Annotated in this window: 26 protein-coding genes (1 of these 26 running past the window's edge); 15 read left to right on the forward strand and 11 right to left on the reverse strand. The window is 53.0% G+C overall.

What is annotated here, in order from left to right:
• Both A6X21_RS25905 and A6X21_RS14990 read right to left on the reverse strand, forming a co-directional pair.
• Positions 1–2145: RHS repeat domain-containing protein (locus tag A6X21_RS25905; RefSeq protein ID WP_131818356.1), on the reverse strand; the 2145-nt coding region annotated here is incomplete at its 3' end.
• 72 nt (positions 2146–2217) lie between these two features.
• Positions 2218–4131 (reverse strand): glycosyltransferase, encoded by a 1914-nt coding sequence (locus A6X21_RS14990; RefSeq protein ID WP_083233636.1) that lies wholly within the window; start codon positions 4129–4131, stop codon positions 2218–2220.
• A 245-nt stretch (positions 4132–4376) separates the two neighbouring features.
• Here A6X21_RS14990 and A6X21_RS24750 point away from each other — a divergent pair, with 245 nt between their 5' ends.
• Positions 4377–4895 carry a hypothetical protein gene (locus A6X21_RS24750; protein ID WP_013109324.1) on the forward strand — a complete coding sequence of 173 codons (519 nt, stop codon included), beginning with the start codon at positions 4377–4379 and terminating at the stop codon, positions 4893–4895.
• An 818-nt stretch (positions 4896–5713) separates the two neighbouring features.
• Here A6X21_RS24750 and A6X21_RS15000 read toward each other — a convergent pair.
• The 4 genes from A6X21_RS15000 to A6X21_RS15015 all read right to left on the reverse strand — a co-directional run bounded on the left by A6X21_RS15000 (position 5714) and on the right by A6X21_RS15015 (position 13902).
• On the reverse strand, positions 5714–9202 hold the full coding sequence (locus A6X21_RS15000) for a glycosyltransferase (RefSeq protein ID WP_068849257.1): 3489 nt from the start codon (positions 9200–9202) through the stop codon (positions 5714–5716).
• Positions 9199–10851 carry a glycosyltransferase gene (locus A6X21_RS15005; protein ID WP_068849259.1) on the reverse strand — a complete coding sequence of 551 codons (1653 nt, stop codon included), beginning with the start codon at positions 10849–10851 and terminating at the stop codon, positions 9199–9201. Before A6X21_RS15005 ends, A6X21_RS15000 begins: the two co-directional genes overlap by 4 nt.
• On the reverse strand, positions 10848–11777 hold the full coding sequence (locus tag A6X21_RS15010) for a hypothetical protein (protein WP_068849261.1): 930 nt from the start codon (positions 11775–11777) through the stop codon (positions 10848–10850). The genes A6X21_RS15005 and A6X21_RS15010 overlap by 4 nt, the downstream gene beginning before the upstream one ends.
• A 229-nt stretch (positions 11778–12006) precedes the next feature.
• Entirely contained in the window at positions 12007–13902 is a 1896-nt protein-coding gene (locus A6X21_RS15015) for an AAA family ATPase (RefSeq protein ID WP_068849263.1), read from the reverse strand.
• Positions 13903–16641: 2739 nt separating this feature from the next.
• Between A6X21_RS15015 and A6X21_RS15020 the strand changes: the two genes are divergently transcribed.
• Together A6X21_RS15020 and A6X21_RS15025 are read left to right on the forward strand one after the other, a co-directional pair.
• On the forward strand, positions 16642–19011 hold the full coding sequence (locus A6X21_RS15020) for a DUF927 domain-containing protein (protein WP_068849265.1): 2370 nt from the start codon (positions 16642–16644) through the stop codon (positions 19009–19011).
• A 767-nt stretch (positions 19012–19778) separates the two neighbouring features.
• Positions 19779–20633 carry a DNA adenine methylase gene (locus A6X21_RS15025; protein WP_068849267.1) on the forward strand — a complete coding sequence of 285 codons (855 nt, stop codon included), beginning with the start codon at positions 19779–19781 and terminating at the stop codon, positions 20631–20633.
• 23 nt (positions 20634–20656) lie between these two features.
• Here the strand turns inward: A6X21_RS15025 and A6X21_RS24050 are convergent, their stop codons facing one another.
• Positions 20657–21043, reverse strand: a complete 387-nt coding sequence (locus A6X21_RS24050; protein WP_068849269.1) for an IS5 family transposase — start codon at positions 21041–21043, stop codon at positions 20657–20659.
• A complete protein-coding gene (locus A6X21_RS25240) occupies positions 21040–21432 on the reverse strand; it encodes an IS5 family transposase (protein ID WP_068849270.1) in 393 nt (130 codons plus the stop codon). Before A6X21_RS25240 ends, A6X21_RS24050 begins: the two co-directional genes overlap by 4 nt.
• 492 nt (positions 21433–21924) lie before the next feature.
• Between A6X21_RS25240 and A6X21_RS15040 the strand changes: the two genes are divergently transcribed.
• From A6X21_RS15040 to A6X21_RS15080, 9 genes are all read left to right on the forward strand, one after another.
• The gene (locus tag A6X21_RS15040) at positions 21925–27462 is read left to right on the forward strand and encodes a DEAD/DEAH box helicase (RefSeq protein ID WP_068849271.1); all 5538 of its coding nucleotides are present in this window, start codon (positions 21925–21927) and stop codon (positions 27460–27462) included.
• A 5-nt stretch (positions 27463–27467) separates the two neighbouring features.
• Positions 27468–29543 (forward strand): 3'-5' exonuclease, encoded by a 2076-nt coding sequence (locus tag A6X21_RS15045; RefSeq protein WP_165603817.1) that lies wholly within the window; start codon positions 27468–27470, stop codon positions 29541–29543.
• Positions 29544–29545: 2 nt separating this feature from the next.
• Positions 29546–32395 carry a DUF8741 domain-containing protein gene (locus A6X21_RS15050; RefSeq protein ID WP_068849272.1) on the forward strand — a complete coding sequence of 950 codons (2850 nt, stop codon included), beginning with the start codon at positions 29546–29548 and terminating at the stop codon, positions 32393–32395.
• Positions 32396–32484: 89 nt separating this feature from the next.
• On the forward strand, positions 32485–37146 hold the full coding sequence (locus tag A6X21_RS25785; RefSeq protein WP_068849274.1) for an Eco57I restriction-modification methylase domain-containing protein: 4662 nt from the start codon (positions 32485–32487) through the stop codon (positions 37144–37146).
• Positions 37118–39094: a hypothetical protein gene (locus A6X21_RS15060; RefSeq protein WP_131818357.1), complete on the forward strand. Its 1977-nt coding sequence runs from the start codon at positions 37118–37120 to the stop codon at positions 39092–39094. Before A6X21_RS25785 ends, A6X21_RS15060 begins: the two co-directional genes overlap by 29 nt.
• 69 nt (positions 39095–39163) lie before the next feature.
• On the forward strand, positions 39164–40711 hold the full coding sequence (locus A6X21_RS15065; protein WP_068849276.1) for an RNA-directed DNA polymerase: 1548 nt from the start codon (positions 39164–39166) through the stop codon (positions 40709–40711).
• A 52-nt stretch (positions 40712–40763) separates the two neighbouring features.
• A complete protein-coding gene (locus A6X21_RS15070; protein ID WP_068849277.1) occupies positions 40764–41633 on the forward strand; it encodes an IS5 family transposase in 870 nt (289 codons plus the stop codon).
• A 143-nt stretch (positions 41634–41776) separates the two neighbouring features.
• Positions 41777–43267 (forward strand): hypothetical protein, encoded by a 1491-nt coding sequence (locus A6X21_RS15075; protein WP_131818358.1) that lies wholly within the window; start codon positions 41777–41779, stop codon positions 43265–43267.
• An 85-nt stretch (positions 43268–43352) separates the two neighbouring features.
• Positions 43353–46247, forward strand: coding sequence for a DEAD/DEAH box helicase (locus A6X21_RS15080; RefSeq protein ID WP_068849280.1), 2895 nt, complete (start codon positions 43353–43355; stop codon positions 46245–46247).
• Positions 46248–46566: 319 nt separating this feature from the next.
• On the opposite strand, the gene A6X21_RS15085 is transcribed toward A6X21_RS15080, so the two are convergent.
• On the reverse strand, positions 46567–49974 hold the full coding sequence (locus A6X21_RS15085) for an AAA domain-containing protein (RefSeq protein WP_068849282.1): 3408 nt from the start codon (positions 49972–49974) through the stop codon (positions 46567–46569).
• 258 nt (positions 49975–50232) lie between these two features.
• Entirely contained in the window at positions 50233–50511 is a 279-nt protein-coding gene (locus A6X21_RS24385; protein ID WP_131818359.1) for a hypothetical protein, read from the reverse strand.
• A gap of 944 nt (positions 50512–51455) precedes the next feature.
• On the opposite strand from A6X21_RS24385, the gene A6X21_RS15100 reads away from it, so the two are divergent.
• The 3 genes from A6X21_RS15100 (at position 51456) to A6X21_RS15115 (ending at position 56419) form a co-directional block, all read left to right on the forward strand.
• A complete protein-coding gene (locus A6X21_RS15100; protein WP_068849288.1) occupies positions 51456–52820 on the forward strand; it encodes a hypothetical protein in 1365 nt (454 codons plus the stop codon).
• Positions 52821–52994: 174 nt separating this feature from the next.
• The gene (locus A6X21_RS15105; RefSeq protein ID WP_131818360.1) at positions 52995–54002 is read left to right on the forward strand and encodes a DUF2167 domain-containing protein; all 1008 of its coding nucleotides are present in this window, start codon (positions 52995–52997) and stop codon (positions 54000–54002) included.
• A 1310-nt stretch (positions 54003–55312) separates the two neighbouring features.
• Complete coding sequence (locus tag A6X21_RS15115) at positions 55313–56419, forward strand: J domain-containing protein (protein WP_068849294.1); 1107 nt, start codon at positions 55313–55315, stop codon at positions 56417–56419.
• Between the two features lie 908 nt (positions 56420–57327).
• Here the strand turns inward: A6X21_RS15115 and A6X21_RS15125 are convergent.
• On the reverse strand, positions 57328–57671 hold the 3' end of the coding sequence (locus A6X21_RS15125) for a beta clamp domain-containing protein (protein WP_068849299.1). The gene runs 973 nt beyond the window's last position; 344 of the gene's 1317 nt are visible here — the last part of the coding sequence; its start codon lies off the right edge, out of view; its stop codon occupies positions 57328–57330.

Raw genomic sequence — 57671 nt, forward strand, 5'->3', positions numbered from 1 at the left:
CGTCTGGCTGGCCGGGTCGTAGAGTGTGGTGGTCCGCTCGGATTGAGGGTTGATTGTGGAGATCTGACGTCCCAGGGCGTCATAAATCGTGGATGAGCGGCGACCGAGTGGATCAATGGTGGCAATCACTCGATCATTGGCATCAAAAATCGATGTTGTACGTTCATTGAGCGGGTTGATCGTAGCGTAAGGACGTCTGACGATATCGTACAAAGTGGTCGTCGCATCACCTAAGGGATTGGTTGTGCGAACCACATTGCCGTCGGCGTTGTAAGCCATCGACGTCCGCTGTCCCATGGGATTGATTGTGGCAATCCGGCGGGAATTCTGGTCATAAACCATGCTGGTCCGTCGGCCCAGCGGATCGATTGTGGCAGACACCAGCCCCTGTAAGTCATAGAGAGTCGTAGTTCGCTGGCCCAGAGGGTTAATGATGACTGATCGATTGAGTTCAGGATCGGAGATCGAGGTGGTACGATGATTCAGGGGGTCGATGGTGACAACATCGGATCCATCGGCACTATAGAGATAGGTGGTGATGCCACCGGTAGGTTCAGTGCTGCGAACAATTCGACCAAGAACATCTCGCACAAGTGTGGTTCGAGCTCCTAGCGGCTGAATTGTCACGATGGGATTCAGAGCAGAGTCATAAAGATAAGTTGTTCGTGCTCCAACTGAGTTGATTTCTGCTGTAAGGGCCCCACTATCGGCATAAATTTGTGTCGTACGACGTCCGAGCGGATCAATGACCCCGATGAGTTGTCCCTGCAGATCATAGATTGAGGTTGTTCGACCACCCAACGCATCAACGACCGCAGAAATCTGATTGTTGGAATTCCAAACTGCGAGGGATGCATCACCGCCAGGAACCGCGCCAGAGATCAATTGTCCTGCTGAATTATATGTAAATTGGCTTTCGGTATCATCAGGCCAATGGATGTTCTCCAATACAGACACGCCAGTTGAAGTCAATCCGTAACTAAACGTTGTCACAGCTCCGGCAGGGCTGACAAGTCTTTGAAGTTGCCCCTGGGTATTCCAAGAATATGTGGTAACCTGTAACAAAGGGGCTTTGATGCTCGATACATAAAGCCACGAATTGTACGAGATCGTGGTAATGCCTCCGGAAGGATCAACAACTTTTGTACGAGGGTTTCCGAAGGTGTATGTATAAATTCCACCTCCCGGAAGTGTCATTTGTCTGACACGGGAAACATTATCGTACGCGTAAGTGACTCGGCGACCTGAAGTGTCGATATGTGTCGTCATTTGATGAGCCGAATCATAGACCATCGTTATGACTTTTGCATCGGGTCGAATGATCTGTGTCAGATTCCCAGAACTGTCAATTGTAAAAGTAGTTCGGCGGCCTGATGGGTCTACAATCGTGCGTACGTTTCCTGAGGAATCGTAAGAGAACGTGGTAGCCTTGTTTCCAGGTGATGTAACTTTCGTGACTTGACCTGTCGAATTGCGAAGAAAAGTCCATCCAAGAGTACCATTACTGTTAATTGACGTGAGTAAGCCATCAGAGGAGTATCTTCTTGATAGACCATCTCCAAAATTTTCAACAAACTCTCCAGAAGAGATTTGCTGCAGGCTTGTAGTTAGTGATCCTGGACTCTTGAAAAAGCCTGTTGATGAACTTTTGTCTGTATAACGCGCAGTCTCACCGCTACCTCCAATCGTAATCGCCGTTGAAGAGTCAATCATGCTGACAACGGGATTAAAGACGTTAGCCCAGCCATAGCCATAGCCACTGTTTGTCATTGCGGCACGTGCGGCATAAGTCAGGTTTGGTAACGCAGCGGCTCCACCAACTTCGGGCGGTTCAAATTGGTAGGATAGATTCCCAGTGGAAATGTTGATCTCTGCAGGAGAGCTTGTCGCGCCGGGTAGTACTGGGAGAGTCTGGCTCTGAGCTTCCTCCACAAATCCAACTGATTCGGCAAGTGCGTCCAAAGATGCTTGTTGCGTCTGCGGACGTACCCCGAGATTCGTTTCACACGAATTGCGGGGTGAACATTTGCTGTTGCGCAGCGATTTGTAATTCGGAGCATCCTTCTTTGGCTTATATCGTGCAGGTATGGAGATACCGATTGGAGATTTTGCAGCACCACATGTTGTTGACGATCCGCAGCCCATGAAGTTCTCCAGTCGAGTGTAGTCTGTTATGAATACTTGAAAAAAAGGAAGGCTGTTCTAACAGTGTTTATGTTAGCGTTGAACAGGAGAAACACAGAATTCGTTATGTATTTCACGCATTCGTGCCGGTGTGAGATAGTGGCCTGTGATTAAGTTGTTAGAATGACTGGGCCATGGTCCACGCTGATCACCTTCAAATTGTTTCGAGTCTAAAAGAAGTATGCCAGCATTTTTCAGGAGCTCAGCCACTCCAACATCTTCTGGTACACCCACGTCGAGATCTGGAGCGTCAGCAATAACCAAGGCTGACTTCCGAGAGAGAAGATATCCAGCTCCTCCGCTCGCAAATCCTCCGTAGTTTCTCCCCACGTAATCAGCTTGAAGGGTTCTTACGAATTCCTTGAGTCTTGGAATTGAGACATACGTGTCGTCATCGCATTTGAAGAGCCATTTAAAGGAACGGAAGCGAGTTGCCCAGCGGCAGAAATGCTGAACTTTGTGGATGAGTGTGTCGTAGGTGTCTTTGCAGGGCACCCGAAGTGTTCCCGTGTTTGAGAGCGACATGATATTTGCGTCGCCTTGAATGAAGACACTTTCAACGTCATCTCCGATTGGGGCCCATGTGTCGCGAATAGCATCTCTTTTGTCCCGGTGATGGGTTGCAGATAAGACTCCAATGATCAGTTCGACTTCATTCTGGCGTCTATCGACTGGTGATTGATGGCTCTTTGTAATTAATTTGGACCTGGAGGAAGCATCTGGTAGATCATCAATACGTTGCTCACAATTCAGACAATTGATGAGATCTTTTCGTCTCTTGCCCAGAGTGACCAAGCCATGTTTTCGACAATCAAATGTTGTAACCAATTGAGATTGCATCGACGGGCAGCCGATATTGCAGAGGACAGCTCCGCTTTTTCGTCCGCGAAGAGTGCAGGGAAGCGCCTCCAGGAGTTCCTCTTCACCCGGTTGAAGTTCTGTAAGCAATACGTTTACTGTTGCCTTCTTTTGAGTGGGAGTTCGACTTTCGAGTGACGATGGAAGTTGACCTCGAAGACGTGGAACGACACCGAGTTCCTTCATTAGATCGTCAAACTCAACCTCGGTAAGTCGTCCTGGTTTGGTATACGCTGAGCGAATACCTGATAAATCTGGATAACCTAATTCTCGGTATCCAAGAAGGTAATTTTTTGCTCGTTGTCGCCAGTCAAGTCCGGTGTATGGCACGCCGTCGACATATCCAAATCGATGCACCCAGCGGAGCCAAGGAAGGCACCAGGTTTGCCGACCGGCTTGACGATACTTTTCTTGGACGTAACCTTCTTCTCCCCCAAAACCTCGAATTTCGGGATGGAATCCCAGCCAAGAAGTTCTCTTGGCGCTGAAGAGTCCCATCCCATTCATGACAATACGGAAAGGTGGAAACTCTGGATCTTTTGCTGGCTCGAATACCCCCCATCGTCCAAACATTCCATCATCTCCCCATCTCTCTGAAAAATGGGTTCCAACAATTCTTGAGCGGCCATGAGAGTCTTGCATGCTGTAATGAAGACAGGGGCCTTGAAACAAGTCATCTGATGTTTCGGACTCCCAAAAATTTACGAGCCTGGCAAGAACACCTGGCATGAGCATGACATGGCTGTCAAGACATACAACGGCATAGCCAGTGGCCTGTCGGAAAACTTCTTGCTTAGCTGGGGCGGTTCCCTGTTTGTCAGTAAAGGGAACGTATCGTGCGTTAGGTATTTGTGACACAAGATCACGATTGGGCTTTCCGTGCTTTCCTTCTGGCGCATTGTCTATAACGATGATCTCAATACGGGAGGAAAGATCGTCAGCAAGTTGTGTTTTATGGAGATCAATGAGTGTTGGCCAAAGGCCATTAAAATCGTGGCAGGTTGGTATCCCCACGGTGAGTACGGGAGTCAAATCTATCTCCTTAGTTGCTTCACTTTTTTGTTGCTCATGAGGCGGTAATGAAGCCAAAAAGTCTGTCTTGCGTGATATTGATTAATGGTCCTGTTGCATACGATTACCTTCAGGGTTGATCAGGCCCCTCTGTGGTCGTTGGGCCTGCTGTGGTCGTTGAACTTGAATGTGAACTGCTGGAAGAAAATGATGAACTGCTAGAGCTTGATGATGATGAACATGGGGTTGCTTGGCACTGCACATAGACACCTTCCCCTGGGAGTTCTCCTGGTCCTGAAGGCGGGCAAGCATAACAACCTTGGGTGCAATCACTATTCTCAAGTTCCCACGCTGAGCCATCCCAGATAAAAAAGGCAAAGCCCTCACATGCAGGTAATGTTGTATTAGAGGGGGATGAACTGCTCGGGCTCGATGAACTGCTTGGACTTGATGAACTGCTTGGACTTGATGAACTGCTTGGACTTGATGAACTGCTTGGACTTGATGAACTGCTTGGACTTGATGAACTGCTTGGACTTGATGAACTGCTTGGACTTGATGAACTGCTTGGACTTGATGAACTGCTTGGGCTCGATGAACTGCTTGGGCTCGATGAACTGCTTGGGCTCGATGAACTGCTTGGGCTCGATGAACTGCTTGGGCTCGATGAACTGCTCGGGCTCGATGAACTACTCGGGCTCGATGAACTACTCGGGCTTGATGAACTACTCGGGCTTGATGAACTACTACATGCTGTCGATTGGCAAAATACTGTTACTGTTTCTCCGATCTCGCTTCCATCAAAATCTGGCGGACAAGGCCAGCAACCTGAACTGCAATAATTGTCGACCAGAGCCCAATTGGTACCGGTCCATTCATAAAGACCTTCTCCCTCACAGGCAGTGGGAGTTGTTGTTGAATGTGACGAAGAAGATGATTGCGAAGAAGACGGTGATGAAGAAGAGGAACTACTTGAGCTTGATGAAGTGCAAGGAACAGTGTTAGGGGTGCAGGGGACTACAACCTCCTCTTGAAATTCGCCTTGCCAGGCCGGAGGACACGGGCGACAGTCGCCTTCAGGGTCGCAGTCACTCTCCAGTAGGGTCCATTCGCAGTTCTCAACGTCTCCACTACAGATAAACCGACCTGTTCCAAGACAGGGGTAAGATGTTGTTGTACTCGTGCTGGTTTCTGGGGGGAATGAAATTGGCCCAAAAATCCCACCTCCGCCATCCGGGCAACAGAAGCATCGGTCAAGGTCACTTGATAGACATGTGATCTCCGCCTTGAATGGAGCTCCAGGCTGACAATTTGCTGTGATTTCGCACGTGAATGGTTGATCCTCACATGGCATGTAACATTCAGCATAAAGGGAGTACTGATCACTGCAATACACATAAATATCATATGTGTCGCTGCAGTTCATTTGGCCCTGTCCACGCCAAACCCTCTCGCCCGGGACGGAAGAAGGCTGTCTACTCATGCCAATTATAGTGTTGATTCGTGGATGGCAGGAACCGATGCCATATGCATTAAACTCCCAATAGTCTGGGATAAGATCACAGCAGTAGGCACATGGATTTGGGTTCGATGCTGTCATTCAGAAAATACCTGAAATATAAGTATTGGAATAACTTGTAATGAAGAATGAGCAGGTGATTCAACAGTTCACGTTGAGAATATTCATAACTTCGGATATCCCGCTTTGGGCAGGCAAATAATCTGGGTGTTGTGACAAAATCTGATTCCAGGCTTTGAGTGCCTTCTCTGGGTGATTGCTATCCATGTAGACTATAGCGAGGTTGTGGAGAGCCTTATATCCTGACAAATCTGCATCAACACTTGAAAAAGCGATATCTCGTTTAGTGTTTAACACCTTCAGATAATGAGATTCTGCTTCAGCGAACTCTCCACGAATGTGGGCAAGCATGGCTGAGCGAAACAGCAATTCCTTGTCATTAGGAAACAATTGCAATGCTTTTTGAGAGATTATGTTCCCTTCGTGATGCAGAGAGAGTGCATACAAGCTCGAAAGCAATATTGCATAAGCTTTGCGGACATGAGATTCCGACGGAGTTGACACCGCAAGGCAGCGATTCAGATAGTCCACTGCCTCTCGGTGGCGACCACAGTCCGCACAGGTCATCCCTAAGTTGAACAATACAAACGGATGGTCCGGTCGTTCCTTGAGATCGAGTTCCAGCAACCGGAAATCCCTTACCAGTTTTCGAGCCTTGCCCTCTGCGGAATGGTCGCTGCCGGAATGAATGACATGGATGTCCGTGAAGGCCACGTCTCCCCCCGCGCGGCGGATCGCCGGAAGAATCTGCTCGTGAATACGATGTTCAAACCTTAGATCGGGTCTGTTGCGGAAGACTTTGACATGGTCGACGACCGTGACATTTCGGCCACCTTCCTGAGTCGGACCGGGGCAATGGACCTGCATCACATAGCCCAATAGATGGGGTGGAGCAGTCTGGCGAACGAGGGCCTGCAACTGACGTCCGCACTCTTCGGAGATGGTGTCGTCCGAATCCATCCAGAAGATCCATTCTCCCGTGGCATAGCGCAGGGATTCGTTGCGGGCGGCAGAGAAGTCATCCCTCCAGGCCCAGTGATGCACTGTCGCTCCCATTGATTCGCAGATCACTGGTGTGGCGTCGGTCGAACCGGTGTCGATGACGATCATCTCATCGACCCAGGGTCGAATACTTTCGAGGCAGGGGCCGATTGTCGTCTCGTTGTCTCGCACGATCATGCAGAGCGAGAGTTTTGGCTGGGTTAGTTGAAGTAAAAGCCCACCATCAGGCACTTGTGTCGCATGAAATGGTGATGCGGGGGGCTTAAGGCGAGAAGCCCACTTTTCCTCAAATTTCACGCGGTTTTCTTCCAGCAGGGCTCCGAAATCCAGATCGCTTGCCAGAAAGCTGCGGTGACCGAAGTGATGAACGAAACTATCGACAGCAACAATAACTTTGTATCCGGCGGTTCGGGCCCGCACACAGTAGTCGTCATCTTCGAAGTTACCTATGCCGAATCGCTCATCGAGACCACCCAGTGCCTCGTAGGTCTCGCGGCGAATCAACAGGCAAAATCCGACCAGTCGCTCCAGTGAATATCGCTCCTGATGATGCTGCTTGCTCCAGTTCCAGGCAAACCCATCAATGGCACTTAAATCGTCATAAGAAACAGGGACTTGCTGGGGGCCACTCACACAATTTGAGACCGGTCCTACCAGCCCGACCTGGGGATCGGTATTCAAAACCTCCAGCATTCGCGTTAACCAGCCAGTCGTGACAATCGTGTCGTTGTTGAGCAGCAGGAGTTGCTGGCCGCGAGCGATTGCCATTCCCTGATTCACTGCCGCTGGAAACCCTCGATTTTCTGTATTTTCGATTAAGCGGATTTCGGGTTGTGAGCGCAGGTATTCAAGAGTCCCATCTGTCGAGGCGTTATCGACGACAATGATTTCAATTGGTTCAAAAGTGCGTAAACGCAGACTGTCGAGACAGAGACGTGTATAGGCCAGTTGATTCCAGGTGACGAGAATGACTGATGTCAATGAAGGATTATGTTGGCGCCGTTGTGCCCTAAAGAGAAACTGATAGGTGAAAAAATCAGCCGCCCGCTCGCGGGTTAACCCGGAGATTCTCAGACCTCCCACCTGCACCTCTCCCTTCGAGCCTTGCTTTTCCCACTCGGCCCATCCTGGTCCAGGAACCGCTTGAGTTGTTTCAACATCAAAGCCAGCACGAAGCAGGAGTTTTTCGATTTCATTCCGGGTAAAGAATCGAACATGATCCTCATCGAGGAGACCTGCCGATTCATAGGTGAAATGGCCATCAAGCAAGTTGCGAATGACAACATGGTTCTGAAGATTGGGGAGTGAGAGAATGAGGTGTCCTCCCGGTCGAAGTGCACCTGTCAACTTTCGCAATAAACGTTCTGGATCGCGGAGATGCTCCAGAACATCCGCAGCGACGATGACATCGAAAAATTGTGTGGGAAGCTCAAATTGCGAATGTTCCAGGTCGACATTCAGCAGATGATCCAGACGCTGGCGTGCTAAAGAGGCTGCCTGTGGATCCCGTTCCAGGCCCCAGACGGCGCAGATCTGTCGTTGTTTCAGTGATTCTCCTAAACGTCCACTTCCACAACCCACATCCAGAATGGTGTTGGCATCCAGGGGGATCAGAGCCAGAACTTCAGGCCTGGCATGCTCGAAATACTCCGTCCCTTTGGAAAAAGATGTTTCCTGGCCAGGAGGTGTCGGTGAGATTGTCTCTGGCTGCGGGACGACTGAGCGAGACATCATTTTCTCCAGACTTTGCAGGAGGACTTTGGCACGATGGACATAAGTGTGTTCGGCCAGCACAAGTGCCCGTCCAGCGCGAGCCATCTGAAGACGCTGGTCTTCATGTTTCAGGTAGTACGTCACCTGATCGATCATTTCGTCAGCGGACTCATAGGTGATGAGGTGTTGTCCGGTAACAAAAAGTTCTTCCTGACCATTCGCTTTGAGGTCGTTCGTCACTAGAAGAGGGCCACATGCGAGCGATTCAAAGACCCGCATATTGATGTCGTTTTTGAGACTGCAGTTAAAGGCGATGCGGCAGCGACTATAGATACTGGCCATCTCCTGGAAGTAAGCTCGCCCGGCAAATCCCTGGGGAAAACGCTGGATCAGGCATTCCAGTAATTGAGTCCTCGGCCCGGGAAAGAGATTGCCGACAAATCCCCAGTCCCATTCCCAAGCCTCTCCTGTGGCCACATGAATCTCAGGATCACATGCCAGGGGCAACCACCGGGCCTCAGCCAGTCCCTGCTGACGCAGGTGTTCGGCTCCATCTTTTTGTGCTGCGAAGACAGTATCTGCGGACTGGGAGTGCTGCCAGGCCCGTGGGAAATCAAGATGGGTATCAATCGCCCACCAGGCGACAGGTCCCACTCCTTGAGGCCAGGTCCAGGACAGACCATCATCGACCCAGACGTAGCCATCAAAACTTTTTGGGGAAAGTGTCGAAAGCTGATCGGGAAGGAGGTGCACCGTCTGTGGCAGGAGTGATTGAATCGCCCGCAGGAGGTACGTTCCCGTCGTCTCTGGACGGGGACGATTATCGAAGACGACAGCCACACGCTGAAGGTTCATACACCCTCCGATGAGACAAGGCCCTGGGCTCGATTCTGAAATTCCCTGCGAGTACTTTCGAATAATGGGCGGTAATGCCGATCGATTACCGAATTCCACGTGAATTCTTTTTCAAATCGTTCGCGACCGCGGATTCCCAGGCTTCTTCGAAGCGAGGAATCATCCAAAAGCCGTTCAATTTGTCTCGACAGGGCAGGGCTATCTCCCGGCGGAAATAAGAGTCCCGTCGCCTCATCCAGAACGGTAAAAGGCAACCCGCCAATAGCACTGGCGATGACAGGACGACCTGCCGCCATCCCTTCTACGGCTGTTCGACCAAGTGCTTCTTCCGCAATGGTGGGGCAGATCACGATATCACACGATTGCATGACCTGTGGCAGATGAACCTGAGATTGCCATCCCACAAAATTCACAAAAGGATCAGCGAGATCCAGAGGCTCATCGGTGACGACCAATTGGAAGTCCTGTCGATGCTGCCAGAGCTGACGAGCCGCCTCCAGGAGCACATGAAACCCTTTCATGGGTTCCTCAACGAGCCCTGCAAAGAGCAGTCGCACGACATGTTCGGGGTGGCGAGGCTGAGTCTGTGCGATCGGAAAACGGGCCGGATCAAAACCGCTGGGAATCACATGCACGGCTTGAGCGAACGGCTTACAGGCTTCAGCAATCAGTGGATTCACTGTCAGAATTCCAGTTGCCTCGGCAAAAACCCGGCGCAGCCGGTGGCTGTACTCAGGGGTCCCAAAACCAGCCAGCGCACGTTCCCGGCGATGCAGTCCTCCCGAGAAACGCTCATTCTCAGCGACGCACTGGATGCAGTTCTCGGGTGTCGCCAGTTGCTGCCTGGGACAGGAACGGGGGACAGGTGCAATCTGAAGTAGCCGAACATTGTTGAGCGGGCACAGGCACTCCTGAGCGGCAAGGCGTAGAAAAGTGGGATATCCCTCACACGCTTCTGCCAGAATGGGTTTCATGGACCAGCTATCAGTCACAATCACAGCATCTGGAGAAAACTGGCGAAGCACCTGCTGCAATCGGTGCTGAATCTGGAGAGCGTTCCAATCCAAATCCTGCATCACCAATTCTTCGAGAGGCCAATCCACGGGTTCCTGGACCTGACCCAATTGCCAGGCATCGTAACGGAAAGAAAAGTGCCGAACGGGATAACCTGCACGATGGAGGAATCGAGCCAGTTCCGCAGTATGCACGGTCCCACCACCGGTGGAGGGCCAGTTAAAGAGCAGACTGATGATGGCGATGCGGGGCAATGATTGCTTTTGCTCTGTAGTCCCGGTGTCAGGGCAACTTGTCTCTTTTGCGCTCGACCGTTCGGTGCCTGACGCCAACCATCGGTCTCGATTGACAATCGGTATCTTCCAGGAAGGATCACAGCGGAGGGCCTGTTCAAAACCATCAATCGCTGTTGCATGATCCGACTGCAGGGCAGCAATCACACCCAGTCCATTCCAGATTCGTGCCTGAGATCTTGAGTCCAGAAGATCTTTCTGGAGCTGTCGAAACAGCGACTGGCCTTTTGCCATCTCTCCGTTGGCAATGCAGGCTTCGGCCTCAATTAACTGATCTTCAGTGAGGCTCTCTGGGAGGGAAGAAAACTCCCCGGAAGACTTTGGAAAAGACCGATTATTCATAGAAAGTCCCTCTGCAGAGGGACAGACAAGAGTTTATGGAACAGCCAGGCCCAGCGAATGGCAATCCGCCGCAGGCTCAAGACTTCTCGAAGTGCTGCTCCGAACTGAAGGCATTCTTGCCGGTATTCTGGTGAGAACCAGCTGTTGTCTTTGGGGCTGACTGCTCGAAATCCCAATTGCTGGAGGATCTGTGCCGGGTTACTTTCGGGTTCCAGTGCGATCGGTATCCCTGACGCCAGGTAGTCACAAGCTTTCGTGGCAGGCTTGTGCCGTGCACGAAAATCATCTCCCTTAATGTCAATCGCAGCAGAGCAACGATCGAGCCAAAGGAGGTGGTTTTCCGGAGTCCACGGATGGACTTCGACTGGCTGGAGAGCACGAATCTGCTGATGGATCCTGTTCCGACCTGCCGGGTCAGACTCATCAGTTAAAATCACCAGCTCACGGGGAAGTTTGTGACTCTTGAGCCAAGTGACCAGCGGTTCGAGATTTGCCTGGACACCGACCCATAAAATGGGTCCCTGATCAGAGCGTTGGGGATTGAGATCTGTCACATACTTAACGTGATGCGGAATATCAAAAGTGGGGGCAAATGGGCGGAAATAAGCCTGGAGTGTCGGGGCGTGAGTGACTATGGCGTGACACTGCTTGAGCCGCTGGGCATCCTGCTGAATCTCGATGTCACTGAAGTAGATATCCACTGGGCAGAAAACAATCCGAGACGATCGTCTGAGTTCCTGCAAAGTTTCCAGTGAGGGGAGAAACTTGATAATCACCACGATATCAGCCGCGGGGATCTCTGTTGAGAACGAACAGGTTTCAAATTCGTGAGAAAGTCCTCGTTGCAGATCTGCTCCCAGCCACTGCCACGACCCAAAATGGGGCAATTCCGGGCCGAAAGCGAGAGTTGGTCGCATCAAGGACATGGAGTCTCCACTCAGTTCAGATCGAATTGATCCAAATGACTCTGGGGAGAAATCTCGTCCACCAAACACTAAGGAGAGTTTGTTCACCAGTTGAGTGGCAGAAGTCTGCCATGCTGATGAGCAAAAAGCTAGACCTTGTTAGTGAAATATCTGTCAACAAGTTTCTAGCGTGATAACTGAAGTGTTCTGGGTAAGATCTGCTGGAGATGATGAGCGGATGGGCCTCCACTTATTCGTGAGAAAACTGAATTAAGGCCTTCAATGATTCCACTGACTCTGGCTTTTCGTCGGGCCAATCTTTCCAAGATACTTGAAACGAGTGGATTCCCTGCCACTGTGATTTTCGGCTCAGGAGCTGTGTTTCAAGGGCGTCCAGCAAGACTTGATTGACCAGTTTTTGCACGAGACGCCCTCCTTCTTGATGGTGGCTGGCAGTTGACTTTTCAAAAGCCCAGACTCCCAATTTGTGGGGGATTTGTGGTGAAAGAGTTAGCCTGATTTCCAGCTTCCGTGCCCAAGATTCCTGGAGCCGCTGGCAGGCGGCTTCCGCGATGCCAATAAAGGCTTCTTCACTGAGAGGGCGGAAGACCACAATTCGCTGGATTCTGGCCAGAAACTGCGGTGGGAAAATTGGCTGAGTTGAGCGTTCGTGCCTTACTTTTCCCAAGGCTTGTCGGACCGCTTCGGCAATCGTGTCTTCTGGTGTCGAATTGGCTGTGAGCTGAGTGATCTGCCGATCTCCCGCATTACTCGTCAGTATGAAGATCGCACGATCTGCGTACGCCTTGACACCACGTTGATCGACGATCCAGCCTTCATCAAACAAATTGAGAAAGGGCTTCCAGACATTTGGATGGCACTTCTCTGCTTCGTCAAGCAGGAAGACAGAGTAGGGATCCGAATTGAGTTCATTAATCAGACGTCCGCCTTGCTCATGACCGACGTATCCAGGGGGAACACCGATAATGCCCGAAATGCTGTGGGGTTCGGTGAAGTTTCCCATGGAGTAGATCTGTGGACGGCGACTGCTCGAATAAATCTCAGCAATTCTTTTGGCGAGTTCTGTCTTTCCGACCCCTGTTAACCCCGCAAACAACAAAACTGAGGCGGGCTTGTTGGGTGAAGTCAGTCCTGCCTTGATGAGCCGCAGTTCAGCCGCGACCTGCCGAATTGCAGTCTCCTGGCCAGTCACCACAGCCGATAGTGTTTCTTCAAAATCTCCATGAGTACGTGTCCCTGCTAACGTTTCCGCAGGAATGCCAGTCTTGTCGGCTAATACTGTAATCAGATCTTCGAGTTCGACTGTCTGTTGGGCGGCTTGTCGCTCATTTCGACGATAAGCGACGAGTTCAAAGGCTTCTGTCAACAGTCGGATGGACTTTGCTGGCTCAAACTCGCTGAGAAGATAGATCGATGAGAGGTGATGGCAGCGATCAATCAGCTCAGGGCCAAGATCGAGCTCGAATTTTTTGCAAAGCTGGTGAGCATGCAATCTCAAGATTTCTTGAAGCACACTGTCGTGTGGCTCGGGAAACTCAACCCGGCTGAAAAGTGATGTCATGGCGGCATCTGACGAGATCGTGTCGGCGTATTCCCAGGGTGACATCATCGCGATCACCGAAACGTTTCGTCGACCAAGGAGAGCTCGAAACAGTGGAGCATTCGTGGCTCCCTGCAATCTCTTCATTAGTGGAGAGAGGCCTTCAACAAAAAGCAGGCAAGGTGTGTTGGCCGGAATTGAAGAGATCGTCATTTCCAGCACGGCCCGAGTATCTTCAGGGCCAATATTTCGAGCATCAAGTTCCAGGCAGACATGATCTTTGAGGAAAGCCCACTCCTGAGATTGCAGGAGTGAAGAAAATGCTCGCAGGGCAGATGTTTTGCCAACTCCCGGCATTCCTGTGACCGCGATATGGCGACGTGCGGAGCGAAACAAAATCGTGGCGAGATTCTCAAAGAATTCAGGCCGGTAGTTGAGCCAAGGGACACGGTCTGGCGACTTATGGGAATCATCCTTCGAAGCTGTCGTCTCCAATTGATGGAGTGGCAATGGGGACGATCGCTCCGAAACTTGGGTCGAAGCTGGGAGAATTGTCGGTATTGATGCCTGAGTACCGGATTGCATAACGATTTCCATGGAGACTGATCGTCGGAGTCTAGCTGTCGGTGAAGAAAACTTAGGCGATGAGCCTACCCCACAAAATTGATGTCGTGCCAGATCATAGGGCCAAGATCAGCACGGATGGAAGCGAACAATGTCTCCGTTTGGCTTGATCAGGGAAGGCAAAGTGAGAATTCCCATTCAGATCTATTGATAATGGACGTAGGATTTCAGTTCAATCCATCGCGAGTACAACAACGGGACAACTATTCAACCTGTGAAATGGCTGCTGGTGTATTAGAGTGACAAGAGGTGAAAACTTCGCTCGCAATCAGATTGCAATTCCTGGGGAGGGCGATCAGATCTAAGATTTTGACAATTTCGAAATAGATTACCTCGAAAATCACTCTTTCGAATGTTAATCCTGGTTGGTACGGATTCATTCAAAACTAGCTGGTTTCCTTTAATGTTAAAGGAATCGAATTGTCCTGGAGAATCATGGCCACCTTTTAGGTTTCACTGTTCGGCACTAATGAAGTCCGCAGCTTGATTATCAATATCCGGGTCATTATCAAAGCTTTCTTGGCTGACAGTAGGAGTTCTCTCAGTTTTTCAAAGTGCCTGGCGAGAGAAATAATCTCGATCAGTTGTGGAGGCTTTTTGCTTTCTGACTCGGCGGCTTCTAGCTAACGCGAGACAATCGCTGCGAGATTCCTGTGCAGGTGTCGTGAATCAGGAGTTTGAAGAACTCCATGCCATTATCAATCCGAAAGAAGGTCTTCTGACAGATTTCTCAGTCCAGATAAGCAAAATGATCTTGAAATAAAATCACAGCGAACTGGGATATCGGCTGACAATTCGGCACTATCTCAATCCCTATCTGTTTTCAGGTCTGATCTAGAATACTCTCGGTCATGCTCCCTGAGTTCACCATGATATGAGAAGATGAGAAAGCGAAAAGATGACCGAGGGCAATTCTGATAGGGATCTCTATTCACGCGATGAAATGCGGCAATATCCGGTACAAGTCGGTGGGAATACAGGTTTCAGCGAAATTTGAGGAATTGGCTCACATTACGTGCCAGAGTTCTTTCTGTTAATCAGTCCCAATTGCGGAGAAAAAATTTCCTGAAGGAAATTGAACTGACGTTTCGCAGGATAAAACAGAAGATAACGACGCTCGCCCATCCATTTGTCGTTTGATTTGTCTGCGACTCCGTTGAATCAAATAACTACTCATGAACTGCGCAAACTCAGGATGCTTAGACGACCGAAGATTCAAAGCCAGTCTTCGCAGCATTTTTCGAGGGACATTGACCTTCAAGGCTTGCATCTCCTCTGCAAAAGAGACCTTCTTGAGGACCCAGGTTTTTCTGGCATCATGCCTTTGCGATAAGTGTTTGCCTCATGATGGTTCATCAGATGGTCATTCGAGTGCTTTGGGCGGCATGATTAAGTGTGAACGCTAGCCTGGTTAGTGGTCCGTATGATTCTGTGCTGCTCCTTTTCCAAGGATACACTCGTCACAGTTACAGTGTCTGAATCCTGAATTGTCAGACAATCATGCGACCACCAATGTCGTGCCAAGTTTCGGCGAGAAATTCATTGGGTCAAAAACCTGGATTCATTTGGACTCGGTCTTTTCATTGCGCGAATCATGAGGACTGAAATGTCAAGTGATCCGTTGGGAAATTTAGGGCTGAGGGTCGTTTGACTGAGTGATGATCAATCGGTGATCTGGATTATGATTTGGTGCACATGTTGGAATAAGGTTTTGAGTCTCCGTATAATGCTGAAAACTATCGAGAGATGAGAGACTTGGTCACTGGCCACAGAATTGACCAAGAAATTGTGATGCCAAACAGATCAAAAGATTCTTACATATTGAGAAGTTAGAGTGGATTTAGCCGAAAGGTAAAAATCTGTCATTCGGTGGTTCGGAGTTCTGGTATCTCTCACATTTTTGCCCGGCTTGTTTTCTTGTAATCAGGAGCCTGACAACAGTTTGCGACACATGTTCGAGACTCTCGACGAAAAAAGATGGGATTTGTCACGAACATTCATCGTCCGTCCAAGGTTCTTTGTTTTGGCGACAAATCGAACTGGTGTGTTTCTGATAGGGTGTGACTGGATTCACGGCAATATGCGCTCTGCCGTGGGTTTCCAAAATGCTCGCACATTATGGCTTAATGAGCCCCGGGCAACACGCTGGTGAGTTCAAGAGATCCGCAAAATCGTCACTCGATCTCTGCTCGGTGGCCGACGATTAGAAAGGAATTGATCAAGTATAACATTTTGAATTCAACTGAAAGTTTATGAATTATTAATGATGTGTGGGGAGCCCGAAAGTGCGACTCCCGGGACGAATTTTTATGAGTGGCAGACACCACCGAGTTGATGCATTGAGCGACGTATTCGAAATTTCTGTCGAATAACAATTTACTCTGCATGCGTGTGGTTACATCGTTGTCATCCTTGCGCGATGGCTCTCGATGAATTTTTTGCCAATTTTTTTTGACGCGAGCGATTGAATCGACCGAGCCACAGAAGTTCCGTTGGCAGGGAAAATCTCGCGATTGACCTGGTTAGTAGCCAGAGTAATTGGTAGGCGCCCTTAAACAGTTAAGGACGACTTTCTGGTCGACTTATTGACCAAGTACCTATTTTTGGCGTTCAGACACGCAGCCCGATTGGTGATCAGGAAAGCTGAGCCCGAGCTACGTCCACAAATCAGTCTTCCATTTTGTTTCAGGAAAACTCCATATGACAGAAAACCGCAATCGCAAGAGTTCTAATCGATCGAAAGTTCCGATTTCACAACCCCCAGAAACTCCCTGCGTTTCCATTCGTTGTGAGGGGGAATCAGTGAAGTTTGGAATTGCTGAACTTACAGACCAAAACTTTTTGGGGCACTTTATCGGCCGCTGTACACCAGACAAGAAGCCCATCGTCAATCTTCGAAATCTGAAGTTCTTCGAAGAGTCAGAGCTTGCTCGGTTAGTACCGTGCCTGATGAGATACTCTCCACTCCTCAGGTGGAGTACTGGCTCAGAACAGGATGATCCCCAGTTTTTGAGTGCACTCTCAAGACTGCTTCCTCGGAAGCTTTCAAAACGTTCGCGAACTCGACTGCTGTATGCGGCAAATCTTGCTCTGGCAATATCATCAGAGACTTGTGGCATTGATAAATCGCTCAAGCTTCTAGCAAAGTATCAGAAGCGGCTCAAGTTGAAAGATCTTCGCTTAACCGATCAAATTTTAGATGAGTGGGAGAGATTACGGAAAGAAGCTTCCCATCGCACCTCCGCAAACGACCAACAGAATTCGCAACTAGATGCGAGTAGTTCAGAGTTTCAGAAGATTTTTCATGACTATCCTTTGCGGGTTTCGCCGCTAATTCCTGGCGACTATCGAGTGACACGCGATGGAGTTCGTAAGGGCGAACTCTTAGTAACGACAACACCCATCGTGGTGCTAGCTGAAGTTCAGCCATTGAATGAGAATTCTTCAAGGAAACTGCGGCTTCTGTTTATGACTCGGGATGGCGGTAAACATCTTGATATGGATTATTGCGACTCAGTCTGTGATAGGAAAGTTGGGAGTTTACTCAATCAAGGCGTCAGCGTGTTTCCCAAAGCTGCTCCTAAATTGGCAGAATACTTTTCTCGCACGGTTTCCAAATTTGAAAATGCGTTGCCAAAAATCTGGCAGTCAAACCATGTGGGCTATGTCGACCGCCACAGGGCATTCAACGGAGAAACGCAACCTTTAGGCTTCTTGTATGGCCCGGAGTTTATTCCTAGCGAAGAAACAACGGAATCTTCTCAAAAGGATACAGCGGAGTTATTACCGAGTGATTTTGATCGGATCGATCTTCAGAAGACATTTTGTACCAAGGGGACACTGGAGGGTTGGTTGAATTTGGTTCGCGTGATTGCAGGTGATCCCGTCGCTCGTTTTATGACAGTGACCACTTTCGTGGCCCCTCTTCTGAGGATTCTTGATCAACATTCTTATACCTTTAGCTTGGCTTGTGAATCAGGAACCGGGAAGACGGCGGCTTTGCAAATAGCTGCTTCCGCCTGGGGAAACCCATCGAATGAAGGAAGTCTTATTCGGAGTTTTCAGGCCACGGAAAATGCGCTGTTCAATCGGGCGGAAGCGCAGCGAGACCTCCCGATGTTTATTGATGAGACGACGCTTGTGAGCAAGTCAGACCAAAGTTTGTTGGAACGGTTGATTTACACGGTCGGAAATGGAGTCGGACGCGACCGATTGAAGAATGGACAATCACAATCCACAGGAAAGATTCGCACTGTGGTTCTCGTGACGGGTGAATCATCATTGATGAGTCAGCTTCAGAATCAGGGAGCACTGCGAAGGGTTTTGGAATGTACGCGGCAACCCTTTGGAGATCGATCTTCCGCCACAGGAAGTCGAGTCTCTCGGCTCCAAAGAGCGGCAAACTCGAACTATGGACATGGCGGGCGAGAGTTCGTTCGCTTTCTTTTGAAGCACAAACAGTCCTGGTCTCGTTGGAGATCGCTCTGGGATGAAATGTATGAAATGGAGCGGACTCATCTTCCAGGAAAACACCATTTGGAGGATCTCGTCGCGAGGAATTTGGCCACAGTCCGGGTGGCAAATCGATTGTTACGAAGCTGTTTTCCAGAGTTACGTTCTGCCTTAAAGGGCGTCGTTCGCTCCATGCGACCGGAAATCTACAATTCTCTAAAGCGAGCTGACACGTTTCACGAGGTGCTTGATACACTGACAAGAATTGCGACTCGCCTGGCGAATCGGGCAACTGATGAAGACAAAGACGCCAAATGGGTTTATGACCGGTCCAAAAAACTTCTTTGGATCAATTCGGTAACATTTCGTAGGTTTGTTGGAAATCAGTTTGATCTTGATGCCAAGACTGTACTTAAAGCGTTTAAGCAGCGGGGAGTTTTGCATCAAGAGCCGAGAGAGGCGGGTAGGCCCGGTGGTCGGTATGCCTATCGAAAGCGATTCGGCGAATCGCATAAACAGTGGTATGTATTTCGCATCTCCGTGGAAAAGAAGAGGTCCACCATTAAAAAGTTGCAGCATTCGTCAGCCAGCCCGGGGCAGCTTGTTTCTGTGGAATAAGCGTTGAGGAAGTGATTGACGATGGCGGGTGATTCTCGCCATTTCTCGGCATGGCTTATCGTCTATTATTCACTGGTGACCCCCTGCTTGATTGTGGCATGCCTTAATCAAGCAGGGGTTCTTTAGAAGACTCTTAGCTTCGTCGCAGGATAGGTCGGAGAAGTGGCCAAACTCTTAAGCGTGAGAGTTAGCAGAAAGAACTCTCTGCAAGAGGTGCCAATAGGACAGCCAATCATGAGCGTTGTGAGTAAGAATCCATGTCGGAGTGGCTGATTGATCGAAGAACATCATCAGCCTGTACATTACGCTAATGCTGGTTTCAGATATCTTGCTGATCCGAATGGTGCAGAAGTTTACTTCCATAATCCTGTGGTCTCGGTTGTGATTTATCAAAGTCAGTTTCAGGTTGACGGCAAAGCATTTGTGAGTTGAATGCGCGGATCTCGCCCTGTTCTGGTTCCGATAGAATCTGAAATTCTGTCACTTTGATTCACCGATTGGCATATCCGGCAAGATTATACATCCGTTAGTAATTCAAGTTGCTTCAGAATCCCTGCTTCAGCTGTAATGATTCGGAACGCAGCCAATTGGAGAAACTTTGATGACTTGCATCACGACTCATTCATCAAGAACCCAAAAAGTAACCGTGAGGATGAAAGAAATATGTGTTGATTGACGCTGAAATTTCAAAATGTAGACGATCCATCAATCAAGATCGAAATGGTTGAGTGGAAAGTTTGGCGAGCACCTAACGCGGAGAAGGCGGGATGACGGGCACGAAACTGACTCAGCCACTCAAGTGGTACGGTGGTAAACACTATTTGGCAGACAAAATCGTCGATCTGATGCCAAAACATCTGCACTACGTTGAGCCATTTGGTGGAGGGCTATCAGTACTACTCAACAAAGATCCTCTCGATCCTCGGCATCAGTGGGGAAAAATGTCTCACGAGCAGGGGATCTCAGAAGTCGTCAACGATGTTTACAGCTCACTTCAGAACTTCTGGAATGTATTAAAGGATGAAAGGACTTTTTCGAGATTTAGTCAAATCGCTAGTGTGACCCCATTTTCAGAATACGAGTTCGATTCGGCAATTCACCGACTTGTTCCGCGTCACGAAGTCGATGTGGAGGCGGCAGTCGCTTTTTTCGTCCGTTGTCGACAGAGTCGTGCTGGCTCAATGAAGAATTTTGCGACGCTCAGTCGTAATCGAACACGCAAACAGATGAATGAACAAGCATCAGCCTGGCTGAGCGCTGTTGATGGGCTGAAAGCAGTCCATAATCGACTCCAACGAGTCGTTATTCTTTGTCGTGATGCTGTCGAACTGATCCAACAGCAAGATGGTAAAAAGACGCTCTTCTACCTCGATCCCCCTTATCTGTCGTCAACTCGCGTGAGTCGTAGCGACTATAAACACGAAATGACAAATGAGGAACATATTCGCCTTGTGGAGGCCATTCGATTTTGCAAGGGCAAAGTTATGTTGTCAGGCTATCCGAATGCGCTTTACGACGACGTTCTTTCTGGTTGGCAACGCCATGACTTCAACATTGACAACAAGGTGTCCGGACGAAAGCAGAAGAAAACGATGACCGAATCGGTCTGGTGCAACTTTTGAAAGGCCTAAGGGCCTTTAGAGATTCAGAAATGCTTTGTGAATAGGGAGGCGAACCAGAGGAAGCCCGCGAAGTTCGCGGATTTCTTTTCATATCGGGTGGCGATGCGGCGAAAGCGTTTCAAGGCTCCGAAGAACCTCTCGATCACGTTCCGGTGCCGGTAGCGCTCCTTAACACAACGTTTTTTCACCTTCCGGTTCCCCTTCGGTTTGATACACGCCTGCGCCCACATCCGCTTTACACGCAGCCGGATCGCGTCGCTGTCGTAGGCTGCGTCCGCCAAGACATGATTCGCACAAAGACCTTCCAGCAGCTTTTCTCCCACCGGGGCGTCGCCGCTCTGTCCTCGTGTGAGGATCAACTTGAGCAACCGTCCGCGACCATCCACAGCGGCGTGAACTTTCGTCGTCAATCCACCGCGACTGCGTCCCAGACAGCGGCGCTCACCGGCCGCGTCTTTTTTTCCCCGGCCTGACGGCGCCCCGTCGCAGCAACGGGATGAGCTTTTACCGTGGTTGAGTCGATTTGGACTTCCTCCAGTTCCGGATCTTGCAGAGCCTGGGCAATTTTTTGCCAAGTCCCTCTCTCGCACCAGCGGTCGTACCGCCTCCAAACCGAGTTGTGCAAACCAAATCGCTCGGGGAGATCTGCCCAGGAAATTCCGGTTTTGAGTACGAAAATCACCCCCTCGACAAAGAGCCGATTGTCGGCCGCCGTACGACCGGGATCGCCAGCTTTGCCGGGGCAAAGTGGTTCGATGCGCTTCCAAAGCTCATCAGAAAGTGCATGTCGCTTGAGCATAATCCCTCTTCCTTGAGTCGAGTTATCCTCACATAATCAGCTCATCACCTGCAAGATCGAATGTCCATACGCCCTTGTCCGTCGTAATTGGTTTAATCGACACGATCAGAATCAGGTTCACATCCATCAACGCAAGCAGTCAGACTCTTATTGCTTTTCGTATAGTGAACCAGTTACGTTCCAGTGGAATTTGGCCAGAGAATTGCTAGTTTCTTTGGGTCTCTATGAGTATCTCTTAAGGGTGACTTCTTGAATTTGATGGAAGAATTACGATTGCTTCCTACCAATTACTTATGTCACCAAATCTCGAATCTTATATTGCTGAATATGAACTCACTGTACTTGCAACTTTCTTCGCCGCAGAATTCTTGATACAAAATTCTGCATCTCGAGGAGGTCTAAACATTTGAACATCTGCTGGGGTAGGGTCAGGATCAACGGAATAATGGTACGAGGAGGTTGTGTCTTCAGGATACGGAGCTTAAGAGTAGAATGGACGTTTTCAAGCTGCGAGACGATGTGATTCACGACTACGCCGAATACGTGCGTAGTTTTGTTCGCATTCGTGAGCCACGCCTTCGTCGCTTTGTTGACGATAGCCTGACGGATCAAGCACTTTGGCCGCAGCCGCTGATCCAGATGAATCCCAGCTTTGAATCAGGCGGGTGGATCGACGAGCTGGTCGATGCGGGTGTTCTGCACCAGATGTCCAAAGATGTCTTTCGAGTTAAGTCGCAATCTGACCCGCGTGGGATACCAATGCGACTCCACCGACACCAGGTGGATGCCATCCGAGAGGCGCAGGCACGCCGCAATTACGTTCTGACCACTGGGACCGGCTCTGGTAAGAGCCTCGCCTATATTATTCCCATCGTCGATTACGTTCTCCGAAATGGTCGCGGCAAGGGTATCCAGGCCATTGTTGTGTATCCGATGAACGCTTTGTGTAACAGCCAGTATGGGGAACTTGAAAAATTTCTGCGGCTGGGATTCGGAGCGGGGTCTGAACCCGTCCGCTTCGAGCGCTACACAGGCCAGGAAACACGCGAGAAGCGAGAGGAGATCACTAGAAACCCTCCGGACATCCTGTTGACCAACTATGTCATGTTGGAATTGCTGCTAACTCGCCCATTCGAACAGGCGCTCGTCAGTTCCGCCCACAATCTCAGTTTTCTTGTCCTGGATGAACTGCATACCTATCGGGGTCGACAGGGCGCGGATGTCGCATTGCTTGTCCGTCGCGTTCGTGAAGCCTGCCACGCAACATCACTTCTCTGTGTTGGCACTTCGGCCACGATGGCAAGCGGCGGGACAATCAACGAGCAGCGTCTTGAAATCGCCTCGGTCGCTTCTCGATTGTTCGGAACAGAGGTACTACCCAGCTCGATCATCGGCGAGACCCTTACCCGTGAGACCGTCGAGGTGGATTTCAGCGATCCGCGGGTCGTCACTCGCCTGCGGCTTGATGTTACCGAAACAGACGGCTTCCCAACGAACTACGATGAGTTCATACGGAAACCGATCGCAAGCTGGCTGGAAGACTGCCTTGGCCTGACTCGCGAGAACGGTACGAATCGACTCGTTCGTGCCCGTCCGCGACCGATTCAAGGGCCGAGTGGTGCCGCGAAACAGCTATCCGATTTGGTGGGAATGACAGTCAAGGAATGCGAAGACGCCATCGAACGCTGGCTGCTGGCGGGGTGCAATTGTCATCCCCACCCCGAGACCAAGCGGCAGCCTTTTGCATTTCGGCTCCATCAGTTCATCAGTCGCGGCGATGCTGTGTTTGCATCGTTGGAGGAGAATGACCATCGGTACTTATCGCTCAGCGGACAACAATTCGTACCGAACAGTGATCGAAAAAAGATCCTTCTTCCATTGGCTTTCTGCCGAGAGTGTGGCGCGGAATACTATTCCGTCTGGAAATCAACTGATGTAGGTACTGGCCGGGTTCATTTCCGGCCCCGTGACCTGAATGACCGGGTCGAAGATCCCGCCGAAGGCGAGGCGGGCTTTCTCTATCGTGATCCAGAGAAGCCTTGGCCAGACGATCCAGATGAGATTGTCCAGCAGCTCCCGGATGATTGGCTGGAGGAGCATCGCGGTCGGCAACGCGTTCGAAGCAACCTCCGCGATGACGTTCCGAAACCCATCGTGATTGGCCCTGATGGAACCGTCGACGCACAGGGATTAATCTACTCTTATACGAGCACGCCGTTTCGTTTTTGTCAGAATTGTGGTGTTTCTTACCGCGTTCGAACTGGAGCATCTGATTACGGACAACTGGCCACGCTCGCGAGCGGGGGACGTAGCACGGCCACGACCATCCTTAGCTTGTCGAGTGTCCGCCTGCTGCGGAACGAGCCAACGCTTCAGGATTTCGCACGAAAGCTCCTGAGCTTCACAGACAATCGGCAGGACGCATCGCTTCAGGCTGGTCACTTCAACGATTTCGTGGAAGTCAGCCTGCTGCGGTCGGCGCTCTACAAGGCCGTTGCGGCGGCGGGCGACGCTGGGATTCCGCACGATGAACTGACTCAACGCGTCTTCAAGGCACTGAACCTGCCGTTCGAACTCTTTGCCCGCGAGCCAGGCGTCCAGTTTGCCCAGCGAGCCGATACGGAACGAGCCTTCCGAAATGTTCTTGGGTACCGCCTCTACCGAGACCAGAAACGCGGATGGCGAGTGACGTCTCCGAATCTCGAACAGTGCGGGTTGCTGCGAATCGAGTATCCGTCGTTGATGGATCTTTGCAGGGCAGAAGAGTTCTGGAGTGGAACTCACGCGGCCCTGACAACTGCTACTCCGCACACCCGTGAGCGTATCGCGAAAGCCCTACTCGACTACCTTCGTCGCGAGCTGGCTATTGATGTCGACTATCTGACCACGGAGTTCTTTGAACGGTTGCAGCAGCAAAGTTCGCAGCGACTCCGGGAACCGTGGGCCATCGACGAGCAGGAGCGGCCAGAAGTGGCTGCGGCTGTATTCCCACGTGGCCGACGCACCCATGATCGTCAGTTCTACACATACGTGTCGGGGAGGAGCGGATTCGGGATTTTTCTCGGTCGACCAAGCACCCTTCCAGAATTTGATCGCTCACAGGGAAAGCTGAAGCTCACTGATAAAGATTTAATCATTCAGGATTTGTTCCGGGTACTCGCCAACGCGGGCTACATCGTCCAGATCGTTGACCCCATCGATGACGACCTTCCGGGTTACCAGCTCTCCGCATCGGCCATGAATTGGGTCGTTGCCGATGGGACAGTCGCATTTCACGATCCGATCCGGGTTCCCAATCCTCCACAGGATGGTGGCCAGACTAACGAGTTCTTTGTCAATTTCTACAAGACCGTGGCTAACGATCTCCGTGGACTGGAGGCGCGGGAGCATACGGCACAGGTTCCTTATGAAGAACGCGAACGGCGGGAACAGGACTTTGGATCAGCAAAACTCCCCGTCCTGTATTGCTCACCAACGATGGAACTGGGCGTCGACATTCGCCAATTGAATGTCGTCAACATGCGAAATGTCCCACCCACACCCGCGAACTACGCGCAACGCAGCGGTCGAGCGGGCCGAAGTGGACAACCGGCATTTGTCCTAACCTATTGCACGTCAGGCAGTTCCCATGATCAGTATTTCTTCCGTCAGCCCGAGCGGATGGTGGCCGGTGCCGTCAGCCCTCCTCGACTGGATTTGGCAAACGAAGACCTGGTCAGGGCACACGTTCACGCGATCTGGCTGGCAGAAACCGGTGAATGGCTCGGAAACTCTCTGACGGACCTGTTGGACGTCGAAGGTGCAAACCCTTCGCTGACAATGCTGCCCAGCAAGGTTGCTGGACTATCGAAGAAGTCTGCCACCGAATCCGCTCGAGCGAAGGCGACTGCCGTTCTGCGAACCATTTCTGAAGAACTAGGGACCTCCCCCTGGTTCACCAGCGAGTGGCTGAAACAGACACTCGATCACTCCCTGCATGCTTTCGAAGATGCCTGCCAGCGGTGGCGAAGCCTGTTCCGGGCAGCGAAAGATCAGTTCGAACGGCAAAACGTTATCATCGGTGACGTGGCGATGCGATCTCAGTGGGATGAGGCCCGACGCCTGCGGCGCGAAGCCGAAGCCCAGATCGATTTGCTGACGGATTCGCAGAGCGTGATTCAGTCCGACTTTTACAGTTACCGGTATTTCGCCAGTGAGGGCTTCCTGCCTGGATATAACTTCCCTCGTTTGCCGCTCTCCGCTTACATCCCTGCACGCCGCAAGACCAAAGGTCAGGACGAATTTCTGTCCCGCCCGCGTTTCCTCGCCATTTCGGAATTCGGCCCTCGGAGCATCATTTACCACGAAGGCTCTCGCTACATTGTCAACAAAGTGATTCTCCCCATCGCCGATGGTGATGTGCCCCTCACGGGTTCCGCCAAGCAGTGTGAAGACTGCGGATATATGCGAGAGTTGAATTGGGGTGAAGCCGGGCCAGATCGCTGCGAGAACTGCCATAGTTACCGTCTCGCCAGAATCGATTCACTGCTTCGCCTCCAGAACGTCGCGACGAAGAGGCGCGATCGAATCAATTCCGATGAAGAAGAGCGAGTCCGGATGGGGTACGAATTGCGAACCGGCCTGCGTTTCAAGGAGGTGGGCGGACTCGCGTATTACCAGGTTGCAGAAGTGAGCGGCTCGTCCTCGTCGATTTGCACTCTCACTTATGGGGACGCTGCGACGATTTGGCGAATCAACCTAGGTTGGCGAAGGCGAGCCAACCGGGATCAGCATGGATTCGTTCTGGATGTCGAGAAAGGATACTGGCAACGGTCGGATCAACTTCCAGACGATGAAGATCCCGCCGATCCGTTGGGAGCACGAACGCAGCGTGTCGTTCCTTACGTGGAAGATCGTCGAAACTGCCTGATTCTCGAACCGGCGACACAACTCTCAACCGACGAGATGGCGTCATTGCAAGCCGCCCTGAAGAAGGCCATCCAGACAATCTACCAACTGGAAGACAATGAATTGGCAGCCGAACCCCTCCCGTCGGTCAACGACCGGAAGCGAATTCTGTTCTTCGAGTCTGCTGAAGGTGGCGCTGGCGTCTTGCGTCGAATCCTGGAAAGCGGTGATTCCTTGGCACTGATTGCGGAAGAAGCTCTCCGCCTTTGCCATTTTGACCCCACAACGGGAAATGACTTGCGACGCGCATCCGGAGCGACGGAAGACTGTGAAGCCGCGTGCTACGACTGCCTCATGAGCTACTCCAATCAACGTGATCATGAACTCCTAGATCGCAAGAAAATCCGCGACTTCCTGCTCGAAATGACAAAAAGCCGCGTCAAGGCCTCTCCGGGAATCAAAGCATTCAGCGCTCACCTGGATACGTTGAAGTCTCAATGCGATAGCCATCTGGAAAAGTCGTGGCTGGATTACCTGGTGTCTCGTGATTTACGTCTTCCGTCCTGCGCGCAGAAGTTCTACGACCAATGTGCGACCCGACCCGACTTCGTATATGAGAAGCATCACACGGTGATCTATGTCGATGGACCACCCCATGACTTTTCGGATCGGCAACAGCGTGATCGGGAGAAGACAGCCGCAATGGAAGACCTTGGTCTGACAGTCTTGCGGTTTCATCACGAGGCTCAGTGGAATGAGATTCTCGCTGCCCACCCGCACATCTTCGGAGTTATTCGCGAAGCCACGTCTTCTCCTGAACCGGCTGCTGCGTTGACGGGTGATTTATTGGACCTCAAACTGTTCCCCGGCGATTGGCATCCCATCGTCCAAGAGCTTTCTGGTCGTGACGGCTTGATTATTGAGCCCGGTGGTGATGTCGCCACGGGCGGACGGGTCTTGGGGGCTTACGTTCTCGACATCGCGAAAAATGATCAGCGATTGTGGGTGATCGATGGTCGAGAACAAGCGGGCAACACGCTCTTGGAGGCAATTGCAGCGCAGGGCTATGCAGCACTGTCGATTGATCCCACCGAATCGTCGGCAATGGAGAAGATTCTTTCGAAGCTCGGAGGTTTTGGATGATCGCCGTGAGCATCGCAAAGACCTTCTCGGCTTCCACAAAGAAGTTGAGCACTGCTGACCGTGGCCGTGTCCTCGACTTTCTGACGAAGTTCATGGATGACCCGAGCAGCCCAGGACTAAATTTCGAGACGATTCAAGGTGCCAAAGATGGCAACATGAAGTCGGCTCGAATTACGCAAGACCTGCGCACGATACTTCATCAAAGCAATGGCATGTTGACGCTCCTGTATGCGGGCCACCACGAAGATGCGTACCGCTGGGCCGAGCGTCGCAGGATGGAGAATCATCCTGTCACCGGAACGCTCCAGATCGTTGAAACTGCCCAGGCGGCGCAGTATGAGGTGACTGAAGCGGACCTGACGTCCAATTCCACCAGGATCTTCGCGGGTTACGAAAATGGCTACTTGCTGAGCCTTGGCGTCCCCACGGATTGGCTCACCATCATCCGACAGATTCAAAACGATGACCAGTTGTTGGCGGTTTGTCAGAAGCTGCCTGAAGAAGTCGCCGAAAGGCTGGTAACGCTCTCGACGGGTGAACTGGTCACGCCACCGCCCCCAGTCCCGGCCTCCGCGCCTGTTGAACAGAGTCCAGACAACTTGCGACGGTTCTGGATCGTCCAGGATGCAGCCGATCTGGCCAGCGTACTGGATCGTCCGATCGAGGACTGGGTGCGTTTTCTGCATCCGTCTCAACGCTTGCTGGTGATCCAGGAATTCAATGGACCTGCCAAAGTCTCTGGTGCTGCCGGTACGGGTAAGACCGTCGTCGGAATGCACCGAGCCCGCAGACTGGCTTCGCAAGGCAAGCGCGTGCTGCTCACCTCGTTCGTGACAACGCTTTGCCGGAACATCGAACGGAACATCCACATCCTCTGCGCCGGAACTCAAAACGCGTTTGACGGGTCGACGGAAAGCCGAGTCACGGTCAGTACCGTCCATAGGCAGGCACTAGCCCTCGCGAAAGCGACCCATCCGAAGCTCAGGCCCCTGGAATCGGACAAGATCGAAGCGCTGGTCAATCGGCATCACAGTCATGGGGGATACCTGTTCGACTCAGGATTCCTCGTCACAGAGTGGAATGCCGTGGTCGAACCGCAGGGCATCACGACCTGGGAGGAGTATCGGGATGCCGTTCGTACCGGTCGCGGAAAACCGTTGACGATCAAACAGCGCAAGGAGTGCTGGAAGGTATTTGCACGCATTTGGGAAGACCTCATGGCGGCCTATGCGTATCCGTGGTCAGCGATTTGTCGCATCGCACGCGAAGCCGTGGAATCTGGAAACGTGGAAAGCCCGTTTGATGCGGTGATTGTCGATGAGGTTCAGGACCTTCAACCGCAAGAGCTTCGGTTCTTGAAGGCGCTCTCCGCACAGAATCCGGGTGACTTCATGCTGCTAGGAGACTCCGGACAGCGCATCTATCCGGGGGGATTCAGCCTGAAGAAGCTCGGAATCGATGTTCGCGGACGGTCCCACATCCTGCGAATCAATTACCGCACCACGGAGCAAATCCGCCGATTTGCCGATGGCTTGCTGGCCACCACGTCCAATGACTTCGATGACGGTGCGGAAGACCGGCGATCTCAGAGTCTGCTGAATGGCCCCAGACCCACGATCAGAGAGTTTCCCAACGAAGCCGAGCAAGCCAAGTTCGTGCTTGATCAGGTTCGCTTGTTGCTCGAACAGGGAATTTCGCCGCGAGAAATCGCTGTTTTCGCCCGGTCGAGCAATCGGTTGAAATCCATCCGTGACATCCTGACGGATGCGAAGCTGGAGATTGCCCCGCTGAACGACGAAGAAGATTTGTCAGAAGTCAGGGGCATCAATCTCGGCACGATGCACCGGGCCAAGGGGCTGGAGTTCAAAGTTGTCTTCGTCATCGACTGTAACCAGGGGGTCGTCCCACATGCCTTCACCTTGTCCAAGATGCGGGATCAAGGGGACTATGACGCCGCGTACGAGCGGGAAAGACAACTTCTGTACGTCGCGATTACGCGTGCGCGTGATGAAGTGTTTGTCACGTCCGTCGGCAAGCCATCTGAGTTCCTGACGAGCCAACCCGGAAACACGAGAGGCTAACAATGAGTTTTTCCGTCGGAACATTGGTGAAGGCTCGCGGACGCGAATGGGTCGTCCTGCCCGAGTCACAGGATGATTTTCTGGTCGTTCGCCCACTCGGGGGAACCGATGCGGAAGTCGCCGGGATCGATACTCATTTGGAGTCGGTCGACCCGGCGAGCTTCGACCTTCCCGACCCGACACGGCTGGGTGATTTTCAATCGTGTCGCATGCTGCGGAATGCGATCCGCTTCGGATTCCGTTCCAGTGCCGGGCCGTTTCGATCATTCGGCAAGATTGCCGTCGAGCCGAGACCCTATCAACTGGTGCCACTCTTGATGGCGCTGAAGCTCGATCCCGTGCGGCTCCTGATCGCTGACGACGTCGGTATCGGGAAAACCGTGGAGGCATTGTTGATTGCTCGGGAACTCCTGGATCGGGCCGAGGTCCAGCGTATGTCAGTGTTGTGTCCACCACACCTTGCAGAACAGTGGCAGGACGAACTCCGCGACAAGTTTCACATCGAGGCCGAACTCGTCCTCTCCAGCACGGCGAAACGCCTCGATCGGGTCTGCGGCAACCGATCCGTCTTCGATGTGTTTCCCTACACGATTGTTTCTCTCGACTACATCAAGAGTGAATCGCGCCGTAACGATTTCATCCGTGCCTGTCCTGAACTGGTGATCGTTGATGAGGCACATATCTGTACGTCATCCGCCCAACCAGGGCGGGGTGGCACACGGCAGCAGCGCCACGAAGTCGTGAGGGAGCTTTCCAAGAGTCCGAATCGGCACATGCTCCTCGTCACGGCGACACCCCACTCGGGCAATGAAGAGGGCTTCCGCTCACTCTTGGCATTGCTTAATCCCGAGTTTGCCGAACTTCCCACAGACCTCTCCGGTGACGAGAACCGCCGACAACGCGAACGTCTCGCCCAGTATTTCGTGCAGCGACGTCGCGGTGACATCAGGCACTACCTGGAATCGGACACTTCGTTTCCTGATCGCCTGGAGCAGGAGCAGACCTATAAGCTCGGCACATCAGAGTACCGAAAGCTGTTCGACCGCCTGCTGAGCTATGCTCGCGAAGTCGTGCTGGAATCGGAGGGAATGTCCCGAGTGCGGCAACGTGTTCGCTGGTGGGCGGCGCTGGCATTGTTACGGGCACTGGCCAGCAGTCCGGCCGCTGCGGCTGCGACCCTGCGGAGCAAGCTCCAGTCTATTGCAGCGGAATCACCGGATGAGGTTGATGACATCAGTCGCCCGCTCGTCTTCGATGATGACGCCGAAGACTCCGCCGACGCCCCGGACATCACGGCGGGTGCGGACCTGGCTGACCTCGAAGAGAATGAATCGGACGCTGCCAAGGAGCGGAAGCGATTGCTCGACATGGCGCGTGCGGCCGACAAGCTCGAAGGCGACGGCGACCCCAAACTCGTTCAGATGGTGCCGATCGTCAAAAAGCTCGTCTCCGAGGGGCACCGACCGATTTTGTTCTGTCGTTTCATCGCCACAGCTGAGTACCTCGCCGAGCAGCTTCGCCAGCGGCTCCCGAAAGGGGTCACGGTGATCGCCGTCACCGGACAGATCCCACCCTCAGAGCGTGAGGCCCGCATTCAAGAGATGCGGAATCACGAACAGTACGTCCTGGTCTGCACCGATTGCCTGTCCGAAGGGATCAACCTCCAGCATCTGTTCGACTCGGTCATCCATTACGACTTGAGCTGGAACCCCACCCGACACGAACAGCGAGAAGGACGTGTCGATCGCTTCGGCCAGCCCAAGCCCGAAGTCAAAGTGCTGACCTATTACGGCACCGACAATCAGATTGACGGAGTCGTCCTGGAAGTCCTCATTCGCAAGCATAAGGCGATTCGCAAAGCCCTGGGCGTTTCGGTCCCCGTGCCGACAACCAGCAACGCTGTGCTGGAAGCGTTGTATGAGGGGTTGCTGCTGCGGCGCAAAGATACTCAGCAGCAGATGTTTCAGTTCCCGGATGATGACGAACTGAAGCCGATGACCAATGAGTTCAACGCCGAATGGCAGAACGCGGCGGATCGCGAGAAGAAGAGCCGCTCACTGTTCGCCCAGCACACGATCAAGCCCGACGAAGTCGCCCACGAAGTGGCCCAGATTCAGTCTGCGATTGGCTCGGCTGCGGACGTCGATGCCTTTGTCACATCGAGCGTCAAGGCGTTTCGAGGGGTGCTCACCCGCCAAGGGGGCCGATGCGACATCGACCTGACGGAAGCCCCCCGCGCCGTGCGGGAATCGATCCGCTCCACACCGAAGTTCGCAGGCCGCTTCCAGCTTCCGGTCTCCAACGATGAGCTGTATCTCTCGCGAACGCACCCTGTGATCGAGGGCCTCGCAACCTACGTGATGGATTCAGCGCTGGATGCCACCTCGGTCACCGACGGACCGGTCCCGGCGGCCCGATGCGGTGTCATTCGCACCAAGGCAGTCAGCACCCGGACGACGTTGCTGCTGCTTCGGCTGCGGTATCACATCATCACTACGCGCGGTGAAGAGTCGACTCCCTTGCTCGCGGAAGACACACTGATCGTCGGCTTCCGCCGTGCCCCCTCCGCTGCGGAATGGTTGTCGCCCGCTGAGGCGGAATCGCTGCTCCTGGCCACTCCCGATGACAACGTCACCGATGACGTGGCTCGCAACTTCGTTCAGAAGGTGATCGATGAAGTCAGCCACTTGAGGCCCCATCTCGATGAAGTCGCCGAGGCGCACGGGAAGGAACTGCTCGACGCTCACCAGCGTGTGCGGACCGCCTCCCGCCGTGTCGGCGTGAAGTACAGCATCGAGCCGCAACTGCCGCCGGACGTTCTGGGGCTGTATGTGTACCTGCCGGTGATGTAACGGCTCGCCTCACCCTCTGTCAGGGAGACAGGGTGAGGTCAGAGGAAACAAGTACGGAGACGTGTTGATGTTCGACCAGAAAGACGCTCGTGCGAACTCGTACCCGCAATCCATTCACGACGGTCTCCACGGCTGGGCTGCTGCTCCCGGTCGATCTGCTCGCGCGCATTGTCGACGGCGATCCCAATCTGCCGGGCCTCACCCCCAAGGATTACCACCTGCGCTCGGGCGAACGGCTCAATGAAGCGGCCAGCCGGGCCTGGAATGAATCCCTCGCAGCCTGGAAGTCGTTTCGCAAGAAGTTCGCCGCGCTTCCGGCCTCGGATACCGGCACCACGCTCACGCGCGATGAATGGCTGTTGCCGCTCTTTCAGGAACTCGGCTACGGGCGTCTGCAACCCAAACGGGCCATCGTCATCGACGGCAAGGAATACCCGATCAGCCACGGCTGGGAAGATCACGTCCCGATCCACCTGCTGTCGGCTCGCTATTCCATCGACCGCCGCACGCCGGGAGCCGCCGGTGCAGCCACCCGTGCCCCGTACAGCCTGCTTCAGGAGCTGCTCAACCGCAGCGGCCAGCATCGCTGGGGATTTGTCACCAACGGTCTCAAGCTCTACCTGCTGCACGATAACGCCGCCCTCGCACGGGCCGCGAATGTCGAATTTGACCTCGAAGCGATGATGGACGGCGAACTCTACGCCGACTTCATGCTGCTGTTCCTGCTTTGCCATCAGTCCCGCGTCGAGATTCAGCCCACGCCGATTGCCAAAGTCACCCTGGATCGGAAGACGGGCAAGGCCAAGAAGGCTAAGGCCACCAGTCAGAAGAAGCTGGTCACCGACGACGATGCCGAAACCGCTGATGGCGACGACTCAGTCGATGCAGAAGAAGAAAAGACCCGGCTCGGTCCGGAGAACTGCTGGCTGGAGCGGTGGGCCAATCAGGCCGATCAGCAAGGCACCCGTGCCCGCGACAAACTGCGTGATGGCGTCGAAGCGGCGATCAAGTCCCTCGGGGCCGGGTTTCTGACCACCAAGGGGAATCAGGACCTTCGTGAGCGGATGCGGACCGGCGAACTGTCCACCCAGGACTATTACCGCCAGCTGCTCCGCGTCGTCTATCGACTGCTGATGCTGCTCGTTGCCGAGGAGAAGAAGACCGAGAACGGGGCCAATCTCTTTCATCCGCCCGGCACTCCGCCCGAAGTCAGCGACCGTTACGCCCGCTTCTACTCCGTCAGCCGCATTCGCACGCTGGCCTATGAGCGGCGCGGCACCGCCCACACCGACCTATACGAATCGCTCAAGGTGATGTTCCTCAAGCTGCGCGAGGGGTACGCCCCGCTGGGCATTCCCGGCATGGGTTCGTTCCTTTTCTCGGACGACTCCACGCCCGATCTGGACAATGCCTTCCTCACCAATCAGGACTTGCTCGATGCTTTCCGGCATCTTTGTTACACGGAAGACACTTCCGGGCGCGGCGGCAGCATTCGCCGTCCAGTCGACTTCGGCAGCCTCGGCAGCGATGAACTCGGCAGCGTGTACGAATCGCTGCTCGAACTGCATCCCAAGATCGACACCGACGAGGGGCCGTTCACCCTCGGCACGGCCTCCGGCAACGAACGCAAAACCACCGGCAGCTACTACACCCCGACTTCGCTCATCAACTGCCTGCTCGATTCGGCCCTCGATCCGGTCGTTCACGCCGCCATTGATGTTCCTGATCGTGCCGAGGCCGAACGCAAACTGCTCAATCTAAAGGTCTGCGACCCGGCGTGCGGCAGCGGACACTTCCTGATCGCGGCGGCCGAGCGGATGGCGATGCACCTGGCCCGGCTGCGGACCGGCGATGACGAGCCGAACACGCTCGATGTTCAGCACGCCAAGCGCGACATCATCGGCCGCTGCATTTACGGCGTCGACATCAACCCGATGGCCGTCGAACTGTGCAAGGTCGCCCTCTGGATGGAAGCGATGGAGCCGGGGAAGCCGTTCTCATACCTCGACCATCACATCCAGTGCGGCAACAGCCTGCTCGGCACCACACCCGCGCTGCTCGCCAAGGGCATCCCCGATGATGCCTACACTGCGATTGAAGGGGATGTGAAGTCCCGTGTCAGCGAACTGAAGAAGCAGAACAAGAAAGAGCGAACATTCCGCGAACAGGGAGGCCGCGAGCTGCTGGAGCCGCCACTAAAGCTCGGCAATCTCTCGTCCGAATTCGTGAGATTGAATATCCTGAATGACGATTCGATTAGCGACATCCGCTCAATGCAAGAACGGTATACCGCTCTCGTACGCGGAGCCGACTACCAAAACGCTCGACTGCTGGCCGATACGTGGTGCGCGGCATTCGTCTGGAAGAAGGACGACTCCGATCTCGGCAAGCTCTGCCCCACCGAGCGAGACTTCCGCAAGGTCGAATCACACGCCGCCGCTGGCCTATTGCCGCACGTCCGCGACGAAGTCGAACGCCTGCGGGACGAATACCATTTCTTTCATTGGCACCTCGCTTACCCGGACGTTTTCTGCATGCCGAGGAAGGGTGAGACACCTGATAACGAGCAAACCGGCTGGGACGGTGGGTTCGACGTAACGCTCGGAAATCCACCGTGGGAGCGACTGAAGATTCAGGAGAAGGAATGGTTTGCAGAACGTGCTCCAGACGTGGCGAACGCGCGCAATTCATCGATCCGTGAAAAACTGATCCGAGAGCTCCGGGAGAAAGACGTCCGGATGCTCCAAGAGTATCAAGATGCACGCCGTCACGCTGAAGGCGAGGGTCATATGGCCCGTAATACCGGACGATTTCCGCTATGCGGTCGCGGCGACGTGAATACATACAGCATTTTCGCTGAACTCAATCGGAGCAATACGGGACTTCACGGGAGGGTCGGCTGCATCGTTCCATCGGGAATTGCTACGGACAGCACGACTCAATACTTCATTCGCGACCTAATTGACTCTCGGTTGCTAGTGAGCCTATTCGACTTCGAAAACAGGCAGAAACTGTTCCCATCCGTAGATAGCCGTCTCAAGTTTTGTCTTCTCACTATGGCGGGATCGAGTCGACCAGCAGGCAGTCTGTTCGAGTTTGCATTCTACGCGTATTCAGCGAGTGATCTCACAGATGGAGAGCGACGCTTTACGTTGAGCAAGTCTGACTTCGCACAGATCAATCCAAACACACGCACATGCCCTATCTTCCGAAGCCGACACGATGCGGAAGTTGCCAAGGCAATACACAGGCGAGTTCCACTCATGGTCGTGGAAGGAGACGCTGAAAGGAATCCTTGGGGGTTTCAGTTTCTCGAAGCAATGCACGCATCTCACGACTCCGCCCACTTGATCGAGTCCGGAAATGCAGATGCCGACTTGCTGCGTTTTTACGAAGCAAAGCTCATTCACCACTATGACCATCGATGGGCAACCTATTCAGACTCCGAGATTACAGTCCTAGACCGCAATGATCCATCTGCCTTGGCCAGGACTCGATGGATGGTCCAAGAGAATAAGGCACTTCAAAAGATCTTGGGACGTGGATGGACTCATGACTGGCGACTCGCTTGGCGCGACATCACAAACAGCACAAATGAGCGAACACTGATTGGGGCAATTCTCCCGAGAGTAGCTTTAAGCAATAAGCTGCCGATGTCCACGCTTGATCGTCCGGATCTCGCGCATTGTCTAATCGGTTGTTGGTCAGCTTTTGTACTTGACTTTGTTGCGCGTCAAAAAGTGGCGGGCACCGCCATGACCGTACATTATCTCAAACAGTTTCCCGTGCTCCATCCAGGTGATTATGAGAAACAACATTCCACTTTTTTTCCAAATCTTAGCGAATGGACAAAACAGCGTGTTCTTGAGCTGACCTATACCGCTTGGGACCTGGAACCGTTCGCACAGGACTGCGGGTACGACGGGCCGCCGTTCCGCTGGGACGAAGAGCGTCGCTTCCAGCTCCGGGCGGAACTCGATGCCGCGTTCTTCCACCTCTACCTCCCCAGCGATCCCCAGGGCGACTGGCTCCCCGCTGCCAACGAGTCTTCGGACGACCTCGCCCGGCTCAAGGAGAGTTTCCTCCAGCCCCGCTACGCCGTTTCCTACATCATGGACACCTTCCCCATCGTCCGCCGCAAAGACATCGCCAAACACGGCAGTTACCACACCAAGGACACGATTCTCAAAATCTACGACGCCATGCAGACCGCCATCCGCACCGGCATCCCCTACCAGACCCTACTCGATCCACCGCCCGCCGATCCACGTGTCGCACATCCAGACAGACGCAATGCGATATCGACTCCAAGCCGCAAACGCCTGGCGCAGGGCGAGCGAATTCTGCTGCTCAAATTGCTGCTTGAGCAATCAACCAACGCCCTTGATCGTGACAGGTTAGAGAGGGGAATTGTACTGGCACTGACAAAGACTGCTCACGAACGGATTGCGAACAATCAGCCTGTCACCAGTGGAAGTGCGTCGATGGTTGCAACCCGACATTTCTGGCCCGGCCTCGATGGTCAGCTATCAGCCCTGGTCAAGAACGGTGTGATCGAGACGGGGCTTTCTGATGGGCGAACCGTGTTCTCGCTTAAAGATTCCTCGCACCTCGATTCTCCATTGGCGGCACATTACCGGTCGTTGGTCGTGGATGCTCTACGTTGGTCTGGCCGTCTTGAAGATCAGCGTGACTTGAACCGATTTCTCACGGAGAATGAGCGTGAAGAACTTGACTCTATTCTCAAATGAACCAGATCCACTAATTGTCGATCCCAGCCGCCCAGCCCCCGTGCTTTGGGTTCGACAACTGGTCATTCTTGAATCGCTTGCGTCTGATGCTCGCGTCATCAGACGCATTGAGTTTCGGCGCGGACTCAACATCATCAACACCGCCATCCATCCCGGAGATGATACGGCAACAGTCGGTCATAGCGTCGGAAAGACCCTCTTGCTGCGATTGATTCGTTATTGTCTGGGCGAGCGCAACTTCGGTAGCCCCGCCGTCCGGCAAGCCATTGCTGAGCGATTCCACAAGGGATACGTGCTCGCTGATGTCGCTGTCGCCGGGGTTCCGTGGGTTGTTGCTCGCCCGATAGGAATCGATACCGCAACCCACTCTTCATTCACGATGCCGGAAGCCACGATTGATTCCTTCTTGAACACCACGACTCGTCGAGAGCGTTTTTCAGCTTTTTCCGAGGAACTTCGGCGACAAATTGTGCAGCCACTCGGAAGTGCCAAGCTGCCTCGCGCGGATCGTACCATTGAATGGCTTGATGTCCTCCCTTGGCTGTCTCGCGATCAAGCGTGCCGTCACCGGTCCCACACCGAGTGGCGTCCTCCCGGACCGGACAGCCACGGACTAAAGATAGAAGACTGCCATGTCGTGATTCGCACGTTTATGGACTTGCTCTCCCCCGAGGATACTGGACTCATCGTAAACCATAAGCAACTCTTGAGACGTCGTGGCCGACTCCTTCACACGATTGAAACCGAACGGAGCGTGCTCGCCCGCAGGCAAGCGGAACTCGTCGGCGCATTGGAGATAAAGGACGTAAGCTCCGAATACGAACTGTTCGCCGCTGCTGCCGAAGCGAATGCTCGTGACAAGAAGGATTCTCTGGAACGCTTTCTTGATGATGAAATCAAAAAGTCCCCACTGCCTGAGGTTGAGTCTCAGTATTCAGATGTTGTCAAGGAAATTGGCGCTCTCGACCAGGTTCTCAAATCGCTGCGTGAGAATGAAAGGGCGACAGAGAATCAGATTCTTCAGCTTGAGCGAGCATCGACGGAAAGCATATTGCTGCAACTGGCCGAACAGGGCGAGTGGTGTCATCTATTCGACACGAAAACAGAAGCAGTCGCACACGGTTGCCCAGGCACCAATTCTGATCGCCAAGGAATTGACGATCCTCACAGAGAGAGAAAACTGCGAGACTTGCGTCAGGACTTGGCGAATGTGCGAACCCAGATTGGAGAAGAATCAGAGCGGCTGACATTAAAGCAGATTGAGTCCGAGCGATTACGAAATGAAGTCCAGAAGGAGCAGGCCCGTGTGGAGAAGTTGCGAGGTCCGCTTCGCCAACGCATTGAGCGATACGCGTTACTGGAAGAGGCAGCGAAAGCCTATGGTAATCAGAGTGCCGAGTTGCACCGTCTGATCGATTCGGGCCGAGAGTTGAAAGCCGACGTCGATAACTCGTTGCAAGATCGGAAAAATGCCGATGCACGCTTCCGTTTGCATCTCAATACCATCACGAATTGCTTTCGCAATGTTCTCGGCGATTTGCTTGGTCATTCAGTCGAAGCCAGGATTGAACTGAATGCTCAGGGAATCTTCCCGCGCCCTGCGAATACGGAGGGAATTCGTGGGGCCGCCATCGGTACCTCAACAACGGTGCTCGGGTTTGATCTTGCGTGTCTTGCAGCAAGCATCTGTGGAGTCGGTCACCATCCACGTTTTCTGCTTCATGACAGCCCACGGGAAGCTGACATGGAAGAGCCTATGTATCACAGGCTCTTTCGACTTGTTCGCAGTTTGGAAAGTCTCTTCGGTGAACGGCTCCCGTCCTTCCAATACATCGTCACAACCACCACCCCGCCACCCAGCGAGCTTGCAGGAACGGACTCTCCGTTTGTTCGCTTGACGCTCGACAAGCGAAGGCCCGACGGGCTCTTATTGAACGAGACATTCTGAAGGGCGCAAAGGGAATGCGTGGCGCGACAGACACGCGGGTGCAATACGGCAGCAGCAAGCGAGGGCCAAATGGCGAAGAAGAAATCTGTGAAGAAGGTGCCGCCGCCGCGAAGACCGGTACCGCCACCCCCACCTTCGGTATCGAGCGACTTCGTTTCCCTGGACACGCTGTACCAGGCATATCGAAAGGCCAAAGTCGACGTCTTCTACGAGCGCTCGCAGCCGCTGTCGCAGGAGTTTTGTGAATATGAGCGAAACCTGCACGCCAATCTCACCGTACTTCAGGCAACTCTAACTCAGCCTGGTGCCGATTGGTTCAAAAGCATCGATTTTATCGGTGAGTACGGGTTCATTCCCAAGGGATTGCAGATTCCTGAGCCTGATGGGGATCAGGACAGCGCCGCGCACTTCAGCGTGTCCAATCCCGATGATGCGTGGGATGTGATGCTGGAATCGCTCGACGGCAAGTTGCCGACTGCCGAGTTTCGTCCCGTCGCGCTCTTCACCGTCAACATGTACGTCGTGTGTGCCCTGTGGGTGAATCTTGTTGGCCACATGTTCGACGCCTGCCTCGATCGTTCGGCGAGGGGTTCACGACTGCGGCGGCTTCGCAAAACATCCGAACAACTAGGAGCCGGTGAGTACCATCGCACTGCGCCCGGTTCGTTCAAGCCATACATTCATGGCTACAAGGCATGGCGTGGTAAAGGACTTCGAGCCATTCGTAACGAACTCGCCGAGGATCGCAGAGTCGTAGCCATCACGATGGACCTCAAGGCATTTTATCACAGCATTGATCCGCACTTCATCTTGCGACCAGAATTCCTGCAAGCAATTCGATTCAATCGCATAAACGGACGAGACCTCACTTTTGAGGAATTTGCATTCACAAAGCAGATCGTTGAAGCATTTGTGGTCTGGGGACGTTCATTGCCCCATCTCAATCCGCAGGGGCCCCCAGGATTACCAGTTGGTGCCTCCGCACCCCGCATTGTCGCCAACGTACTTCTAGCTGAGTTCGACCGACGCGCGCAGAGTTCGCTTGACCCGGTCTACTATTCGAGATACGTCGATGACATTTTTCTGGTCTTGCGTGACAACGGAAGAATGCGGACAGCCGAACGCGTACTTCAACATCTTCAGGATCGGCTAAAGCACATTCTGCAATGGAATGAAGATAAGTCCTCGCTCGTTCTCAACTTTCCATACTCGGAAGGCTGCAACTTACTCTTTCAGAAGAAGAAGCAACGCATTTTTCTTTTGGCTGGAGAAATTGGCGCGGATCTGCTCGACACGATTCAGAACCAGATTGACGAGGTTTCAAGCGAATGGCGACTGCTTCCGGATCTGACTGCGCTGGAGAAATCACCCGCTGCAAAGGTGTTAACAGCGGCTCGCAATTCTACGGAACGTGCTGACACACTTCGAAAGGCAGATCAACTGTCGCTGAAACGGCTCAGCTTCTCGGTCATGCTGAGGCAGTACGACATTCTTGCGCACGATCTTCCTGCAGCTGAATGGAAGCGAGAACGCGAGAACTTTTACCGCTTTGTGGAGCGGCATGTACTGACACCCTTGAGGATCTTAGAGACTATCCGAAAAGTAGTCTTGACGTAAGTGCTTTCTATTGAGGAGTCTATGTTTTCCTCTGGTATGAAAGGCCTGACGCATGGATGCGACGCACCGTAAACCCTATCCCAGTGACCTGACCAACGAACAGTGGGAACTGATCTGTCACCTGATTCCGCCAGCCCTGGAAGGAGGGCGGCCCCGCGCGGTGGCGATGCGGGAGATCGTCAACGCCATGCTCTATCTCAACCGCTCGGGCTGTCAGTGGGACATGTTGCCCCACGACCTGCCGCCCAAAAGCACCGTCTACGAATACTTCGCCGCCTGGCGTGAGGATGGCAGCTGGCAACTGATGCTCGACCACCTTCGCGGCGTCCATCGCCAGTTGGCTGCTCCCAGTGAGGAACCTACTCCCAGTGCGGCCAGTATCGACAGTCAGACCGTCAAAACCACCGAAAGAGGCGGCGTGCGGGGTTACGACGGAGGAAAGAAGATCACAGGCAGAAAACGCAATATTGTGGTCGATACCATGGGCCTGCTGCTGGCCGTCGCTGTGACCAGTGCGGCGATGGATGATGCCGTCGCCGCCCCTGCAGTCTTGACTCAGATCAATCACCGAATGTTTCCCCGAATGGAGGTGGTCTGGGCCGACAGTAAGTATCACAACCATCGTTTGACAGCATGGCTTCAGCAGGGTCGGAAGAAGTTCCCGTGGCGGCTGGAAGTGGTGAGACGTCCTAAAAACGCAGTGGGCTTCGTACTGCTTCCCCAGCGCTGGGTGGTCGAGCGGAGCTTCGCGTGGCTGGGGCGTTCGCGTCGTCACAGTCGGGACTATGAGCAGCGGACGGATTCCAGCGAATGCCAGATCCGTCTGAGTGGCATCCACCTGCTGCTGAAACGCCTGGCCCCATCGAACCATCAACCACCATTTAAATACCGTCAACTACAAGCAAATCAAGATGTTACATAAACACCTACTTTTCGGATAGACTCTTAGACCTTAACGACTATCTGCCGAGACTAATTGGGATTGCTGTGTCGTGTGAGGACTGGGGGATTGCAAAGCGACTACTCAAGAGGATTGAGAACGCGATCAAAAAACTCCGCGACAGGGTGTCCGTCGAACCATCCAATAACACGAAAAATCAGTGGCATGGATATCTAAGCCATATGCGAAGGGCACTTAATGAGGCCGTCTACCGTTCTGTTCCATTCGAATTCGACGGACATACATCGAGTGCCAACGTCAAGGCGATTCTATCGGCGATCGCGAGGCTAGATCGTTCGACGGTAAGTGATGACAGTGACATCAGCGAATTGTCGCGGGATCTCTTCTGGACCGATCTTGGACGAATTCCATTCAAGCATGCCTTACTTGGATACATTCCGATTCCATCTTCCACTGGACACGGCGAATTCGGTGGTCTTCCCGACAGTCAATCGAAGCGTTTGAACGAAATCCGGAAATTCCTCAGTGAATCCGGCAACGGAAGCATCGATGCGCGAGCACTTCTGTTTCCAACTCGCCCGTTTTCTCCGCGTGAAGTTACTGAGTTCGACAAAGACAACAAAAGTGTATGGGATCTTGAACGGCTTAGAAAATATGTTAGTGCCTTGAGAGGAACTTGGGTAAAACCGCCAAGCGAAGGTAACACGTCTACAGGAACTAGTGCTTCAAGTGAGGTTCGCTTGATAGGTGAAGGGACCCGATATTCTCTGCCTCGTATCGGAATCACCAGCTTTCTCACAGACGATGCCAGTTGGATAAACGCTGCTCAAGGAACACCCGATCTCTCTGTGGAGCGCTATAAGCGCCTTGTTCGACTCGCAAATGCAATCGTGGGAATGCCACGCCGAGATCGGGCAGAGTACGTTGTTTTCCCAGAACTATCGATTCCGCGTCGATGGCTTCCAGGATTGGTTGGACTTTTCGTGAAAGAGGGTGTGTCGCTCATCGCAGGGGTCGAATATCGGCGTGTCCAGCCAGAGCCTGCAACACAGGTTGTCAATGAGGCTTACCTCGTGCTAGCAGACGACCGTCTTGGTTACCGGTCCTGGTGTGTCGTGAGACAGCAAAAGGGTGTTCCTGCACATCACGAGCGAGACGAACTGCGAGCCAAATTCGGACTCACCTTGGCTGCACCTACATCGAAAGACGACCCGAAGCCAATTTACCGCCATTTCGGGCATGATTTCGGGGTCCTGATTTGCAGCGAACTCACTGATATCCGCTTTCGACAAGAGATGCGTGGCAAAATTGACACCCTGTTTGTGCTCAGTTGGAATCAAGATTTGGAATCGTTCGGGGCGCTGGTCGAGGCCGCCGTCCTGGATGTCCATTGCTACATGGTGCTCGTAAACAATCGGAAGTTCGGTGACAGCCGCGTCCGTACGCCGTCCAAAAAGAACTGGATGCGGGATCTGGTTCGGATCAAGGGGGGCCTCGACGACTATTTTGTGGTCACCGATCTGGACATCATGTCGCTCCGCAATTTCCAGAGTTATCAGGAGCCTCCGCTTGGTGATGATGCCGCATTCAAGCCGACGCCTGAGGGCTTCAAGATTGCCAAACGCAGAAAGCAGACGCCAGGAGGCAAATCGTGAATGACAGCGTCCGAAGGAGACTCAGCGTAATCAAGAAGGTGAACTAAAACTTGCCGATTAGGCGGCGCGAAAGGATCACTGAGCGATGCGATCGTACTTTGACACTTATGCAGGCGATCTCCGATTCGTAGAACGAGATGCAAGCGGATCAGGACTGCGTCGGGCGCAGCGAGGTGCTGTCTTTGCAATCGGCTCACATTTTAGTCTGTCTACCGCGAATGCACTTGTTTCGATGCCAACTGGTACGGGTAAGACGGCCGTCCTTATGATGGCTCCTTATTTGCTTCGGGCGTCGCGGACGCTAATCATCACTCCGAGCCGAATGGTTCGGGACCAGATCGCCGAAGAATATGGGTCATTGGCGCTGCTAAAAAGACTGGCGGTTCTCCCCGAGAATGTCACTAGCCCCAATGTGCAGGCAATTGAATCAAAAATTCTTCGAGACGAGCAATGGGGGCAGCTTAACGCCGCAGACGTTGTCGTCACGACGCCAATGGGCTCCAGTCCTGCCCTCGACGAGATTCCCCATCCGCCAAATGACCTATTCGACCTGCTTTTGATCGATGAGGCACACCACAGTCCCGCCAAGACGTGGCGTGCACTGATGCAGGCGTTCCCGTCGGCGCGTCAGATTCTCTTCACGGCAACCCCATTTCGCCGGGATCGTCAACAATTGCCAGGAGACTTCGTATACGAGTTCCCACTGCGCGAGGCATTACGCGACGGGGTGTTCAGCTCGATTACGTTCGTCGGATGCGAATCCGAAGCCGGTGTTTCCAATGACATCATCATCGCCAAGAAGGCAGAGCAAATATACCGCGATGATCGTGCTCAGGGACTTGACCATCGTGTCATGGTGCGAACAGACAGTCGTGCTAGGGCGCACGAGTTGCACGAACTGTATCAACGAGAAACGACGCTCCAACTCGCAACTATTCACGGACAACATTCTCTCATGCACGTCCGTCGCACAGTCAAGCGCCTCCGAGACGCGGAACTCGACGGGGTGATTTGTGTTGACATGTTTGGTGAAGGCGTCGACATGCCTCAACTCAAGATCGCCGCCATTCATTCTCCGCACCGATCCCTGGCCGTCACATTGCAATTCATCGGGCGGTTTGCACGGACAGGAGCCGCGAATCTTGGCGTGGCGAAATTCATTGCCGTCCCAGAGGAAATTGAGACCGAGACGAAGACGCTTTACCAGCAGGGCGCAATCTGGGAACAGCTTGTTACGAATCTTGCTGATTCCCGTGTTGTTGGAGAACGGGAGCTACGACAACAACTTCGCAGCTTTTCCCCAACCTACGACATTGCGTCTGAAAACGAACTGACTTTGTCAGTAATCAAACCTTGGTATCACAGTAAGGTGTTCCACGTACCCCCCAGCGTCGATCTGCACGCACTTGTGGATTTCGGCAGTGGAATCGAAATCGTACAGCGTTTCGTGAGTGATGATCTCCATTGTGCGGCTTTCGTTTGTCAGAGTGTCAACAAACCGCGATGGATGGAGGCGTTATCGCTTCAAGACGTTACCTTCCACCTGTTCATTATCTATCACGATCAGACGCACGGCCTGTTGTTTATCAATTCCTCCGTGAAGACCGAAGACATGTATTCGCAGATCGCTGAACAAGTCGTGAATGGAGCATTTACTGGCGTCTCGACGGCCACTATCAACAGGGCGCTGCGGGCGCTTCAGAATCCAGCATTCTTCAGCGTCGGGCTCAAGAACCGCCTCTTCGGCAATCAAGTCGAGAGTTACCGCATCATTTCTGGAGGGCGCGCAGATGGAGCCGTCAGCAACACAGATGCTCAACTCTTTGACCGGGGGCATCTGTTTGGAAGCGGCGACAGTGATGAGGGTAAAGTTACACTTGGCATCAGCACGCTCTCCAAGATCTGGAGCAATCGTGCCGGATTCGTACCGGAGTACGTGGCGTGGTGTCACGCCGTTGCGGAACATCTTGCGAACTCCGCACCCGTCGTAACTGGGTCTCGAATTGACCTGCTTGCAACTGGGGAGGAAGTCACGTCGATCCCGACCGCCGTGATCGGTGCGACATGGCACGAGACTGCGTATCGGCTCCGACCTTTGGTCACAGCCGCTGATCCAGTCCCGATGACAGTCGATCTACTATCCTTGGAAATGAGCATCGAGCGATTCTCAAATTCCGAAGTACGAATTCTTCTCCACGGGCTCGGCGATCCGATCCCGATCAACTTCCGCATTTCCGGAAGTCCGTACTTTTCACTCGAAACCACTAGGGAAATCGCGATTGAAACTCGCACTCAAACGGGTTCCTTCGCAGATTATCTCAACAGCTTTGGGCTCCATCTTTACCTTGCAGACTTCGCCCGACTCTATAAAAACCAACTCTTTCACTCTAACCTCACGCTGGAGAATTTTCCCGCCTCCGCATTGCATCGGCGCGATTGGGCGTCGCTGAATGTGGATATTTGTTGCGAGGTCGGAACTTCTGAAAATGGTATCTCGATCCACGCGGGAATCGAGTCGGTACTTGTCTCATCGAATGCCGCTGTTGTAGTGTACGATCATCGCTCAGGTGAGATCGCCGATTATGTTTCGATCCGTGAAGAGGGGGGAGCAATCTTATGCGATGTGTTTCACTGCAAGGGATCAAACGGCGAACGTCCGGGAAGTCGCGTCAGCGACGCCTATGAAGTCGCTGGACAAGTTGTAAAAAGCGTGGTCCTCGCAAGGTCACCCGCGACTCTCAAGACAGAATTGACTCGCCGTTTAGCGAGTGGTTCGTTGCTGAAAAAGGGGAGCCTAAGCGACCTGGAGCGATTGCTCGATGATGCGGAACATGGACGTTTTGAGTTTCATGTGTTGTTGGTGCAACCGGGCATTTCTGCGGGCACGATGTCAGATCCGGTATCGCGAGTGCTCGCCGCAGCTTACGATTACGTGCTCGCTGCCACGGGCTTCGCACCAACTTTCTGGATCTCCGATTGAGCGACTTAGGTGACGAGTTCTCTACAGCCTTGTGACGACTGCGAAGGAAAACTAGCTATGACTGCCGATTGGCTCTAAGGGAATTATGGTCCGGGCAAAAATCCTAAAACACAGGAACGGCGCTGTTCCGCCGAGCCGACTTGCACATTCGCTCGTTCGCCGATGGCGGATCGTACGATGTCGCCGACGCTGGGATTACTCTAGAAGGGATTGTCGGTTTTGCAATCGCTGAAAATCTTCGGGTTCGGGAGTTCTCAAGGACACCTCAAAATTGAATTTTCGTACCCCACAGTATCCGACCACAAAAGATCCAGAACGTTTAGTCACTCTCCAAACCATGATCTGAACTTTGCTGAATGATGTCGTTCAATTCTTCTCGGCCACTGAGTGTCCTGATGGCTGGCGGCGTCTTGAGAAGTTGTCCACAACGGGCAAGAGTTTGATTCAGGAGTGTAGCTGATGAATTCACGTTGTGTGTGGAGTAGATACCGAGTACAGAACGTGCTCTCGTCATAGCAACATAGAGACTGGAAGCCAGCACATTATCTTCCGAATTAATAAAATTATCAGCACATGGAATGAGTACGACTTCGGCCTCATAGCCTTTGAATGAATTTGCGGTCGTCACTAACAATGTCTTATGCTTCCGCTCAAACTTCTGGCTCTTTTGCAGGGAGAGTTCGACATTGAACTGCTCAAGTCGCGGGGCGACGTCGGACTGCAGCCGGTCCCAAACCCAGTTCCCATTGATAATCAGACAAATATCATTTGGTGACACTTTCTCGTCAATCAAAAGCTTCACCAAATCATGTTGGAGAACTTCCAGTTCGTGATCTCTGGTGGCGTGCTGGCGAACATAGGGTCGGGGTCCGTCAATGTGGTTGTATTCCACTCGCAACCACTCTTCACGATCTCGCAATTCTTTGGTCAGAAGTCCGAGCGACTGGAGTTCTTTGTGATCCTGCAGATCGGCAGTTGGCGCCAATCGGTGCAGAATATTCACAGCGAACTCGGTGATCGGACGGGTTGAGCGAAAGCTCTCTTTCATCACGGTCGATCGGCCACGAAGATCGAGACCAAACTCGGACCATTTTGGCGTTTTCCGACCATATACGTTCTGGGCATTGTCGAAGAAGATGTGTGCCGACCGACTGTTGTGGTCTTTAGGTTGAGTTTGTTCCACGAGAGAAAGGAGAAGTCTCAAAGTGTGGGGGCCCATGTCCTGAGCTTCATCCAGAAACAAGGCCCGGCATGAGTGTTGAATTGTTGTTTCTGACTGCTGATTCAAAAAGTCCTCCGAGGCTTTATCGTAGTTGAAGTCATATGTCTTCATTGAAAGCCCGACGCTCGGCAGGAGCTGCGCAAGCAGATCGCGCACATGAATCAGTTCCACTTGATTCCAAGGGAATTCCAGTAGATTCCGTTGATTTTTCCAGGCGGCCTCAATGGAACTGCTGAGCAAACTATGCAGTGTTCGATTAGCGTAAACGGCCCAGATTTTTGCTTGGGGATCACCCTGTAAACGACTGGCTGTCTGAGCCAGCCAATTGGAAAGGACCACGGTCTTTCCGCTTCCCGCCACACCGCGTACCAGACGTGGTTTCCCATCCAACTCCAGTTGACTCAGTCGCTGCTGCTCCTGGGACAAAATGGGCTTCATCTTGCGGCGCAAGGCAAATTGCCCACCCAACGTGTCGTCCCCCTCGCAAGGTTCATCGGCATCAGGTGGTGTGAGCTGACTTGCGGACTGCCACTGAACGCCCCCTCTTTTCTTCACCAGAACTTGAGGGGTGAGCAGTTGCCCCAGGGGACAGAGATAGGGCTCCTCCATTTCACTACGACTGGCGATCACAATCACGGCTTCTCGTGCACGACTGATCGCCACATTCACCAAGCGCTTCCACTCGTCATGGGGCCATTGATGACTCCCCGCGTTCACCGTGTCAAAAATCACAACATCAGCTTCTGATCCCTGCTGACGATGCACCGTTGATGCTTCCCAGCTTTCGAGCCCGTTTTCAGCAAACCATTGACCAATCATTTGAGCCTGGGCGACATAGGGAGAAATGAAAAGCCCATGGCAAGTTCTCATTTCCGATGCCTGCAGGATCTTATCCAAGACAGCCAGAGATCCCTTTCGAATCCAACTCCGATTTCCTGGCCCACGCTCGGCACGAATTGAGGCCAGGTTTTTGCCTTCTTCATCAATCAAATACCAGATGGCACGTGGCTGCTGGCTAAGGCATGGAGGCAATGGACAGGGTCGCGAGTTGACTTCAGGAGCCGTGGTCAGCATGGAACCGTATTGATAGGCCGAGACGACCTGACAGATCTCAGGACGCATTCGCCGTTGTTCTGTCAGCACATGGACAGCAGGCGAGACGTTGGTCATGTGATGAAGATGGCTGACCCCACTACTGGCTAGCCAAGCCTGTTGAACGGTCGTCAACACGCGCCGCACTCGACTGATGGGCGCCAGCTGTTTGGAATCACCGACCAACACAACTCGTCGAGCTGCCAAAAGAGAAAGTGCCGCTGTCGCTGCCCTGGAGATGAGCCCTGCTTCATCAATCACAATCGTCGTGAAGGGGGCCTCGTTACGCTCAAGCAACGAACGCACTGTCTCCTGGTGGAGAAACTGGAGGGCCTTAAATGAAGTCGTGATCACAACCCTGAAGTCGCGATGGGTAAAGAGTACTCGCCCATTGTCGCCCACCGAGGATCGGAGTTCTTGAATTCTCTTTCGAAGGAAGGCCTTCTCTTCCCAGGAGTCAACCAGAGGCAGTTGACGACTCAACGATTCGATCTCACGCAACTTCTCGGTTTCTGTGCCAACGAGCATTGAGTCAAGACCATGGCTCTGAAATCGATCGACGGCCGCCCCGCGTCCAATCCGAACAAGTCCTTGATCTTCAACATGAGAGTCTGCGAGTTCGACCGCAGCAGTTCCGATCGATAAAGCCACTGCATCTGTGGCCCGATTGGTCGTGGAGACAACCAGAATTCGTTCCGTAGGGTCCGCCAGTGCGGCAGCCACTTGACGGCCGATAGTGTAGGTTTTGCCTGTTCCGGGCGGACCCCAGAGCATACTCCAACTGTATTGCCACCATGGGGAGAGTTCTCTGAGTCCTCCAGTGGCGGTATGTCGGACTTGGGGAGATTGACTCCCCGTGGCAGCGTTCAATCGCTGATTGAGAACTTCAGACAGTGACCGGAACCGCTCCTCATGGTAAATGTCATCAAGGGTACCGAGAAAATCGAAGGGCCTGACCAGAAATGTCCCCACAGTGGGAGGATGATCCGAGCTGGTCAAGCTAATGAATAAGCATCCCTGTTGGGGATCAACTTCCAGAATTTCGCCTGACCACTGGCTGGCCTCTTCGACAGGCGATTCTTCAAAGTCGGCCAGGTCAATGGCATCATTCTCCTCCAGAACGTGTGGGCGAAAGGCCAGGGCACCTTCCCACGTCCAATCGAATTCGAGACCGCCGCCAACATAGATCGCAAAGATTACTCCCCGATCACTCTCGGCAAACACATGCACTTTCTGGCAATTCAGACGGACCCATCGAGAGCTGATTCGCAGTTCTTCGCGTACCGCCTTGCGAGCATCTCGAAGATAGGTCGGATCACCACCAGACAGGGACAGTTCCAGGGGAAATCGGGCGGGTTCCTCGCACGCTTCTCCAATGAACGAGGCGGCATCTTGATGAGTGTCCTCACGCACAGGGGTGACAGCTTTCGAAGGGATTCGAGTTTTGTTTTGTTCACTGACGGAAGTGTAATGCGAGCAGGGAGGTATTTGCGAAGATGAAATTTGAGTGAATGTCAGCCAACTTTGTTCGACAGAACGTCAGCACAAAAAGGCTGACTGGAGGGGTGAATCGAGCCCGTGGCAGTCAGCAAGTCTTGGAAAACCAAGGTGATCTCACTGAAATCCTCCCTTGATGATGGGAGAGCTCTTCCAAGACGGTTGCGCCATAGTTCAGGGGACTTTTGAAAAACTGAACAGAATTTCGTTGGCGAGAACGTTGACACTTGGATAGATTTTTGTGGACGACCAATTACTGAAATGGTCTTCATTTCTCTTTCGGAGTGATTTTTGTTTGAAGTCGAGGACGCACGCATGCGGCCTCGTTGACATCGCTGAGACGCGCGCGAGCGTCAGGAACTGCTTTCCGCAAATACCGCCAAACTGAGCCGCAAGGCTCTTTGCCCAATAAGCAGTGCTTGGACCGCGCCCCCGCAAGGGGGCGTCGGCCATGTGCTGTTCATTGGGCCCCTTGGCGGGGGTTGCGGGAGCGGTCGTGGTTCGGCGCTCTCTTTCTTTTCCGCCAGCGGGGTATTCGCATGTTCGATCGTTTTTCTCTCAGATCAGACCCGTCGACGCCGTTCAATTTTTTGACTGGCTCAGCGCTGTTTCGCAGAGTCCTCCTTTATGCGGGCATACTGTTCGCCAGCCTCTACCTCTTCGTTGGCGTCTGGCGGTGGATCCATTCGTCGTCGGGACGAAGTGATCTCGCTGGATCAAGAAACACCAGAAGTCTGAGCATGCGACAACTCAGCGACACGAAGAAGTTCGATGAAACTCAAGATCGTTCGAAACTGGTGGCTCATCGACCGGCTGCAGAACCGAATCCTCAAAACAGCAAACCAGTCAATCAAGACGTTTTGACGTTTATCGAATTAATGCGATCCAGATCGCGAAGCGAACCTCGAACAGGGACTTCCATTACTTCGGATCAGACCACCAAAGCTCAAGACAGCCCACGATCGGCTTTAAACAATCACGTCGACCCGAGCAAAAATGAGCCCAGAGCTCTCCTCGCGAATGATTCCCAGAAAAAGGTGAGTGAATTCCTGAAGCGTCCCGTTCATGGTGGGATCTATCCCAGGTTATCCCCAGAGCTTAAAAGGTCGTCATCAACTCGATCCCTACGTCCCGTACGTAGTGTGCGGTCTCGGTTTGGAACATTTTATATGTTCTAAGTGTCAGGCACACTGAGTTCACGGATTGCGGTCCACTTGGCGACCCCAGTCTGACTTTCTGATCCCTTTTTCAAGTCGTGGTTCCCCTGTGGTGGGCCATGATTCGCGAGCCAGATGGAGTTTGTCTCGGCTCAAGCTTTTCGGGTCTTCAGCTGCGGCGTCCCCTCGCCATCGACACCAGCTCCTGCGAATTTGCTCTTCCATGAGTGGAGAATAAACATGCCCCACGATTTCTTTTCTCAAGCAAATACTACTGCCAAAGATTCGACAGCCAATCCGTCTCAACTGGCTGCAGGAACATCACTGCTTCTGGGAATTACGGTTGCCGCGGTTGTCTTTCTTAGTGGTTGGTGGTGGAGCAGCGGCTCAGTAACTCTCCCTGCGCAGTCATCGACCACTCCCTTACCACCAGTCCCTCCCGTAGTCCCAATTCCCAAGGTCGAGTTACCTCAGGAATATCGAGTTTTGGCCGATGTTCTGACTCATCAAATCGTTCCATCACCTGCGGAATGGGAAGTCGTACCCAAGCCCGCCGTACTAGCGGAATTGCATCGGCAACTGGATGCACTCCGCAATCTTTCCAGTTCGGATCAAGAGATTCAGAGTATGGCCCAGCGAACACATACGGCACTTGCCACCTTCATGAAGCACTTTGAAGAATTTCAAGCTTTACCAGATCCAACATCGACCAGTGATCTCATGCTTGATTCATTTGTTTCGGGGTTTGTCTCTGGATTTACTGGCGACCTTGAACTCGTCAAAGGTTCCTTTGAGCGTACGGCAGCATCCGATTCCCGAGCAGCTGCCAAACAGCGTGCAGCGATTGCGTTATGTCATGCCGAACAGCAATGTGTTGCGATCCAGCTCACCCTATCTCGGATCGCTGAGCGTTTTGCGGCCCCGGTCAGAGCTGCGGGGGATCGATTTAAAATTGATATTGATGATCCGTGGGGAGCACATGCCCCCAAAAAGTGGATTTGCTTCCATAATGGGGGCGATGATCTCCGGGATTGCACTCTGCAAGTTCAATTGACGGGCCAAAACGGACCACCACGCAGAATTGTCCACTTCATCAAGCATTGGCCAGCAAACACCTGGATGTACTCCCTCTATCAAGTCGGTTTTCAACTCCCCGATGGAAGCTATGTCGATTCGCAGACAGTCAGTTCCATCCAGTCTGCGGAAGTCAAACTGTGGTCACCTGAGTACTCGGCGCAGTTTCATTACGACTATCAGGGGGCAGGCCGAGATGAAGATGTCAAAAGATTTGGATCAGCCCTCAAGATTCAAGGGAAGTATCTCCCGTTTAAGCAAGGGGTCCTTTGGAATACCCAACCAGGTGCAGAACTGACTCTCCACGGTGTGGAATGGCTTCCTCCAGGAAAGGTGACTCTCACGTTCCGTGGAAATCGAAGAAAAGAGAAGGCTTGGATCTGGGATCATTCCGGATGGCCGAACGGAGAGGCAAAGACGTTCACCACACCTGAGGGCGCTCTAGAGTTTGTGCCTCAAGAGATTGATGTGGAACTCTCATTTCCAGACACGGCGACCGTGTTCACAGAGCGGCTGAAAGTCTCGAAGTAAGCCAGTACGACTCGCGGTTATTTGTCGGGTCATGGGTTCCCAATTTCGTCTCGTACTTTGGACAAAAAGAGTGGCGGAAACGATGTCGTTTCCGGCACCAAATCGCCGGACGAACTGGGCACTTCAAACTTCAATCACTTCGGAATCAAAACCAAATTCTTGCAAAGGGAACTCATGTTGCAGCATCGATTCTGGTTTACGGTCGTTTGCCTTTTGGTGTTCAGTGGCCTCCAGGAAAGACTGATTGCCGCTCCGGCCGATCCTCCTCTGACTCCCGAGCAGCGTCGAATCCTCGAACGATTCCAACAGATTTCCTGGCAAAAGGGGCCGGGCCGATTCGCAGTTGGGCCACAAGCCACCATTCAAATCCCTGACGGATTTCAGATCACCAATTCGGCCGGTGCTCAGATCTACATGGAGTTAAGTGGTAACCCGCCATCCGCAGACATTCAGAGTGTGGTGACATTCACAGAGGAACCCTTTGGATTTTACCTGATTTTCTCTTATGTGGACTCAGGGAAAGTCGATGATCGTGATGCGAATAATCTCAATGCGGATGAACTCCTCAAGCAGCTTCGCGAGAATACGAATGCTGGAAACGCTCATCGCAAACAACTGGGACTAGAGCCACTCTACATTGATCGCTGGATCATTCCTCCGCGTTACAACTCCACGACGAAGCAATTGGAATGGGCAATTCGCGGGCATTCGGAAACTGGGAATCCTGTCGCCAATTGGGATACCAGGATCTTGGGACGCTACGGCATGATGTCCGTCAAGCTGGTGATGACAAATCCAGACGAAATTGAGTCTGTGATTCCCGGCGTTAATCAGCTGCTGCAAGGCTTTTCATTCAATGCTGGAAGTGATTACGCATCGTGGCAACCCGGAGACAAAGTGGCCGCACTGGGTGTGACCGCACTGGTGGCGGGATCCACAACCGCGGTCGCTGCCAAACTGGGATTCTTTCAGAAAATGGGTGTCTTTATTTTTAAATACATCTATCTGATTCTGGCAGCTTTGGGGGCCGTCGGAGCGCGCTTCCTTGGGAAATCCGCATCCACCTCGCCTCCTTCAGATCCAGTCGCGATGAATCACGACTCGGCTCTTCCCCGTCCCCCGACACTTCCAGGACCACGTCCCCGCACGCCCCAGTCTCCCGACAATCAGTCAAGTGATTGACGTACGATTGAGGGACGTAATGTGTCTCGGCCTCAAAGCCCGGCCATGCGACGATTGCAGAAGATCTTCGGTGGGTTGCAGACAGGCCGAGCCTCTGAGATTGCCTCGAATTTCAAGGTGTAGGGAGAGTTGATTGGCAGTTAGTTCAGCAGCAGAGATGTCAGCAGGTAATCCAATCACTTTTAGCGGTGATTGCAGGCACAGGCAGGATTGACCCACACCATGTACGGGATAACTGACCAATGGCTCTGGGTTGCCTTGGTGGGACTCTTTCTTCTGGAGCAATTCCGACTGCTGCGGAGAGAAGAGCACGGTATTTTTGAGGTCCGTTCAGGGCTCTGGAGAACTTGTCCCGTGTTATTGGAAAACTCCAGGTGTCGCCTCGTGTGGTTACCTATTTCTCCCACCTGTCGAGTCTTCATAGGAGATCAGGGAACTTTTGACCTTACATACTGTTGGACCGCTGGAACTTCGTCGTTATTACCGCGACCGGACGAGGTGAAAGACTTTCAGGCATTCCTCGCAGCCTGGCAACGAGCCAGTCAGTTGGTGCAGCTGACATCGACTGGGTTGGCTCTCTGTCTGGGCATGCTGATCCTCCTCTGGGCTGGTTTCTTGACGGTGAATATTCCCTATGCCATACGCTGGACCCTCGGAGCCACTTTCACCTGCTGGTCACTTACAGCGTGCTTCTATTGGCAGTCCGCTCGCTCACTTCGGCGGCAGGGCTGGGGAGATGTCTCGGGCTCTGTGGCCGACGTCTTAATCAGTCCGCTGTCTGCACTCAAAGCCTATTCACTCTTGGGAAAGATGGGATGGCAAAGATATCACTTCAGTACTTTCGCCTGGGCTCTGGCTCCACATGCGGTGCTTCATCAATGGGCTCGCAATTCCTCGGTCGCACCCAATCTTCAGGATTTCTCGACGGGAGTCTCTGCCAATCTCGAAACCTTGACGCTGGGACAACTCCAAGAGTTGCTTCAGCTGCGCGGCACGGAACTGTCCGTGGCTCTTGCTGCGCCGCATCCCGATTCTGATGCAATCTGCTTTTGTCCACGCTGCCATGCTCAATTCACACGCTGGGTGGAGTGTTGTTGGAATTGCACTTCATGGAAAGAAACTTTGGCTGTGGAAGCCAGTCCTGAAGAGCCTCCTCGCAGAGATTGCCAAAGCTCCAGCGAGTCCTAACAAAAACGACTTTTCCCACTCTTGGGGACCGTTAGGGGGAAAGTCCCCCAGATCGACACACAGCAACTGACTTAAAGCCAGGCGATGGGCTTGCTTTCAATTCTCAGGCCAGTGGGATTTTTATGGTTGAATACGTGGTCACTCTGACAGCCGTGATGGCCGGTTTTTTCTTTGGTGGCATGTGGGGAGGGAATCTGGGGTCTTTTGTGGGAGGTCTTGGGGCTCTGTTCCTGTGTCTTGTTGTCAAAGATGTGCTCTTCCTGGAGCGAACGCTGGAGGGGTTCTTTGCCCGACATCGGACGGAGATTGCCGGGTTTGTGGTCGTTGTGATTCTGGTGATTCTGGGGTCTTATCTGCTGGGCCCAACCTGGGGGACGCTCATAGGGCTTGTCGGTGGCCGCACTGCGGGAGAATGGATTGCCGGACGATTGGGATGGAGTGCAGAGCAGGCGCAGAACGATCTCTTGATGCGGGCAATCCAGTTGACATATCCGATGGCACTCGTGCGTATGGATTCACCTCCAGATCCTCGCGAACTGAAGACAATACACGAGATTGCACGACTCTTGCTGCAGCCCTTGGGGCTCCATCACAAGCGGGATGTGCAGAACGTTTTGGACATTTCCCGAAAGCTGATTGATGAGCCTGACTGCGTCAACTGGCTTCCGACTGCTGACGAGGAGCTTCGGTTCCGGATTGTCTGGAACTGTCTTCAGGTGATCTATTCCCGGGAGAGCATTCCTCCCGAGAAACGGCAGTTCGTCGTAGAACTGGAGCAATTCCTCAACCTGCAGAGTCTCAATGTCATTGGTGTCTACGATCGTTCCGTAGGGATTCAGTACATGCGTATCCCGGCATTGCATGTGTTGGGACTCTCTGCTGATGCAACAGACTCACAGATTGATGCGACGTATCGAGATGCTGTCCGTCAGTTTCATCCCGATCGTGTGCAAGGCGTTCCGGATCATCTTTCAGCACTGGCTCGCGACAAGATGGTCCAGATCAATGAAGCGTATCATCTGCTAAAGACCTCGGATCCCGCCTCGCTGAAGTACAATTTTCGTGCGGTGGAGGAGGATGCCGTGATCACTCCTGATGGGGAATCGGGCTTTTTGTGCCGCTGCTGGCTCTGCCGAAAGGCCAATCGAATTCCCGATCAAGTCGTACTGCATTCTCTGCGCTGTGGTGGCTGCCATGCACTCCTCGGTCGACCGGTTTCGCCTGCCTGACATTCCACTCCTCGATTCCCCCAATTCGATTTCGAAGAGTCGGCATCATTCGGTGAAGGGCAAGGCTCCTCGTCGAAGCCACGCGCTGTCTGGCCAGAGGCATTTGCTCTCTCTGGCTGGCCGTCGTTTGCAGCCCCAAGATCAGGCTCGGAACGGGTGCAGGTATCTCGGGTGGCTTCGTCCCGCCGACTGCCCCGGCAGACATGCAGTCTTCGCTCGACAGTCACCGGTCATGGGATCTTTCCAGTGCAAAGTTGCTGCACGGTGATCGGTCTGGATGAGTACCAACGTCGCCGGGGACATGAAGGTTTATGCGTAAAAAAGCTGCTCCAAATCCACGTTAAGCTGGTTTTAATTATAGCGAAATCCTGGAAGAAAATAGGAACTCCGAGAGGGAGAGAATACCCTGGAAACCGCTCTCTTGAACACCGAAGAAATGGCATTTATGTCTGATTGAAAAACCGGATCTCTTTAATATTAAAGAAAAGGTGGTTTCTGGTATGTCTTTCATTGCCGATTAAATGCTCTGCGGAAGAGCCTCTCACAGGTGGAATTTGAATAACTATTTGTTGCTGGAAAAGCACCGCTTTTCGAACAGATCTTTAACCACATTCCACAGGGAATATCTCTCAGAAACGCTGAAAATCAATCGGTTTGATGGTACGTTTAAAACCTCAACTGCAAGAACTCGCAACGAGTGGTGGTCTTCCATGGGCCGGTGAAAACCGAAACCCGATGCCGTGGGGTGGGGGCTAAAAAAATCTGGCAGGGGGATGAGCCCCTGCCAGATGAGCGGGATCTCTCCCAGTGAGAGTTCGCGCTTCCAGAGTGAAAACTCCTTCCCAGGGTTCACACTGGCCCCTCTGATCCTTCCCTCGTGTTCCTGAGGTCATACGGCATCGAGGAGGTTAAACAATGATCGTCTCACGTGAATGGGCCTTGTGGAATGGGGAGCGTGAGATCTCCACTGGTGAGTTCTCGGAAACTGGGTGGACTGGTTCCAAGCGCATTGCTGGGAGGCCGATGGGTTCGCGTGTGCCGGACTGTGGTTGGCCAGTGGCCAGCACGTGGTGATCTCCCGGCGGAATGAGGCTATCACGCGTGAGTGGCATGATGACGTAGAGAGCGTCGGGAGTGTCGAGACGAACGGCACTCTCCGAACTCTGAAAACCGAGTTGCTGAAACCCCATCTTAAGGGCTGAGAGAAGATAGCGGGTCTCTAGTGAGATCGCCCCGGGAGTGCCCCAGCAGG

The organism is Planctopirus hydrillae (genome assembly GCF_001707835.1).
GTDB classification, from domain to species: Bacteria; Planctomycetota; Planctomycetia; order Planctomycetales; family Planctomycetaceae; genus Planctopirus; species Planctopirus hydrillae.

Excerpts from the sequence above, each read along its gene's own strand:
- A6X21_RS24385 (WP_131818359.1), bottom strand. The coding sequence starts at position 50,511 with ATGGCCGACGCCCCCTTGCGGGGGCGCGGTCCAAGCACTGCTTATTGG.
- A6X21_RS25240 (WP_068849270.1), bottom strand. The coding sequence starts at position 21,432 with ATGCTCAAGCGACATGCACTTTCTGATGAGCTTTGGAAGCGCATCGAA.
- A6X21_RS15115 (WP_068849294.1), top strand. The coding sequence starts at position 55,313 with ATGGTTGAATACGTGGTCACTCTGACAGCCGTGATGGCCGGTTTTTTC.
- A6X21_RS15065 (WP_068849276.1), top strand. The coding sequence starts at position 39,164 with ATGGCGAAGAAGAAATCTGTGAAGAAGGTGCCGCCGCCGCGAAGACCG.
- A6X21_RS15000 (WP_068849257.1), bottom strand. The coding sequence starts at position 9,202 with ATGAACCTTCAGCGTGTGGCTGTCGTCTTCGATAATCGTCCCCGTCCA.
- A6X21_RS15015 (WP_068849263.1), bottom strand. The coding sequence starts at position 13,902 with ATGCAATCCGGTACTCAGGCATCAATACCGACAATTCTCCCAGCTTCG.
- A6X21_RS15100 (WP_068849288.1), top strand. The coding sequence starts at position 51,456 with ATGCCCCACGATTTCTTTTCTCAAGCAAATACTACTGCCAAAGATTCG.
- A6X21_RS15050 (WP_068849272.1), top strand. The coding sequence starts at position 29,546 with ATGAGTTTTTCCGTCGGAACATTGGTGAAGGCTCGCGGACGCGAATGG.
- A6X21_RS15010 (WP_068849261.1), bottom strand. The coding sequence starts at position 11,777 with ATGTCCTTGATGCGACCAACTCTCGCTTTCGGCCCGGAATTGCCCCAT.
- A6X21_RS15005 (WP_068849259.1), bottom strand. The coding sequence starts at position 10,851 with ATGAATAATCGGTCTTTTCCAAAGTCTTCCGGGGAGTTTTCTTCCCTC.
- A6X21_RS15020 (WP_068849265.1), top strand. The coding sequence starts at position 16,642 with ATGACAGAAAACCGCAATCGCAAGAGTTCTAATCGATCGAAAGTTCCG.
- A6X21_RS15080 (WP_068849280.1), top strand. The coding sequence starts at position 43,353 with ATGCGATCGTACTTTGACACTTATGCAGGCGATCTCCGATTCGTAGAA.
- A6X21_RS15025 (WP_068849267.1), top strand. The coding sequence starts at position 19,779 with ATGACGGGCACGAAACTGACTCAGCCACTCAAGTGGTACGGTGGTAAA.
- A6X21_RS15040 (WP_068849271.1), top strand. The coding sequence starts at position 21,925 with ATGGACGTTTTCAAGCTGCGAGACGATGTGATTCACGACTACGCCGAA.
- A6X21_RS15105 (WP_131818360.1), top strand. The coding sequence starts at position 52,995 with ATGTTGCAGCATCGATTCTGGTTTACGGTCGTTTGCCTTTTGGTGTTC.
- A6X21_RS15070 (WP_068849277.1), top strand. The coding sequence starts at position 40,764 with ATGGATGCGACGCACCGTAAACCCTATCCCAGTGACCTGACCAACGAA.